Source organism: Amycolatopsis sp. NPDC039088 (assembly GCF_055598845.1).
The window spans coordinates 1-57,671 of sequence record NZ_JBVKAE010000040.1; the positions used below are offsets into that span (position 1 = coordinate 1).

General features: G+C 67.1%; 45 protein-coding genes and 2 pseudogenes (1 of these 47 running past the window's edge). 31 read left to right on the plus strand and 16 right to left on the minus strand.

Going from position 1 to position 57,671, the window contains the following annotated elements; genetic code table 11:
• Positions 1-183: 183 nt before the first annotated feature.
• Positions 184-3,309 (minus strand): family 43 glycosylhydrolase, encoded by a 3,126-nt coding sequence (locus ACZ7KI_RS35950; protein ID WP_470277476.1) that lies wholly within the window; start codon positions 3,307-3,309, stop codon positions 184-186.
• A 305-nt stretch (positions 3,310-3,614) separates the two neighbouring features.
• Here ACZ7KI_RS35950 and ACZ7KI_RS35955 point away from each other — a divergent pair, with 305 nt between their 5' ends.
• The 17 genes from ACZ7KI_RS35955 to ACZ7KI_RS36035 all read left to right on the plus strand — a co-directional run bounded on the left by ACZ7KI_RS35955 (position 3,615) and on the right by ACZ7KI_RS36035 (position 27,907).
• On the plus strand, positions 3,615-4,412 hold the full coding sequence (locus ACZ7KI_RS35955) for a hypothetical protein (protein ID WP_470277477.1): 798 nt from the start codon (positions 3,615-3,617) through the stop codon (positions 4,410-4,412).
• A 173-nt stretch (positions 4,413-4,585) separates the two neighbouring features.
• A complete protein-coding gene (locus ACZ7KI_RS35960; protein ID WP_470277478.1) occupies positions 4,586-5,620 on the plus strand; it encodes a LacI family DNA-binding transcriptional regulator in 1,035 nt (344 codons plus the stop codon).
• Between the two features lie 127 nt (positions 5,621-5,747).
• Positions 5,748-6,677: an ABC transporter substrate-binding protein gene (locus ACZ7KI_RS35965; RefSeq protein WP_470277537.1), complete on the plus strand. Its 930-nt coding sequence runs from the start codon at positions 5,748-5,750 to the stop codon at positions 6,675-6,677.
• Between the two features lie 35 nt (positions 6,678-6,712).
• The gene (locus ACZ7KI_RS35970) at positions 6,713-8,233 is read left to right on the plus strand and encodes a sugar ABC transporter ATP-binding protein (protein WP_465506004.1); all 1,521 of its coding nucleotides are present in this window, start codon (positions 6,713-6,715) and stop codon (positions 8,231-8,233) included.
• Positions 8,230-9,276, plus strand: a complete 1,047-nt coding sequence (locus tag ACZ7KI_RS35975) for an ABC transporter permease (protein ID WP_470277479.1) — start codon at positions 8,230-8,232, stop codon at positions 9,274-9,276. The genes ACZ7KI_RS35970 and ACZ7KI_RS35975 overlap by 4 nt, the downstream gene beginning before the upstream one ends.
• Positions 9,273-10,259 (plus strand): galactofuranose ABC transporter, permease protein YjfF, encoded by a 987-nt coding sequence (yjfF, locus tag ACZ7KI_RS35980; protein ID WP_470277480.1) that lies wholly within the window; start codon positions 9,273-9,275, stop codon positions 10,257-10,259. Before ACZ7KI_RS35975 ends, yjfF begins: the two co-directional genes overlap by 4 nt.
• Before the next feature lie 66 nt (positions 10,260-10,325).
• On the plus strand, positions 10,326-12,008 hold the full coding sequence (gene araB / locus ACZ7KI_RS35985; RefSeq protein ID WP_470277481.1) for a ribulokinase: 1,683 nt from the start codon (positions 10,326-10,328) through the stop codon (positions 12,006-12,008).
• Positions 12,005-12,691 (plus strand): L-ribulose-5-phosphate 4-epimerase, encoded by a 687-nt coding sequence (locus ACZ7KI_RS35990; RefSeq protein WP_470277482.1) that lies wholly within the window; start codon positions 12,005-12,007, stop codon positions 12,689-12,691. Before araB ends, ACZ7KI_RS35990 begins: the two co-directional genes overlap by 4 nt.
• On the plus strand, positions 12,688-14,193 hold the full coding sequence (gene araA, locus ACZ7KI_RS35995; protein ID WP_470277483.1) for an L-arabinose isomerase: 1,506 nt from the start codon (positions 12,688-12,690) through the stop codon (positions 14,191-14,193). Before ACZ7KI_RS35990 ends, araA begins: the two co-directional genes overlap by 4 nt.
• A gap of 27 nt (positions 14,194-14,220) precedes the next feature.
• Positions 14,221-15,351, plus strand: a complete 1,131-nt coding sequence (gene chvE / locus ACZ7KI_RS36000) for a multiple monosaccharide ABC transporter substrate-binding protein (protein WP_465505998.1) — start codon at positions 14,221-14,223, stop codon at positions 15,349-15,351.
• A 5-nt stretch (positions 15,352-15,356) separates the two neighbouring features.
• On the plus strand, positions 15,357-16,880 hold the full coding sequence (mmsA, locus tag ACZ7KI_RS36005) for a multiple monosaccharide ABC transporter ATP-binding protein (protein ID WP_470277484.1): 1,524 nt from the start codon (positions 15,357-15,359) through the stop codon (positions 16,878-16,880).
• A 4-nt stretch (positions 16,881-16,884) separates the two neighbouring features.
• Complete coding sequence (gene mmsB, locus ACZ7KI_RS36010) at positions 16,885-18,132, plus strand: multiple monosaccharide ABC transporter permease (RefSeq protein ID WP_470277485.1); 1,248 nt, start codon at positions 16,885-16,887, stop codon at positions 18,130-18,132.
• A gap of 115 nt (positions 18,133-18,247) precedes the next feature.
• Entirely contained in the window at positions 18,248-19,528 is a 1,281-nt protein-coding gene (locus ACZ7KI_RS36015) for a jacalin-like lectin (protein WP_470277486.1), read from the plus strand.
• 51 nt (positions 19,529-19,579) lie between these two features.
• Positions 19,580-22,114, plus strand: a complete 2,535-nt coding sequence (locus ACZ7KI_RS36020) for an alpha-L-arabinofuranosidase C-terminal domain-containing protein (RefSeq protein WP_470277487.1) — start codon at positions 19,580-19,582, stop codon at positions 22,112-22,114.
• A gap of 2 nt (positions 22,115-22,116) precedes the next feature.
• The gene (locus ACZ7KI_RS36025; RefSeq protein WP_470277488.1) at positions 22,117-23,607 is read left to right on the plus strand and encodes a family 43 glycosylhydrolase; all 1,491 of its coding nucleotides are present in this window, start codon (positions 22,117-22,119) and stop codon (positions 23,605-23,607) included.
• A gap of 22 nt (positions 23,608-23,629) precedes the next feature.
• Positions 23,630-27,379, plus strand: coding sequence for a glycoside hydrolase family 2 TIM barrel-domain containing protein (locus tag ACZ7KI_RS36030; protein WP_470277489.1), 3,750 nt, complete (start codon positions 23,630-23,632; stop codon positions 27,377-27,379).
• A 123-nt stretch (positions 27,380-27,502) separates the two neighbouring features.
• Positions 27,503-27,907, plus strand: coding sequence for a hypothetical protein (locus tag ACZ7KI_RS36035; protein WP_037303728.1), 405 nt, complete (start codon positions 27,503-27,505; stop codon positions 27,905-27,907).
• On the opposite strand, the gene ACZ7KI_RS36040 is transcribed toward ACZ7KI_RS36035, so the two are convergent.
• The 4 genes and pseudogenes from ACZ7KI_RS36040 to ACZ7KI_RS36055 all read right to left on the minus strand — a co-directional run bounded on the left by ACZ7KI_RS36040 (position 27,885) and on the right by ACZ7KI_RS36055 (position 29,952).
• Entirely contained in the window at positions 27,885-28,304 is a 420-nt protein-coding gene (locus ACZ7KI_RS36040) for a hypothetical protein (RefSeq protein WP_470277490.1), read from the minus strand. The genes ACZ7KI_RS36035 and ACZ7KI_RS36040 overlap by 23 nt on opposite strands.
• A 37-nt stretch (positions 28,305-28,341) precedes the next feature.
• The gene (locus ACZ7KI_RS36045) at positions 28,342-29,097 is read right to left on the minus strand and encodes a serine/threonine protein kinase (RefSeq protein WP_470277491.1); all 756 of its coding nucleotides are present in this window, start codon (positions 29,095-29,097) and stop codon (positions 28,342-28,344) included.
• A 172-nt stretch (positions 29,098-29,269) separates the two neighbouring features.
• Positions 29,270-29,821: pseudogene (locus ACZ7KI_RS36050) on the minus strand (DsbA family oxidoreductase); the annotation flags it as partial.
• Positions 29,821-29,952: a hypothetical protein gene (locus tag ACZ7KI_RS36055; protein WP_470277492.1), complete on the minus strand. Its 132-nt coding sequence runs from the start codon at positions 29,950-29,952 to the stop codon at positions 29,821-29,823. The pseudogene ACZ7KI_RS36050 and the gene ACZ7KI_RS36055, both read right to left, overlap by 1 nt.
• 77 nt (positions 29,953-30,029) lie before the next feature.
• Here ACZ7KI_RS36055 and ACZ7KI_RS36060 point away from each other — a divergent pair, with 77 nt between their 5' ends.
• The 3 genes from ACZ7KI_RS36060 to ACZ7KI_RS36070 all read left to right on the plus strand — a co-directional run bounded on the left by ACZ7KI_RS36060 (position 30,030) and on the right by ACZ7KI_RS36070 (position 32,875).
• A complete protein-coding gene (locus tag ACZ7KI_RS36060; protein ID WP_470277494.1) occupies positions 30,030-30,410 on the plus strand; it encodes a winged helix-turn-helix transcriptional regulator in 381 nt (126 codons plus the stop codon).
• Between the two features lie 4 nt (positions 30,411-30,414).
• The gene (locus ACZ7KI_RS36065; RefSeq protein ID WP_470277495.1) at positions 30,415-31,764 is read left to right on the plus strand and encodes an MFS transporter; all 1,350 of its coding nucleotides are present in this window, start codon (positions 30,415-30,417) and stop codon (positions 31,762-31,764) included.
• Positions 31,765-31,915: 151 nt separating this feature from the next.
• Positions 31,916-32,875: a cold-shock protein gene (locus tag ACZ7KI_RS36070; RefSeq protein WP_470277496.1), complete on the plus strand. Its 960-nt coding sequence runs from the start codon at positions 31,916-31,918 to the stop codon at positions 32,873-32,875.
• Between the two features lie 56 nt (positions 32,876-32,931).
• On the opposite strand, the pseudogene ACZ7KI_RS36075 reads toward ACZ7KI_RS36070, so the two are convergent.
• Together ACZ7KI_RS36075 and ACZ7KI_RS36080 are read right to left on the minus strand one after the other, a co-directional pair.
• Positions 32,932-33,115: pseudogene (locus ACZ7KI_RS36075) on the minus strand (hypothetical protein); the annotation flags it as partial.
• 167 nt (positions 33,116-33,282) lie between these two features.
• The gene (locus ACZ7KI_RS36080) at positions 33,283-34,707 is read right to left on the minus strand and encodes an FAD-dependent monooxygenase (RefSeq protein WP_470277497.1); all 1,425 of its coding nucleotides are present in this window, start codon (positions 34,705-34,707) and stop codon (positions 33,283-33,285) included.
• A gap of 246 nt (positions 34,708-34,953) precedes the next feature.
• On the opposite strand from ACZ7KI_RS36080, the gene ACZ7KI_RS36085 reads away from it, so the two are divergent.
• Together ACZ7KI_RS36085 and ACZ7KI_RS36090 are read left to right on the plus strand one after the other, a co-directional pair.
• Positions 34,954-37,812, plus strand: a complete 2,859-nt coding sequence (locus ACZ7KI_RS36085; protein WP_470277498.1) for a glycoside hydrolase family 48 protein — start codon at positions 34,954-34,956, stop codon at positions 37,810-37,812.
• Between the two features lie 47 nt (positions 37,813-37,859).
• Positions 37,860-39,344: a cellulase family glycosylhydrolase gene (locus ACZ7KI_RS36090; RefSeq protein ID WP_470277499.1), complete on the plus strand. Its 1,485-nt coding sequence runs from the start codon at positions 37,860-37,862 to the stop codon at positions 39,342-39,344.
• A gap of 48 nt (positions 39,345-39,392) precedes the next feature.
• On the opposite strand, the gene ACZ7KI_RS36095 is transcribed toward ACZ7KI_RS36090, so the two are convergent.
• From ACZ7KI_RS36095 to ACZ7KI_RS36120, 6 genes are read right to left on the minus strand one after another with little or no spacing between them, the layout of a single operon-like run.
• Positions 39,393-40,172: an HpcH/HpaI aldolase family protein gene (locus ACZ7KI_RS36095; RefSeq protein ID WP_470277500.1), complete on the minus strand. Its 780-nt coding sequence runs from the start codon at positions 40,170-40,172 to the stop codon at positions 39,393-39,395.
• Positions 40,157-40,942, minus strand: a complete 786-nt coding sequence (gene hpaH, locus ACZ7KI_RS36100; RefSeq protein WP_470277501.1) for a 2-oxo-hept-4-ene-1,7-dioate hydratase — start codon at positions 40,940-40,942, stop codon at positions 40,157-40,159. The genes ACZ7KI_RS36095 and hpaH overlap by 16 nt, the downstream gene beginning before the upstream one ends.
• A 9-nt stretch (positions 40,943-40,951) precedes the next feature.
• Positions 40,952-42,046: a 3,4-dihydroxyphenylacetate 2,3-dioxygenase gene (gene hpaD / locus ACZ7KI_RS36105; protein WP_470277502.1), complete on the minus strand. Its 1,095-nt coding sequence runs from the start codon at positions 42,044-42,046 to the stop codon at positions 40,952-40,954.
• 30 nt (positions 42,047-42,076) lie between these two features.
• Positions 42,077-43,597 (minus strand): 5-carboxymethyl-2-hydroxymuconate semialdehyde dehydrogenase, encoded by a 1,521-nt coding sequence (gene hpaE / locus ACZ7KI_RS36110; RefSeq protein ID WP_470277503.1) that lies wholly within the window; start codon positions 43,595-43,597, stop codon positions 42,077-42,079.
• Between the two features lie 13 nt (positions 43,598-43,610).
• Positions 43,611-44,282: a GntR family transcriptional regulator gene (locus tag ACZ7KI_RS36115; protein ID WP_061982504.1), complete on the minus strand. Its 672-nt coding sequence runs from the start codon at positions 44,280-44,282 to the stop codon at positions 43,611-43,613.
• Positions 44,264-45,748 carry a fumarylacetoacetate hydrolase family protein gene (locus tag ACZ7KI_RS36120; protein ID WP_470277504.1) on the minus strand — a complete coding sequence of 495 codons (1,485 nt, stop codon included), beginning with the start codon at positions 45,746-45,748 and terminating at the stop codon, positions 44,264-44,266. Before ACZ7KI_RS36120 ends, ACZ7KI_RS36115 begins: the two co-directional genes overlap by 19 nt.
• 93 nt (positions 45,749-45,841) lie before the next feature.
• On the opposite strand from ACZ7KI_RS36120, the gene ACZ7KI_RS36125 reads away from it, so the two are divergent.
• Positions 45,842-47,242 (plus strand): MFS transporter, encoded by a 1,401-nt coding sequence (locus ACZ7KI_RS36125; RefSeq protein ID WP_470277505.1) that lies wholly within the window; start codon positions 45,842-45,844, stop codon positions 47,240-47,242.
• Positions 47,243-47,952: 710 nt separating this feature from the next.
• Here the strand turns inward: ACZ7KI_RS36125 and ACZ7KI_RS36130 are convergent.
• The gene (locus ACZ7KI_RS36130) at positions 47,953-48,642 is read right to left on the minus strand and encodes an IclR family transcriptional regulator (protein WP_470277506.1); all 690 of its coding nucleotides are present in this window, start codon (positions 48,640-48,642) and stop codon (positions 47,953-47,955) included.
• Positions 48,643-48,701: 59 nt separating this feature from the next.
• Between ACZ7KI_RS36130 and ACZ7KI_RS36135 the strand changes: the two genes are divergently transcribed.
• The 6 genes from ACZ7KI_RS36135 to ACZ7KI_RS36160 all read left to right on the plus strand — a co-directional run bounded on the left by ACZ7KI_RS36135 (position 48,702) and on the right by ACZ7KI_RS36160 (position 54,200).
• Positions 48,702-49,250: a flavin reductase family protein gene (locus ACZ7KI_RS36135; RefSeq protein WP_470277507.1), complete on the plus strand. Its 549-nt coding sequence runs from the start codon at positions 48,702-48,704 to the stop codon at positions 49,248-49,250.
• 31 nt (positions 49,251-49,281) lie between these two features.
• Positions 49,282-50,742, plus strand: a complete 1,461-nt coding sequence (hpaB, locus tag ACZ7KI_RS36140; RefSeq protein ID WP_470277508.1) for a 4-hydroxyphenylacetate 3-monooxygenase, oxygenase component — start codon at positions 49,282-49,284, stop codon at positions 50,740-50,742.
• 312 nt (positions 50,743-51,054) lie between these two features.
• On the plus strand, positions 51,055-51,768 hold the full coding sequence (locus ACZ7KI_RS36145) for a hypothetical protein (RefSeq protein WP_470277509.1): 714 nt from the start codon (positions 51,055-51,057) through the stop codon (positions 51,766-51,768).
• On the plus strand, positions 51,758-52,816 hold the full coding sequence (gene thiL, locus ACZ7KI_RS36150) for a thiamine-phosphate kinase (RefSeq protein ID WP_470277510.1): 1,059 nt from the start codon (positions 51,758-51,760) through the stop codon (positions 52,814-52,816). The genes ACZ7KI_RS36145 and thiL overlap by 11 nt, the downstream gene beginning before the upstream one ends.
• A 50-nt stretch (positions 52,817-52,866) precedes the next feature.
• The gene (locus ACZ7KI_RS36155; protein WP_470277511.1) at positions 52,867-53,580 is read left to right on the plus strand and encodes a hypothetical protein; all 714 of its coding nucleotides are present in this window, start codon (positions 52,867-52,869) and stop codon (positions 53,578-53,580) included.
• Entirely contained in the window at positions 53,571-54,200 is a 630-nt protein-coding gene (locus ACZ7KI_RS36160; protein ID WP_470277512.1) for a class I SAM-dependent methyltransferase, read from the plus strand. The genes ACZ7KI_RS36155 and ACZ7KI_RS36160 overlap by 10 nt, the downstream gene beginning before the upstream one ends.
• On the opposite strand, the gene ACZ7KI_RS36165 is transcribed toward ACZ7KI_RS36160, so the two are convergent.
• The gene (locus ACZ7KI_RS36165) at positions 54,197-54,634 is read right to left on the minus strand and encodes an HIT family protein (protein ID WP_470277513.1); all 438 of its coding nucleotides are present in this window, start codon (positions 54,632-54,634) and stop codon (positions 54,197-54,199) included. The genes ACZ7KI_RS36160 and ACZ7KI_RS36165 overlap by 4 nt on opposite strands.
• Positions 54,635-54,721: 87 nt before the next feature.
• The gene (cmk, locus tag ACZ7KI_RS36170) at positions 54,722-55,396 is read right to left on the minus strand and encodes a (d)CMP kinase (protein ID WP_470277514.1); all 675 of its coding nucleotides are present in this window, start codon (positions 55,394-55,396) and stop codon (positions 54,722-54,724) included.
• 567 nt (positions 55,397-55,963) lie between these two features.
• Between cmk and ACZ7KI_RS36175 the strand changes: the two genes are divergently transcribed.
• Together ACZ7KI_RS36175 and katG are read left to right on the plus strand one after the other, a co-directional pair.
• Positions 55,964-56,395: a Fur family transcriptional regulator gene (locus ACZ7KI_RS36175; RefSeq protein WP_470277515.1), complete on the plus strand. Its 432-nt coding sequence runs from the start codon at positions 55,964-55,966 to the stop codon at positions 56,393-56,395.
• 35 nt (positions 56,396-56,430) lie between these two features.
• Positions 56,431-57,671: the 5' portion of a catalase/peroxidase HPI gene (katG, locus tag ACZ7KI_RS36180; protein WP_470277516.1), read on the plus strand. The gene runs 994 nt beyond the window's last position; the window shows 1,241 of its 2,235 coding nt (coding positions 1-1,241); its start codon is at positions 56,431-56,433; its stop codon lies off the right edge, out of view.

Sequence of the window (57,671 nt, forward strand, 5' to 3'; positions counted from 1 at the left end):
TCAGGCCTGCTCTACCCCGGCTCGACCTTGATCAACGGAAGATCGGGGACATTGAGTGTCCCTGATCTTCCGTTGATCAAGCTCCGCCGCTGGTGTGCGGCCCGTGACAGTGCAGGAATAGTCGCCTGACCTGCAAGACCGCGACCCTGCCTTGAGCGTAGGGAAGGAGGCCTTCACGTCTACTTACGCCGGGCGGATCGGCCGTGGCGCGACGCCTTCGAGGGTCGGCACGACCGGCAGGATCCGGCCGTCCCTGGTGAACCGCAGCCGGTCGATGGCGGTCTCCCGGTGCGTGCCGTCACCGCCGGGGATGGCGAAGCGGTGGTAGGCGATGTACCACTCGTCCGTTCCCGGCACCCGCACCATCGAACTGTGCCCGGTGCCCTTGATCCCCAGCGAGAGGTCCTTGCTCAGGATCAGGCCGCGATTGGTGAACGGGCCGACGGGGCCGCTCGCCGTGGCGTACGCGACGCGGTAGTTCTCGCTGCGGGTGTCGTCGATGGACCAGCTCAGGTAGTAGGTGCCGTCGCGTTCGACCATGAACAGCCCTTCACGGAACCCGTCGAGTCCCGTGATGTGCTGGATCCGGCTCGCGTCGAAGGAGACCATGTCCTCGTTCAGTGGCACGACGTACGCCTCGCCATTGCCCCAGTACAGGTACGGCTGCCCCGAGCGGTCGATGAAAACCGCGGGATCGATCGCCTGGCCGCCGCCCGGGTTCTTCGCGATCAGCGGCTTGCCGGTGTCGACGAAGGGCCCGGTCGGGGAATCACTGACGGCGACACCGATCTTGGCCTCGGCGCAGAAGTAGAAGTAGTACTTGCCATTCCGCTCGGCGATCGTCGGTGCCCACGCGCTCTTGTCCGCCCAGCTCACGCCGGGGCCGAGGTCGAGTGCGACGCCGTGGTTCGTCCAGTCGACGAGGTTCTTCGAAGACCACACCGAGAACGTCGTACCGCTCCAGCTGTCGAAGCCGTCGGTGGTGGGGTACAGGTAATAGGTGTCGCCGAAGACGACGATGTTCGGATCCGCGTTCAATCCGGGAAGCGCGGGGCTGCGCATTTCCCGGGCTTCGACGGTCCAGACCCGCGTCTGCCCGCCCGGCGCGACGACCGTGTACTTCTTCGGACGGCTGAGGTCGACCGGGCGGCCGTCACCCGGAGCGATCTTCGCGCCGGGCGCGAGGGTGAACCGCGGGCTGAGCCGGCGCAGGTCGGTGCCGGGCCGCACCGGCAGCACGACCTTGCCGCCGCCCGCGTCGACGATCGCCGGCGCCTTGAGTGCGTCGAGTTCGACCGAGCGGATCAGCGTGCTGTTCGAGGGGAGCCCCGCGACCTCGGCCCCGGAGAGGGCCCGGTTGTACAGGCGGACGTCCTTCATTTTGCCCTTGAACGTCTTGTCCGCCGAGTAGACCGAACGGCCGAGGTAGTTCGCCGCGGTGACACCGCCGCCGAGGTCGGACGGCTTGATGGTGACCTTGTCGTTGCGCGCCACCTCGACGCCGTCGGAGTACAGCACGGCGCTGCCCCCGCCGACGGTGAGCGTGACGTTCTTCCACACCCCGCGCGGTAGCCCGCCGCTCGCCGCGGCGGCCTGTTCGGTGGTCCAGTTCCCGGTCGCTATCGCGCCCCGGAAGCCGCCGCCGTCGGTACCGCCGGTGGTGAAGAGGTACCCGTCCCCGGCGCCGGACGACCCGGTGTTGCCGAAACCGTAGAGGAAATAAGGAGCCTGTTGCTCCGGGTCGACGAAGACGTCGGCGGACACGGTGGCCGAGGCCGCGCCGTTGAGGAGGTTGTTCGGCAACTGCACGTGACCGGTCGTGCCACCGAACTCCAGTGCGCCGTCCGCCCACTTGACGTCACCCGCGAGCGCGCCGTCGTAGCCGTGACCGGTGCTGTCGGTGGCGGTCGTGCCGGTCTTGCCGTTGAGCGGCCACTGCGCGACGAGACCGTTCCGGTCGGCCTTCGCCGGCGCGGGAGGCGCGGTCAGCCTGTCGAGTTCGGCCTGGGTGACCGGGAGAACGGTGCCGTGGCGGGGTGACGACGGCAGCTTCGCACCCGCCGACATCGTCCACTTGCCGGACGCGAGATCGGTGGTCTCGAACGGGACGTAGCCGCGGCCACCGTACTCGTCGATGAACAGGTACCACTTGTCCTCGGTGTTGGACTTGAAGCCGGTCGGCCCCTCGCCGCGGTCGAGACCGGGATCGCCCCTGCCGATGCAGTCGGCGACGAAGTCGTAGGACGGGTCGAGCAGATCGGTCGACTTCTCCGCGGTGATGTACTTGCTGCACGGCGAGGACGACGTCGGATTGCGTTCGTCCTTGGTGAACCGGTAGTACGTGCCCTTGTCCTGGATGATCGTGGAGTCGATGACCGAGTATCCCGGGTCGATCCACACCTTCGGCTGGCTGAAGGTCACGAAGTCGCGTGTCGTCGCGTAGAGCATCCGGTTGTAGCTGTCACCGGTGTGCGCGGGGTCGTTCTCGGCGTAGAGCTTCGAGGCCCAGTAGACGACGTAGCTCCCGCGCTTGGCATCCCAGAAGGCCTCCGGCGCCCAGGTGTTGCCCGCCGTCGGCGGGGAGACCTGGACGCTGCGCTGACGGGACCAGCTGACCAGGTCGGTGGATTCCCACACCATGATCGAACGGCTGCCGGTGCGCTGCGCGGCGTCCCAGCCGCGGCCGTTGTGGATCTTGAGATCGGTGGCGAGGAGGTAGAACTTGTCGCCGTCGGGGGAGCGGAGGATGAACGGGTCGCGGACGCCCAGTTCGCCGAGGCTCGACCTGAGTACCGGCTTGCCATTGTTGAGTTCGGTCCAGTTCAGCGGGTCGTTGCCCTTGCTGGCGGCGGTGTAGATCTGTTCGCCGTCCGGGGTTCCTTCGCCGGTGAAGTAGAAGAAGCTGTAGCCCTTGAGCGGCTGCAGAGCCGGTTTCGCCGGCACTTTCGCGGTGAACCGCCGGGTCGCCATGTCCCGTCCGCTGGCGACGGTCGCCGTGAGCGTGACCGTCGTGGTGCCCGCCGCCGGCCTGGCGACCTCGCCGGTCGGCGTGATCACCGCGGGATCCGAGGACTGCCAACGGATCGTGGTGCCGCCCTGGCCGCTGCCGGGCAGGGTCAGGTTGCCGCGAACGTCGTCGATGCCGGGAACCGAAAGCGTGTTCGCCACTTCCCGGGCCTTGGCCTGGTCCGGTGTACCCGGTGGGCCGCCGGGGGACGTCGTGCCGGCCGACGCCGTGCCGACGCTCGCGATCAGTAGGGCCACCGTCGCGAAGAGGACGCCGGAACGGCGTGGACGCGAGGAGATCATCGTGGAGGGCTCCCTCGGGCTTCCTTGACCGATGAAAACTGTTAGCGTTAACAGTCTGTTCTGCATGCTGACGGTAGAACGGCGTCCCCTTTCGGTCAAGTGTGCGGCCCGTTCGATCGGTCTTCGCTTCCTTATCTGATACGGACCGGAGAACGGTTCGGTTCAAAGAGATTTCTCTTTTCTTTTTCCGGTCGGTTCCCTGGACAAAGCCGTGTTGACGAGGTCACGATATGCGCCGGTGAAGTCGGCGATCGCCGATTCATTGCCGCATTTATTTCCCTATTTACTCGACATTGGAGAGCGGTATGTCTCGAAGAGCAGGTGCCCATCGCGTTTCCCGGCGGACGAAGGTCGCGACCGGTGCCTTGGGGCTGGTCATCGCGGCCGGCGCGTTGATCGTGTCGACGGCAGCGGGCAACTCCGACAGCGCCGGTGCGGCGCAGGCGGCGGCCGGGATCGTGTGCCCGGACGTCGCGACCAAGTTGCCCGCGGTTCCGGCTCGCGCGAAGGCGGAGGTCGATCGGAACCTGGCACTGCTGGGGACGCAGATCGCGGAGGCCGAGCAGCGGCTGGCGTCTTCGGCCGGGCAGGGCGGGTCGAATTTCGTGCAGAACGCGATCCTCGGCCCGCTGGCGGACAAGCGGACCGCGACGATCGACCGGATCGCCATCGCGATCGGCCGGGTGGCGGCGAAACCGCAGGGTTTGGCGGAGCTCGCGCCCTGCTCGCTGGGCTCAGGCGGCGCACCGGGTACCGCAACTGCCACCGCGCCGAGCGCCGCGCCGTCCTCCAGTGCGGGCGGTGTCGGGGGAGCGGGCCGGATCGCGTGCCCGGACGTCGCGAGCAAATTGCCCGAGATCCCGGCCCGCGCGAAGACGGAGGTCGATCGGAACCTGGCACTGCTGGGAACGCAGATCGCCGAAGCCGAGCGGCGGCTGAGCACGTCGCAGGGTGAGGGCGGACCGAATTTCGTGCAGAACGCGATCCTCGGCCCGCTGGCGGACAAGCGGACCGCGACGATCGACCGGATCGCCATCGCGATCGGGCGAGTGACGGCGAAACCGCAGGGTCTGGGTGCCCTCGCGCCCTGCTCGGCGCGGTGATCTCCCGGCCGCCGGCGCGAACCGGAGCCGCCGAGTCCGGCTCCGCCGCGCGTTCGAACCGGCGGCCCGGCCCGTGACCCGACTGTGACTGAAAGTCCTCTTGACCCTGTCCGTGTTATCGCTAACACTTGCGGCACTCGTCACCCGGCGAGGGCTGCGATAGGAGACAGGCGATGGCACGCGACACCGTCGGCGAGGAGAGCAAGGTGCCCGCGGGCAAGCAGGCGAGCCTTACCGACGTCGCCGCGCTGGCGGGCGTTTCGCATATGACGGTCTCCCGGGTCATCAATGGCACCGGCCCGGTTCGCGCCGAAACCCGCGTCCGGGTCAACGCCGCGATCGAGCAACTCGACTATAGGCCGAACTCGGTCGCCCGCGCACTGGTCACCGGCCGCTCGGGCACGCTCGGTGTGGTCGCGCTGGAGGCCAACCTCTACGGCCCGGCCAGCACCTTGAGCGGAATCGAGCACGCCGCCCGCGAGGCCGGTTACGCGACGACCATAACCAGCATCAGCCGTCCTGGCCGGTCGTCCATCACCGACGCGGTGGAGCGGCTGCGGCGACAGGCCGTCGAAGGCATCGTCGTCATCGCCCCGCACGTCACCGCCGGGCGCGCTCTCGAAGCGGCGCCCAGCGACGTGCCGCTCGTCGCGGTCGGCGGCGGGAAGGACGCGCCGGTACCGGTGATCTCGGTCGACCAGTACGACGGCGCCCGCCGGGCGACCGAACATCTTCTCGGGCTGGGGCACGAGACCGTCTGGCATGTGGCCGGACCGGAAGACTGGCTGGAGGCACTCGACCGCGAGCGTGGCTGGCGGGAGACCCTGCAGCGGCGCGGCGCGCGGATCCCGCCCGTCGTGCGGGGTGACTGGAGTGCACGGTCCGGATACGCGGCGGGGCGATCCCTCGTCGGCGAAAAGGGACTGGACGCGGTGTTCGTCGCCAACGACCAGATGGCACTCGGCTTTCTCCGCGCCTGCACCGAGGCAGGAGTGAATGTGCCCGGCGAGGTGCGGATCGTCGGTTTCGACGACGTGCCGGAGGCGGCTTACTACACGCCGCCGCTGACGACGGTGCGGCAAGACTTCGTCGAAGTCGGCAGGCGCACGTTCGACCTTCTCCGCCGCCGGATGAACGGTGGCGAAGAACGGGCCCGTGACCTGGTGTCCCCTGAATTGATCGTGCGGGAAAGCACCGGCATCTCGTAGTGCCGGTGGCGGTTCCCATCGGGGGCTTCACCACCAAATGTTAACGCTAACTCAAATGATCAGTGCGGATCTAGGAGTCGATGTGGCAAGAAAACCGTGGACGGCGATCGTGGTCGGAGTGGCCGGGATGCTCGTGCTCACCGCTTGTGGCGGTGGCGGCGGTGGAACGGGTGACGGCGGCGCCATCACCCTCGGGTTCGCCCAGGTGGGCGCGGAAAGCGGCTGGCGGACCGCGAACACCAAGTCGATCCAGGACTCCGCGAAGGCGGCCGGGATCGAGCTGAAGTTCTCCGACGCGCAGCAGAAGCAGGAGAACCAGATCACCGCGATCCGGTCCTACATCCAGCAGAAGGTCAAGGTGATCGCCTTCTCGCCGGTCGTCGAGTCCGGCTGGGACACCGTGCTCAAGGAGGCGAAGACGGCGAACATCCCGGTCATCCTGACCGACCGGGCCGTCGACTCCCAGGACAAGACGCTCTACAAGACCTTCCTCGGTTCGGACTTCGTCGCCGAGGGCAAGAAGGCGGGCGAGTGGCTCTCGAAGGAGTTCGGCTCGGCCGCCGGCGACGTGAACATCGTCGAACTCCAGGGCACCACCGGCTCCGCGCCGGCGAACGACCGCAAGAAGGGTTTCGCCGACGTCATCGCGTCGAACCCCAAGTTCAAGGTCGTCGCGTCGCAGACCGGTGAGTTCACCCGCGCCAAGGGCAAGGAGGTCATGGAGGCCTTCCTGAAGTCCCAGCCCAAGATCGACGTGCTGTACGCGCACAACGACGACATGGCGCTCGGTGCCATCGAAGCGATCCAGGCGGCCGGGAAGGTGCCCGGCAAGGACATCAAGATCGTCTCGGTCGACGGCGTCCGCGACGCGTTGCAGGCTTTGGCCGACGGCAAGATCAACCACGTCGTCGAATGCAACCCGCTGCTCGGCCCGCAACTGATGGACCTGGTCAAGAAGGTCGCCGCCGGTGAGCAGGTGCCGCCGCGGATCGAGACCGCCGAAACCGAGTTCGACCAGGCGGCCGCCAAGGCCGCGCTGCCGCAGCGCCAGTACTGATCTCCCGCCCGCGTCCCCCCGAAACAAGGTCAGCGATGACAGAACCCCCTGCGATTCTGCGGATGAGCCACATCCGGAAGGAATTCCCCGGTGTGGTCGCCCTCGACGACGTCTCCTTCCGGATGTTCCCCGGTGAGGTGCACGCGCTGATGGGTGAGAACGGTGCCGGCAAGTCCACCCTGATCAAGGTGCTCACCGGCGTCTACGGGGTGGACGCGGGCACCATCGAACTCGCCGGGAATCCGGTCGCGTTCAGCGGTCCGGGGGAGGCGCAGCGATCCGGCGTCAGCACCGTGTACCAGGAAGTGAACCTCTGCCCGAACCTGTCGGTGGCGGAGAACATCTGCCTCGGCAAGGAGCCGCGACGGCGCGGCCGCATCGACTGGCGCGAGATGCGCCGCCGGGCGGCCGCGCTGCTGGCCAGGCTGGACGTCGAAGTGGACGTGTCGGCCGAACTGGGCCGTTGTTCGATCGCGGTGCAGCAGCTGGTCGCGATCGCCAGGGCGCTCGACGTCGACGCCCGCGTCCTCATTCTCGACGAGCCGACGTCCAGTTTGGACGCCGGCGAGGTCGAGCAGCTGCTGAACGTGGTGCGGTCGCTGCGGGAGCAGGGGATGGCGATCCTGTTCGTCTCCCACTTCATCGAGCAGGTCTTCGCCGTCGCGGACCGGATGACGGTGCTGCGCAACGGGAAGCTCATCGGCGAGTACCGCACCGAAGAGATCACCCCGGTCGACCTGGTGACCAGGATGATCGGCAAGGAACTCGAGGCACTCGAAGACATCGAGGACGCGGGCCACAGCCGGTCCGAGGTGGCGGGCGCCCCGGTGTTCCTCGAAGCGGACGGGGTGGGGCGCAAGGGCGGTGTCGCCCCGTTCTCGCTCGACATCCGCGAGGGTGAGGTCATCGGCCTCGCGGGTTTGCTCGGCTCCGGCCGTACCGAACTGGCCAGGCTGCTGTTCGGCGCCGACCACTCGGACAGCGGTTCGGTACGGATCAACGGCGAACCGGTGTCGCTGAAGACCCCGCGTTCCGGCCTCGACCGGCGGATCGCGTTCTGTTCGGAGAACCGCAAGACCGAAGGCCTCGTCGAGGAACTCACGGTGCGCGAGAACATCGTGCTGGCGCTGCAGGCCTCGCGCGGCTGGGCGCGGCCGATCTCGCGGCGGCGGCAGGACGAGATCGCCGAGCGCTACATCAAGGCGCTCGACATCCGTCCCGCCAACGCCGAGGCGAAGGTCGGCGACCTCAGCGGCGGTAACCAGCAGAAGGTGCTGCTCGCGCGCTGGCTCATCACCGAACCGCGGCTGCTGATCCTCGACGAACCGACCCGGGGCATCGACATCGGCGCCAAGACGGAGATCCAGCGGCTCGTCACCCAGCTTTCCGGCGAGGGCATGGCCGTGGTGTTCATCTCCGCCGAACTCGAAGAAGTGCTGCGGCTCAGCCACCGCGTCGCGGTGTTGCGCGACCGCGCGGTGGTAGCGGTGCTGGACAACGAATCCCTGACCGCCGAACGGGTCATGGCGACAATGGCGGAAGGAGTCGGCCGATGAAGGCACTGACCGGACATCGGTTGTTCTGGCCCGTGGTCGCGCTGCTGGCGTTGCTGCTGGGCGATCTCATCGCCCAGCCGTCGTTCTTCGCACTCGAACTGCGCGACGGGCATCTCTACGGGAACCTGATCGACATCCTGAAGAACGGGGCGCCGCTGATCCTCATCGCGATCGGCATGACCCTGGTGGTGGCGACGCGGGGGATCGACCTCTCCGTCGGCGCCGTGGTCGCGATCAGCGGGGCGCTCGCGTGTCTGCACATCAGCGGTCTCGGTGATCAGAACAGTCTCGGCGGGACCCTCGCCGCGGTCGGGATGGCGCTCGGACTGGCCGTCGCGCTCGGTGCGTGGAACGGCTGGCTGGTGGCGGTGCTGGGCATCCAGCCGATCATCGCGACGCTGATCCTCATGGTCGCCGGGCGCGGGATCGCGCAGCTGATCACCGGCGGCCAGATCATCACCGTCAACGCCCGGCCGTACGAGTGGATCGGCAGCGGGTTCGTCTTCGGCCTGCCGAGCGCGATCCTTCTCGCACTGGCGGTGTTCGCCATCGCTGCGGTGCTGGTGCGCCGCTCGGCGCTGGGGCTGCTGGTCGAGTCCGTCGGCGGCAACCCGGAAGCGGGCAGGCTCGCCGGTCTGCGGTCGGCACGGCTGATCTGGCTCACCTACGTCTTCTGCGCGCTCTGCGCCGGGATCGCCGGGTTGATGATCAGCGCGAACGTGCACAGCGCCGACGGCAACAACGCCGGGCAGTTCATCGAACTCGACGCGATCCTCGCCATCGTCATCGGCGGTACGCAGCTGACCGGCGGCCGGTTCTCGCTCACCGGATCGGTGATCGGCGCCCTCCTCATCCAGACGCTGACCACCACGGTCTACGCGCTCGGCATCGCGCCGCAGGCGATCATGCTGTTCAAAGCGCTGGTCGTGCTGGTGGTCTGCCTGCTGCAGTCGCCGGTGTTCCGCAAGAAGTTCGGCAGGCGGCGGAAGCCGCCGCCGCCCGCACCCATCGTCGCGCCGGAGAAGGTGGAGGCCGGGGTATGACCACCATGCTGACCCGTGTCAAGGAGTACCGGCCGCAGCGGCGGCATCTCCCGATCCTGGCGACGATGGCGATGCTCATCGGCGCGTACGTCTACGGCGCCTCCAGCTATACGGCGTTCGGATCCGGCCAGGTCGTGCTCGACCTGTTCATCAACAACGCCTTCCTGCTGGTGGTCGCCGTCGGGATGACGTTCGTGATCCTCACCGGCGGGATCGACCTGTCCGTCGGCTCGGTGGTCGCGCTGTCCACTGTGGTCTCCGCCGATCTGCTGCAGAACCAGTCCTGGCCGGTGTACGCGGTGATCCCGGCGGTACTGCTGATCGGCGCGGCGCTCGGTTTCGGGATGGGCGTGCTGGTCCACGTTTTCGAGATCCAGCCGTTCATCGCGACCTTGATCGGGATGTTCTTCGCCAGGGGGCTCTGCTACACGATCAGCACCCAGGCGTACTCGATCGATGACCCGACCGTCGCGAGCCTCGCGCAGACGCAGATCCCGCTCGGCCCGGAATTGCACATCTCGATCGGCGTGGTCGTCGCGCTCGTGGTGGTCGCCATCGCGGCGTACGTCCTCTACGGAACGCGGTTCGGCCGGACGGTGTACGCCATCGGCGGCAACCCGAAGTCCGCGCTGCTGATGGGGCTGAACGTGGGCCGCACGAGGATCGCGGTGTACACCCTCAGTGGGTTCTGCTCGGCGCTCGGCGGTCTGCTTTTGGTGCTGTACAAGTCCTCCGGTGACCCGCTGAACGGGGTCGGGCTGGAGCTGACCGCGATCGCGGCGGTCGTCATCGGCGGCACGCTGCTCACCGGTGGTTCCGGCTATGTCCTCGGCACGGTGCTCGGGATCATGGTGCTGGGCATCATCCAGACGCTGATCACCTTCGACGGCACGCTCAACTCCTGGTGGACCTCGATCATCACCGGAGCGCTGCTGTTCGCCTTCATCGTCCTGCAACGGCTCGCCGGGAGGCGGGCCACATAAAACTGCCACCGCCGTTCGCGGCGGCTTTCGACCAAGATTGTGAACGCTAACATCGCAGGAGCAGAAGTGAGTACAGGGGAACCGCTGGTCGTCGGCGTCGACTTCGGGACGCTGTCCGGCCGGGCCGTGGTGGTCCGGGTCCGTGACGGCGCGGAACTGGGCAGCGCGGTTTCGGAGTACCGCCACGGCGTGATCGACCGGGTCCTGCCGGAGACCGGACAGGCTCTGCCGCCGGACTGGGCACTGCAGGTGCCGTCGGATTACGTCGACGTCCTCCGCACCGCCGTGCCGGAGGCCGTCCGGGCCGCCGGAGTGGATCCGGCCGACGTCATCGGCATCGGGACCGACTTCACCGCTTGCACCATGGTGCCGACCACGGCCGACGGCACACCGCTGTGCGAACTGCCGGAGTTCGCCGGCGAACCGCACGCCTACGTGAAGCTGTGGCGGCACCATTCCGCGCAGCCGCAGGCGGACCGGATCAACGCGCTGGCCCGCGAGCGCGGCGAGTCCTGGCTGCCGCGCTACGGCGGGCTGATCTCCTCGGAGTGGGAATTCGCCAAGGCGCTGGAAGTCTTCGAAGAGGCGCCCGGGGTCTACGCGCGGATGCGGCACTGGGTCGAACTGGCCGACTGGATCGTCTGGCAGCTCACCGGCATCTACGTCCGCAACGCCTGCACCGCCGGGTACAAGGGGATCCTCCAGGACGGCCGCTATCCGGGCGTCGGCTTCCTCGAAGCGCTGGCACCGGGATTCGGGTCCTTTGTGGACGAAAAGCTCGCCCATCCGCTGGGCTCGCTGGGCGACAAGGCCGGCACGCTCAGCGCGCAGGCCGCCGAATGGACCGGCTTGCGCGAAGGGATCGCGGTCGCCGTCGGGAACGTGGACGCGCACGTCACCGCGCCCGCCGTCCAGGCGGTCGCGCCGGGGCAGATGGTCGCGATCATGGGCACTTCGACCTGTCACGTGATGAACGGCGCCGAACTGCGCGAGGTGCCGGGCATGTGCGGCGTCGTCGAAGGCGGGATCATCTCCGGGCAGTGGGGCTACGAGGCCGGCCAGAGCGGGGTCGGTGACATCTTCGGGTGGTTCGTCGAACACGGTGTCCCGGCGTCCTATGTGTACGACGCCCAGGAGGCGGGTGTCTCCGTCCACGAACTGCTCACCCAGCTCGCCTCGAAGCAGGAGATCGGTGAGCACGGCCTCGTCGCGCTGGACTGGCACAGCGGGAACCGCTCGGTGCTGGTCGACCACGAACTCTCCGGCGTCGTCGTCGGTCAGACGCTGGCGACCCGCGCCGAGGACACCTACCGGGCGCTGCTGGAAGCCACCGCGTTCGGCACCAGGACCATCGTGGAGACCTTCGAACGCGCGGGCGTTCCCGTCACGGAACTGATCGTCGCCGGTGGCCTGGTCAAGAACGAACTGCTGATGCAGATCTACGCCGACGTCACGAATCTGCCGCTCTCGGTGGCGGGGTCGGCGCAGAGTCCCGCGCTCGGTTCGGCGATCCACGCCGCCGTCGCCGCGGGCGCGCATCCGGACGTCCCCGCCGCCGCGGCCGAGATGGGTTCGGTGCGCCGCGCGGTCTACCGGCCGATCGCCGAGAACGTCAAGGCCTACGACGACCTCTACGCCGAGTACGCCGCGCTGCACGACTACTTCGGCCGCGGCGCCAACGACGTCATGCACCGCCTCGCCGCCCGCCGCCGCGCGATCGCGTCCGCCCGGAAAGGACAGCAACGATGAGCCTTGCCGCCGAGATCACGGACACCTTCGAGGAACTGCGCGACACCGTCGCCCGGTTGCACAGCGAACTGACCAGGTACGAACTGGTCATCTGGACCGCGGGCAACGTGTCGGCGCGGGTCCCCGGCCACGACCTCATGGTGATCAAGCCGTCCGGTGTCTCCTACGACGCGCTGAACGCCGACACGATGGTCGTCACCGACCTGCACGGCGAGGTCGTCCACGGTGACCTCGCGCCGTCGTCGGACACCGCCGCGCACGCCTACGTCTACCGGCACATGCCGGAGGTCGGCGGCGTCGTCCACACGCATTCGACCTACGCCACCGCCTGGGCGGCGCGCGGGGAGCCGATCCCGTGCGTGCTCACGATGATCGCCGACGAGTTCGGCGGGGAGATCCCGGTCGGGCCGTTCGCGCTGATCGGGGACGACTCGATCGGCCGGGCCATCGTCGAGACGCTCCGGTCCAGCCGGTCGCCCGCGGTACTGATGCGCAACCACGGACCGTTCACCGTCGGCCGGACCGCCAAGGACGCCGTCAAGGCCGCGGTGATGGTCGAAGACGTCGCCAGGACCGTCCACATCGCCTCCGCGCTCGGGAAACCGGAGCCACTGTCCGAAGAGGACATCGATCGGCTCTACGCGCGCTACCAGAACGTCTACGGCCAGCAGGGAGAGAAGTGAGCACACAGCGGAAGACCGAGGTCTGGTTCCTCACCGGGAGCCAGGCGCTCTACGGCGAAGAGACCCTGGAGCAGGTCGCGGGCCAGTCGTTGCAGATCCAGCGGATGCTGGCCGACGCGGGCCGTATCTCGGCCGAGATCGTCGCGAAGCCGGTACTCACCGAGCCGTCGGCGATCCGGCGGGTGATGCTCGACGCGAACGCGGACGACAACTGTGTCGGCGTGATCGCCTGGATGCACACCTTCTCGCCGGCCAAGATGTGGATCACCGGGCTGGACGCGCTGCGGAAACCGTTGCTGCATCTGCACACCCAGCTGAACGAAGCACTCCCGTGGCAGTCCATCGACATGGACTTCATGAACCTGAACCAGGCCGCGCACGGCGACCGCGAGTTCGGCTACATCCAGACCCGGCTCGGGGTGCCGCGCAAGACCATCGCGGGTCACGCGGCGGATCCGGCGGTGGTGCGGCGGATCGACGCGTGGGTCCGGGCGGCCATCGGACGCCAGACCCTCGGCTCGCTCAAGCTCGCTCGTTTCGGTGACAACATGCGCGACGTCGCGGTCACCGACGGGGACAAGGTCGAGGCGGAACTCAAGCTCGGCGTCTCCGTGAACACCTACGGCGTCAACGAACTCGTCGCACTGGTCGACGCGGTCCCGGACGCCGAGGTCGACACGCTGGTGGCGGAGTACGCCGACTCGTACGCACTCGCGCCGGAGCTGGCGAAGGGCGCGGAGCGGCACGAATCCCTGCGCTACGCGGCTCGTATCGAACAGGGCTTGCGCACCTTCCTCACCAGTGGCGGTTTCGGCGCGTTCACCACGAACTTCGAGGACCTCGGCGGTCTGCGCCAGCTTCCCGGTCTCGCCGTGCAGCGCCTCATGGCCGACGGTTACGGCTTCGGTGGCGAGGGCGACTGGAAGACGTCCGCGTTGCTGACCGCGGTGAAGGCGATGGGCCGCGATTCCGCGCTCGGAACGTCCTTCATGGAGGACTACACCTACCACTTCGGCCCTGGCGAACCGAAGATCCTCGGCGCGCACATGCTCGAGGTCTGCCCGAGCATCGCCGCCGCCCGTCCGTCGTGCGAGATCCACCCGCTCGGCATCGGCGGCCGCGAGGATCCCGTCCGGCTGGTGTTCGACGCCGCTCCCGGTGACGCCGTGGTGATCGGCATGGCCGACCTCGGCGACCGGTTCCGCCTGGTGGCCAACGAGGTCGAGGTCGTCGCACCGGACGAACCGCTGCCGAACCTGCCGGTCGCCCGCGCGGTGTGGAAGCCGGCGCCGTCGCTCGCGACGTCGGCGGAGGCCTGGATCACCGCGGGCGGGCCACACCACACGGTGCTCACCCAGGCGGTCGGCGCGGAATCGATCCGCGACCTGGCCACCATGCTCGAAGTCGAACTGCTGGTCATCGACCAGACGACGACGCCGGAGTCGATCGCGGACCGGATGCGCTGGAACCAGGCGTACTACCGGCTCGCACAAGGTTTCTGAGCGGTCCCCACCGGAGGAGAAGGAACAATGAAGTTCACCAAACTGGCCACTTTGGCCATGGCGATCGGCGTCGGAGCGGCGCTGACCGCCTGCGGTTCGAGTGAGAAGACGGGAGAGCAGCAGCAGGCCGCGGGCGCGGGTGCCGCGGGTGGTCTCGTCGGCGTCACCATGCCGACCAAATCGTCGGAGCGCTGGATCCACGACGGCGACAACATCAAGGCGGCGCTGGAGAAGCTGGGTTACCAGGTCGACCTGCAGTACGCAGAGGACGACATCCCCACCCAGGTCAACCAGATCGAGAACCAGATCACCAAGGGCGCGAAGCTGCTCGTGATCGCCTCGATCGACGGCACCGCGATCACCACACAGCTGCAGGAGGCCGCGGACAAGAAGATCCCGGTCATCGCCTACGACCGGCTGATTCGCAACACCCCCAACGTCGACTACTACGCGACCTTCGACAACTTCAAGGTCGGCGTGCAGCAGGCGACGTCGTTGCTGACCGGGCTCAAGGTCCTCAAGGAGGACGGCTCCCCGGGCGAGGGCAAGGGCCCGTTCAACGTCGAGCTGTTCGCCGGTTCGCCGGACGACAACAACGCGACGTTCTTCTTCAACGGCGCCATGTCGGTGCTGAAGCCGTACCTGGACAACGGGACGCTGGTCGTCAAGAGCGGCCAGACCGCGTTCAACGTCGCGGCGATCCTGCGCTGGCAGGCGGCGACCGCGCAACGGCGCATGGAAGACCTGCTGACGAAGACCTACAGCTCGGGCGACAAGGTACAGGGCGTGCTCTCGCCGTATGACGGGCTCTCCATCGGCATCCTCTCCGCGCTCAAGAGCAACGGCTACGGCACGCCGGGGCAGCCGTACCCGGTCGTCACCGGGCAGGACGCCGAGGTCGCGTCGGTGAAGTCCATCATCGCCAACGAGCAGTACTCGACCATCTTCAAGGACACCCGCAAGCTCGCCGACACCACGGTCAAGATGGCCGACGCGGTGCTCAAGGGCGGCAAGGCCGAGGTCAACAACACCAAGGACTACAACAACGGCCAGAAGGTCGTCCCGGCGTTCCTGCTGGATTCGGTGATCCTGAACAAGGGGAACTACCAGAAGGAACTCATCGACTCGGGCTACTACAAAGCGGAACAGCTGAGGTAGTGGAAGTGACCGACGAAATCCTTCGGATGCGGGGGATCACCAAAACCTTCCCCGGGGTCAAGGCACTGCAGGACGTGAACCTGTCGGTGCGGCGGGGTGAGATCCACGCGATCTGCGGTGAGAACGGCGCGGGCAAGTCCACGCTGATGAAGGTGCTCTCGGGCGTGTACGCGCACGGCTCGTACGAAGGCGAGATCGTCTTCGACGGCGAGCCGTGCGCGTTCTCCGCGATCCGCGACAGCGAACGCCGCGGCATCGTGATCATCCATCAGGAACTCGCCCTCTGCCAGCAGTTGTCGATCGCGGAGAACATCTTCCTCGGCAACGAGAAGGCGCGCGGCGGCCTGATCGACTGGAACCGGACCAACCACGAGGCCGGCGAGCTGATGAAGCGGGTCGGCCTGCGGGAGAACCCGGTGACGCCGGTGCTCGACATCGGGGTCGGCAAACAGCAGCTGGTCGAGATCGCCAAGGCACTGTCCAAAGAGGTCAAGCTCCTCATCCTCGACGAGCCGACGGCCGCGCTGAACGACGATGATTCGGCGCATCTGCTCGATCTGCTGCGAGAACTGCGTGACGACGGCGTCACCTGCGTCATGATCTCGCACAAGCTCAACGAGATCGCCGCGATCGCCGACTCGATCACCATTCTGCGCGACGGGAAGACGATCGAGACCCTCGACGCGGCCAGCGTGACCGAAGACCGGATCATCTCCGGGATGGTCGGCCGGAAGCTGGAGAACCGGTTTCCCCCGAGGGAACCGCGGATCGGCGACGAAGTGCTCCGGATCGAGGACTGGACCGTGCACAGCCCCACCCAGCGTGGCCGGGTGGTGGTCTCCGGCGCGAGCCTGAAGTTGCGCCGTGGCGAGATCGTCGGTCTCGCGGGACTCATGGGCGCCGGCCGGACCGAACTCGCGATGAGCGTGTTCGGGCGGTCGTACGGCAAGGACATCTCCGGCCGTCTGTTCAAGGACGGCAAGGAGATCGAAGCGCGGACCGTCGGAGAGGCCATCGAGCACGGGATCGCCTACGCCACCGAGGACCGCAAGCGCTACGGGCTGAACCTCATCGAGGACATCCAGCGCAACGTCTCCGGAGCCGCGCTCGGCAAGATCGCGCGTCGCGGCTGGGTGGACTGGAACGAGGAACACCGTGTCGCGGAAGGCTTCCGCAAGAGCATGAACATCAAGGCCCCGAACGTGCAGAGCGTGACGGGCACACTTTCGGGTGGCAACCAGCAGAAGGTCGTGCTGTCCAAATGGATCCTCACCGATCCGGACGTGCTGATCCTCGACGAGCCGACGCGCGGTATCGACGTCGGCGCGAAGTACGAGATCTACACGATCATCAACCGGCTGGCCGACGAAGGGAAGGCCGTGCTGGTCATCTCCTCCGAGCTGCCGGAGCTGATTGGGCTGTGCGACCGGATCTACGCGCTGTCGGCAGGCCGGATCACCGGTGAGGTCGGCCGGGAAGAGGCGACACAGGAGGTCCTGATGCGTGCCATGACCAGGGAACAGGAGTAACACCATGAGTACCGTCTCCGCCGGCACCGTCAGCGGTGCCCCGGAACGGAACGAAGACGCCCCGGTCAAAGCGCCGAGGCGAATCTCGTTCAACCCGCGTCAAAGCGGCATCTATGTCGCGTTCGCGCTGATCGTCGTGCTGTTCTCGTTCCTCACCGGCGGTGCGCTGCTGGAACCGCAGAACATCTCGAACCTGATCGTGCAGAACACCTACGTGCTGGTGCTCGCGATCGGCATGATCCTGATCATCATCGCCGGGCACATCGACCTGTCGGTCGGTTCGGTGGTGGCGCTGACCGGCGCGATCTCGGCCGTGCTGATGGTGAACCTCGGCATGGCGTGGCCGTTGGCACTGCTCATCACGCTGCTCGTCGGCGCGGCGATCGGGGCATGGCAAGGATATTGGGTCGCCTACTTCGGCATTCCCGCGTTCATCGTGACGCTGGCCGGCATGCTGATCTTCCGCGCGCTGACCCTGACCGTCCTGGGTAACCAGGGCATCGGCCCGTTCCCCGACGAGGTGCGGACACTGGCGAACGGGTTCACCGGCGGCTATCTCGGCAACATCGGCCTCGGCCCGCTCGGCGGTGCCGACCTGGTGAGCCTCCTCGTCGGCGTGCTGGCGATCGCGGGCGCGGTCTTCTCGCAGTGGCGTAAGCGCACGGCACGGATCAACTACCTCCAAGAGGTCGACCCGTTGCCGATGTTCATGCTGAAGATGGTCGCCGCGGCCGCCGTCGTGCTGTTCGTGGTGGTCCAGCTGGCGCGGTACAAGAACCTGCCGTGGGTGCTGATCCTGCTGTCGGTGCTGGTGATCGGGTATTCGCTGGTGACGACGCGGGCGGTGTTCGGCCGCCACATCTACGCCATCGGCGGGAACCTCCAGGCGGCGACGCTGTCCGGGGTGAAGGTCAAAGCGGTCACGTTCTGGATCTTCGTCAACATGGGCGTGCTGGCCGCGCTCGCCGGCATCATCGTCGCCGGACGGCTCAACCAGGCCGGTCCGACCGCGGGCAACATGTTCGAACTCGACGCCATCGCCGCGGCCTTCATCGGCGGCGCCGCCGTACAGGGCGGGGTCGGCAAGGTGGTCGGCGCGATCACCGGCGGCCTGATCATGGGCGTCATCAACAACGGGATGTCCCTCATCGGCGCGCCGACCGAGAGCGTGAACCTGGTCAAGGGGTTCGTGCTGCTCGCCGCCGTCGCCTACGACATCTGGACCAAACGACGGGCCCGTACCGCCGCCTGACGGCGTGGGTGTTCCGGGCCGCTCCGGCGACCCGGAACACCCACGCCGTACCGGACCTCAGGAGACTTCAGTGTCGAAGCGCCTGTTCTTCGTTCTAGCGTCCGCTTTACTGCTCATGGCAGGTGTCCCGGCGGCCGCGGAAGCGGCTCCGAGCGGGACGTTCTCCGTACTCACCTACAACATCGCGGGTTTGCCCGAGTCCCTCTCGAGCGCGCCGACGCCACGGGAGCCGGCCACGAAGGCGATCGGCGGCCGGATCGGCCCCTACGACGTCGTGCACGTCCAGGAGGATTTCAACTACCACGCCACGCTCTACGCCGCCGACGGCCATCCTCATCGGACGCCGACGAGTGGCGGTGCCGGTTTCGGCAGTGGCCTCAACACGCTGTCGGGTATCCCTTACGACGTCGACGATTTCGAACGCGTCAAATGGGACTCGTGCCAGTTCGACTCCGGCGATTGCCTCACGCCGAAGGGGTTCACCTTCATGCGGGTCCGGCTCGCCGAGGGCGTGTTCACCGATTTCTACAACCTCCACACCAACGCCGGGACCAACGACGGTGATCTGAAGTCGAGGGCGGCCAACCTCAAGCAGCTGACGGCGTTCATGAAAACCCGGTCGACGGGGAACGCCGTCGTGGTCATGGGCGACACCAACACCCGCTATACGAGGACGGGTGACACGATCGCGGCGTTCGCGGCCGACAACGGCCTGACCGACGCCTGGGTCCAGCTGGCCCGCGGCGGGACCGCGCCCGCGCAGGGCAGCCCCGCCCTGCTGTGCGACCCGGCGGCGGTGACGAACGACTGCGAGGTCGTCGACAAGATCCTTTACCGGGGCAGCAAGCTCGTCAGCCTCGAAGCGACCTCCTACGCCAACGAGCACGCCAAGTTCCTTGACGAATCGGGCGCGATGCTGTCGGATCATTCCCCGATCGCCACCGCTTTCACCTGGCGCCAGAACGCTGATTTCCTGCCGACCGATCAGTTCGGCGGCCCGCACGGCTCCTCGTTCACCGACATCGACGCGATCCCCGCCGGTGCCGGTGTCCGCACCCTGTCGCTGCGCGGCGGCTCCCGGGTGGACAACATCGGCCTCACCCTCGGCGACGGGACCACGCTGTCCCACGGCGGGAGCGGAGGAACCGCCGTCACCTTGACCCTGGAGAACGGCGAACACCTCACCGCCGTGACGCTCTGCCGGGGCAAGCACGACAACACCACCCGGATCTTCTCGGCCACGTTCACCACCGACCGCGGCCGGACGGTGTCGGCCGGGACCACGACGTCGGACTGCGTGACCCGCGCCGCGGTGCCGGGCTGGCAGATCGCGGGATTCCACGGCCGGGCCGGGGACGAGGTCGACAAGATCGGCTTCATCCGGACCCGGATCTGACCCGGCCCCGAAACGAACCACGACCATCGCGAAGGTGCGAAAGGAAGTGCTGTGCGCAGGAGAATCGTCCGGCTGGGCGCGCTGACGTCCATCATGGCCCTGGGGATCGGAGTTCCCGTCCCCGCCGCCTCGGGACAGACACCGATGACCGACTACACGCTCGCCGTCGACGCGGCGGGCCGTGGTGCCACGATCGACCGTTCGATGTACGGCGTGTTCTTCGAGGACATCAACCGTGCCGCGGACGGCGGTCTGTACGCCGAACTCGTCCAGAACCGGTCCTTCGAGTACGACAAGGCCGACAACGCGTCCTACACCCCACTGACGTCCTGGGCACCGACGTCACTCGGCGGGGGGACCGGTAAGGCGGAGGTCGTCGACGACGCCCAGCGGCTCAACGAGCGGAACAGGCGCTACCTCCGGCTCGACCTTTCAAGTGGTGAGTACGGCGTCGCGAACTCCGGCTTCAACTCGGGAATCCGCGTCGAAAGAGGCAAGCAGTACGACTTTTCGGTATTCGCCCGGACCGATCGCGCGGCGGGGACGCCGCTCACGGTGTCCGTCACCGACCCCGCCGGGAAAGCGCTTGCCGACCCGCTGCGGGTCCAGGTTCGCGGCGACGGCTGGGTGAAGTACGCCGGCACGATCCGGGCGCGGGAGTCGAGCGCGATCGGCAGGCTCGCACTGACCGCGTCCGGCGGCGGGACACTGCGGCTGGACATGGTGTCGCTGTTCCCCAAGGACACCTACAAGAACCGGCCCAACGGGATGCGCGCCGACCTGGCCGAGAAGGTCGCCGCGCTGAAGCCGGGATTCGTGCGGTTCCCCGGCGGCTGCCTGGTCAACACCGGCAGCCATCAGGGTTACGAGGCACCGAACTGGGAGCGTAAGCGCTCGTACCAATGGAAGGACACGATCGGGCCGGTCGAGCAGCGGGCCACGAACGCGAATTTCTGGGGCTACAACCAGTCCTACGGCATCGGCTACTACGAGTACTTCCAGTTCTCCGAGGACATCGGCGCGATGCCGCTACCGGTGGTGCCCGCGCTGGTCACCGGCTGCGGGCAGAACCGGGTCACCGACGATCCCGCGTTGCTGCGGCGGCACATCCAGGACACCCTCGACCTGATCGAGTTCGCCAATGGTCCGGTCACCTCGACCTGGGGCCGGAAGCGGGCCGAAATGGGGCATCCGGCGCCGTTCAACCTGACGCATGTCGGCGTCGGCAACGAAGAGAACCTGCCGGACGAGTTCTTCGCCCGGTTCACGGAATTCCGCAAGGCGATCGCGGCGAAGTACCCGGGGATCACGGTGATCAGCAACTCCGGTCCGGACGACACGGGGAGCACCTTCGACAGGTTGTGGCAGCTGAACCGCGACGCGAAGGTCTCGATGGTCGACGAGCACTACTACAACAGTCCGCAGTGGTTCCTGCAGAACAACCAGCGCTACGACACCTACGACCGCAACGGTCCGAAGGTGTTCCTCGGCGAGTACGCGTCGCTGGACAACAAGTTCGGCAACGCGCTGGCCGAGGCGGCGTACATGACCGGGCTGGAACGGAACGCCGACGTCGTCAAGCTCGCGTCGTACGCGCCGCTGCTGGCGAACACCGACTACGTGCAGTGGAAACCGGACATGATCTGGTTCGACAACCAGCGCTCGTGGGGATCGGCCAGCTACGAGACGCAGAAGCTGTTCATGACCAACGCCGGTGACCACGTCGTGCCGAGCAAGGCCTCGTCGACGCCGTCGACGGTGGCCCCGATCTCGGGTGCGATCGGGCTGTCGACCTGGGCCACGAGCGCGGCCTACGACGACGTCAAGGTCACGTCGGCCGATGGCGCGCAGCTGTTCTCCGACGACTTCTCCGGTGACGATTCACGCTGGTCGAAGGTGGCCGGACGCGGTTCGTGGGCGGTGTCGAACGGCGCGTACGTCCAGTCCGATCAGGCCGCGGAGAACACGCTGGTGACCGCGGGTGATCCGGCGTGGAGCAATTACGACTTCTCGGTGAAGGCGACCAAGACCGCCGGGCGGGAAGGATTCCTCGTCGCGTTCGGGGTCAAGGACACCGGCAACAACTACTGGTGGAACCTCGGCGGCTGGAACAACACCGTCTCCGCCGTCGAGAAGGCCGAGGGCGGCGCCAAGCAGACGCTGTTCCAGAACGACACCAAGATCGAGACCGGCCGTCAGTACGACCTGCGCGTCGAGGTCCGCGGCCGTCAGGTTACGTTGTTCCTCGACGGGCAGAAGTGGGGCTCCTTCACCGATGACCAGGTCGCCGAACCGTTCCGGCAGGTCGTCACCCGGGACCTCAAGACCGGCGAACTCGTGGTCAAGGTGGTCAACGCGCAGAACGCGGCCGCCCGTACCCGGGTCGACCTCGGCACTCGCGTCCAGCCGGGCTCCACGGCGCGCGTGACGACGCTGCAGGGTTCGCCCGACGACGTCAACACCGCCTTCGCCACGCCGATCTCGCCGCGCGAATCGCGGTTCACCGGGGTGGCGAACACCTTCAGCTACACCTTCCCGCCGAACTCCGTGACCTTCCTGCGCTTTCCGGCTCGAGTGAGGGGATGACCATGACCATCGACCGACGTGACCTGTTCAGAGCGGGTGGCGGGCTGCTGGCCGCCACCGCCGTGGGGACGCTGGCGCAGAACATCGCCACCGCCGCCGAAGCCGCTGTTGAAACTGCTGGCGACGCGACTGCCGTCCCGACCCCGTTGACCACCAGGAACCCGCTGGTCGAGCAACGGGCAGACCCGTTCATCACCCGGCCGGTGAACGGGATGTACTACCTGACCGGCTCGGTGCCCGAATATGACCGCGTCGTCGTACGCGGGGCCGCCACGATCGACGGACTGGCCACCGCCAAGGAGAAGACGGTCTGGCGGCGTCCGTCGTCCGGGAAGATGGGCGGGCACATCTGGGCGCCCGAACTCCATCGCATCGACGGCCGCTGGTACATCTACTTCGCCGCCGGGGACTCGGACAACGTGTTCCGCATCCGGACCTACGTCCTGGAGTCCACTTCGGACGATCCGCGCGCGGACACCTGGGTGCTGCGCGGGCAGATGGTGACCAAATGGGACACCTTCACCCTGGACTCGACGACGTTCGAACACCGCGGCAAGCGGTACTTCGCGTGGGCGCAGAGCGAGCCGGGCATCGAGACGAACAGCAATCTCTACCTCGCCGAGATGGCCTCACCGCTGGCGCTCAAGGGCGATCCGGTGCGGCTCGCCGTGCCGACGTTGCCGTGGGAGATCCAAGGTTTCAAGGTCAACGAGGGCCCGGCCGTGCTGATCCGCAACGGACGGGTCTTCATGACCTACTCGGCGAGCGCCACCGATGCCCGGTACTGCATGGGGCTTCTCACCGCCGACGAGCGTTCGGACCTGCTCGATCCGAGGTCGTGGACGAAGTCGCCGCAGCCGGTTTTCACCACGAACGAGGCGACGCGGCAATACGGGCCGGGACACAATTCGTTCACCGTCGCCGAGGATGGCCGAACCGACGTGCTCGTCTACCACGCCCGCGACTACCGCGACATCACCGGTGATCCGCTGTACGACCCGAACCGGCACACCCGTGTCCAGCGGCTGTACTGGAACAACGACGGCACCCCGAGTTTCGGCGTTCCGGTCGGCAAGGGCGGTCCGTGCGTGCGACTGTCTCCTTTGGACGCTCCCGCGTCGTACGTGCGGCACTACGAATACCGGCTGACGGTCGACGGCGACGTCCGGGAACTCGCCGACTCGCAGTTCCGGATCGTGGCGGGTTTCCGCGGTGCCGGGACGGTGGCGCTGCAGTCGGTGAATTTCCCGGACCGGTACGTCCGGGTCGTCGACGGTGCGACCGTGCGGATCGACCCGTACGACGAAAGCGATGCGTACGGCCGGGCGGCGAGCTTCACCAGGGTGCCGGGTTTGGCGGACTCGCAGGCGGTGTCGTTCCGTCTGCTGGGCGACTCCGCCACCTATTTGGCCCACGACAATGGAAGGATCTTGCCCTTCCGTCCCGGGGCCGGGATACGAGATCGTCAACGGGTCAGCTACCGGATCAGCTGAACTTTCTGGGAGGTTGAACGCAGTGCTGCGAACACGCCCCATCCTCGGGGTCCTGGCGATGCTCGCCGGGACCCTCGTCGCGGCCGGATCACCGGCCATGGCCGAAGGCCCACCCGACGACGTCTACACCTACCTCGAAGATCCACGGAAGGTGTCCGAAGGGCAAGAACCAGCCCACGCCGACCTGCGTCCCTACGCGGACGTTTCCGCCGCCGCCCGCCGTGACGAACGCGGCCCGTACACGATGTCGCTCGACGGCAAATGGCGGATAGCGATGGCGGACAATCCGGCGCAGGTACCGGCGGGATTCCACGAAGACGGCTATGACGCGTCACGCTGGCGCGAAGTGTCCGTGCCGCACACATGGCAGACCGATGGCCTGGACCACCCGATCTTCCGCAACATCGCCACCGAGATCCAGCCGGACGACCCGCCGCGCGTCCCGCGTGACGTCAACCCGACCGGCGCCTACGTCCGGGACTTCCCGCTGCCCGCGGACTGGACCAAGCGGAACACCTTCCTGCGCTTCGAGGGCGTCACTTCGGCGTACTTCGTCTGGGTCAACGGGAAGTACATCGGCTACGACCAGGGCGGGTACACGCCGGCGGAGTTCGACATCTCGTCCGCGCTGCGGCCGGGGCCGAACCGGATCGCCGTGCAGGTGCACCGCTGGAGCGCGGGTGCCTACCTGGAGGACGTCGACCAATGGCGGTACTCGGGCATCTTCCGCTCGGTGACCCTGCGCTCGACACCGGGCACCTTCATCCAGGACGTCGGCCTGACCACCGATCTCGACGCGACCTACACCGACGCCACGCTGAAGGCCGCGGTCGAGGTCGCCACGAAGCCCGGTGGAACGACGGGTAAGCACCGTATCGATCTGAGCCTGCGCGACGCGGCAGGCAAGGAAGTCGGGAAGACCAGCGGGGACGTCGATCCCGGGGGGAAGACCGCGCTCAGTCTGCCGGTGCGCGACCCGGCGAAGTGGACCGACGAGACGCCGAACCTGTACACGGCCGTCCTCACGCTGACCGCACCCGATGGCCGGGTCACGCACATCACCAGTGAGACCGTCGGGTTCCGCGAGATCGAGATCCGCGACAAACAGTTGCTGGTCAACGGAAAGCGCTTACTGTTCAAGGGCGTCAACCGGGCGGAGACCGACCCCGACCATGGCAGGCATGTGCCGCGCCGGGCGCAGGAACGCGACGTCGCGCTGATGAAGCAACTCAACGTCAACGCGGTCCGCACTTCGCACTACCCGTCGGATCCGTACTTCTACGAGTTGGCCGACCGGCACGGGATCTGGGTCGACGACGAGATCGACATCGAGACCCACAACCACGAGAACTGCGCGAAGTACTGCCAGGCGAACGACCCGGCCTGGCGGGACGCGTTCTTCGACCGGATGATCGGCATGGTCGAACGCGACAAGAACCATCCGAGTGTTTTCCTCTGGGACACCGGTAACGAGGCGGGACTCGGTGCCCACCACTTCGCGCTGGCCGAATGGCTGGACGCGAACGAGCCGACCCGGCCGATCTACCACCAGTCCAACAACCCGGACGGCGACGCACCCTTCGCCGACGTCTGGGGGCCGCGTTATCCGTCTCCGGAGAAGTTCGCCGAACAGGCCAAGAACACCACGAAGCCGCTGATCTTCGGCGAGTACGCCCACGCGATGGGTAACAGCCTCGGCAACTTCCGTGAGTTCTGGGACACCATCCGCGCGAATCCGCAGACCCAGGGCGGGTTCATCTGGGACTGGGCGGAGCAGAACATCCGGCAACCGATCCGGATCACCCCGGACTCGTCCGGCAACGACATCTCGGCGCACGTGACCGGGAAGCCGGAGCTGGTCGATGGTCATCGCGGCAAGGCGCTGGCACTGTCCGGATTGGACGATTTCGTCGAGGTCTACCGCGACCGGAAACTCGACATCACCGGCAAGGCGCTGACGCTCGACGCGTGGGTGAGGCCGGGCAAATGGACCGGTGACTTCCGCATCCTCGGCAAGGGTGACCACCAGTACGCGCTCAAGATGAAGACGCAGGACACCCTGGAGTTCTTCATCCACAGTGGAACGTGGCAGGCCGTCCAGGCCAAGGTGCCCGCGGACTTCTACGGCAACTGGCACCGGGTGAGCGGTACCTACGACGGCACGGCCCTGCGGTTGTACCTCGACGGCAAGGAGGTCGCGAACAAACCGTTCACCGGCGCGATCGACACCTCGTCGGCCGAGGTCAACATCGGCCGCGATTTCGAAACGTCGTGGAACGACCCGTCTGCGATCGGGTGGATGGGACGCGGCGCCGTCGACGACGTCCGCATCTACGACAAGCCGCTTTCCGCCGCGGAGTTGGCCGGGACCACGCCGGCCGGTGGAGCGGTGCTGGCGCTGGACTTCGACAGTGTGACCGAGCGGGGAAGTCATCTCTCCTACGGATCCAGTCTGTCCGGTGTGGACGGTCTGATCGGGTCGGACCGTTCGGCGCAGCCGGAGACCGCGCAGATGGCGTGGGCACACCAGCCGATCCGCTTCGCCTACGACGGCGGCACGCTGGCGGTGACCAACGAGCGGCAGTTCAAGGGCACCGACGAGCTGAACCTGCGGTGGCGGATCCAGGAAGGTTCCCGGGTCGTCGCCCAGGGCGAGCGGCCCTTGCGCGTCGGTGCGGCTTCGACCGGGAAGATCTCCTTGCCGGTCCCGGCGAATCCGGCCGATCGGGAGCGGTTCCTCACCGTCGAAGCCGTGACCACCCAGGGCGAGCCGATGCTCGCGCGGGGGCACGTCCTGGCGCACGACCAGTTCTCCTTGGGCGGCAAGCGGATTCCGGGTCTGGACCGCTCACCGCTCGATGGAAAGTCCGTCGACGTCGTCGAGGACGCCGCATCGGTGACGGCGTCCGCGGCAGGCGTCACGTACAAGGTGGACAAGACCACGGGGACGTTGTCGTCGATCCGGCACCAGGGCAAGGAACTGCTGAGCGGCGGGCCGAAGCTCGACGCGTGGCGGGCGCCGATCAGCAACGAGACCTTCGCCTGGGGCCGGGCCGAAGGCGAGGATTGGCGCAAGGCCGGGCTGGACCGGCTCAAGACCACGGTCACCGGTGTCCGGGTGGAGAAGGACGGCTCGCGGAGCGCGCGAGTGATCGTGGACAGCCGGGTCGCCGCACCGGACGTCGACGGGGCTTGGTTCGACCAGACGATGACCTACACCGTCGACAGGTCCGGGACGCTGAGCCTCGGAAACAAGGTGGTGCCGCAGGGGAGTGTGCGTACCTTGCCGTACCTGCCCCGGATCGGTGTCTCGCTGGCCGTGCCGGATTCCTACGACCGGTTCGCCTGGTACGGGCGGAAGGCCGAGAGCTACGTCGACCGCAAGGACGGGACGCCGATCGGCGTGCAGTCGACCACGGTGGACCAGCAGTACGTCGACTATCACCGGCCGCAGGACCACGGCAACCACACCGACAGCCGGTGGGCGCTGCTCACCGACGGCCGGACCGGTGGCCTGTTGGTCGCGGGAGCGAAGGACGTCAGCGTGACGCCGTTCGACGACCTCGACCGGGCGGCGTACCCCTTCCAGTTGCAGCGCAACAAGGGCTGGTTCACGCTGCACGCGAGCCACGCGGTGACCGGTGTCGGGGACACGCCCAACCCGGTCCGCGAGCGTAGCCAGGTCCAGCAGGACAGCACCTACGAGTACACGCTGTCGCTGCGGCCGCTGACCTCGCAGGAAGCGCGGGCGGGGCTGCCGAGCGGCGGCTGATGATGGGGCTCGTGAGTGGTGATGACGGTTCTGGCCGTCATCACCACTCTCGAGTTACTTGGCGGCTCCTGTCCGCTCGCTGTCGCTAGGCTTGGTCTTCGACTGCGAGGGAGGACTGAGTTCATGGCGGAATGGGCCGATCTGGTCGCGTTCGTACGGCACGAATACCGGGTCATTCGGGATGAACCGGACGAAATCCGGATCCGGTTGTCCTATGGTGACGACGACTACGAAGAGCGGGCCCAGACCGTGGTCATCGCGCGGGAGATCTTCGACCGCCGTGAGGACTGGGTACAGATCGCGACGCCGTTCGCGCGCGTCGACGAGGTCGACCTGGCGACCGTGCTGACCGAGATCGGCAACACGATCGTCGTCGGCGGTCTGGTGGTCATGGGGGAACACCTGGTGCTGCGCCATTCCCTGCCGCTGGTGAACCTCGACATCAACGAGTTCACCGACCCGCTCGAGCTCGTCGCGGGTTCGGCTGAAGTGCTCGAACAGCAGTTCACCGGCCGCGACGACTACTGAGCAGGCGCGTGACCTCCTCGAAGGAGGTCACGCGTTCGCATTCCTCCTCGGTGAGCTTGTTGATCGCCGCCCGGTAGGTCTGTGCCTGGGCCGTGCTGGGCAGCTCGCCGCCGAGAAAAACCGGCAGTCCGAGTTCGAAGCCACAGCGCGCCCGCACTCCGTAGCGGTGCCGGGTGCGGGCGACGGCCGTGGCGACGCGGAGCCCGTGTTCGGTGCCCCGCGGCGTCGCCTGCCGGTCGATCTCGATGGCCGCGAACCGGAAACCGTTCGCCTGATCGCATTTCTCGCATCCGGTGGGACCGGCACCGAGTTCGTTGCCGCATTCTGGACATCGCAACCGGCAGAGTGCGGCGTCGACCACCCGCCATACGAAGGCCGAAGTATCGGCGACGACCATTTCGGCGAGTTCGGTCTGTTCGTCCGAATCGCGATCGCTATTTCGCCCGGAGAAGGGTGTCGGCGTCGATGCAGAGCTGACCGTCGCAGGGAACGACCGTCAGTTCGTGGGTTTCGGTGGGGGAGGGGCGGCCGTCGCGGTAGTGCAAGGTGATGCGCGCCCGCACAGTCGTCGCGGAGGTGGCCGAGGCACTGTGGACGTCCACCGCGCTGATCTTTCCCCAGTGGGCCTCGTAATCGGTCAGGCCGCGGCGTTGCAGGTTCGGCCCGATGAGCGGCCAGCCCGCACGGGTGTCGGGCATCAGGCGGTAGTAACCGGTGACGAACTCCACGATGCCTTCGCTCGAGGCGCGCTGGGGCGCGACAGACGTCGTCGAGGGATGGGGGAGCGTGGTGGTCTTCGGCGGCGGGGATTCAGGTCGCGGTTCGACCACGACGGGCAGCGGTGTGCCGGCTGTCTGGGGCGAGCCCGCGAAGTGAACGCCGACGAAGATGGCCGCCAGCATGGACCCCGAGACCCCCAGTACCAGGAACACCAGCCAGACGTTGACCTGTGGCTGCCCGGCGTGGGGGACGTGTGTCGTGCCCGCTGATCGCGCACCGCCGCCGTCGCGACGGCTGAGCACCTGCGAAATTCCGCTGACCAGCCCCGTCGCGACCGTGAACGCGACGGTGAGACCCCACGCCAGGTAATTGGTCTTGAGGTCGGTCGCGAAATTGATCGCGGTGCTGAGAGCGGCGGCGATGAAGGCGCCGAGCAGGGACCAGAACCAGACAGAACCCGCCCGTCGCAAGATCGTCTCCCCTTTTCGCGTGCCGAAGCCATCGGCTTACCACTCGCGGGGCGGAGGGGCGTTGTTACGACGGACGGGTTCCGTGGCCCTATCGTGATCGGTGTGCTTTTTCCAGCGCGGAAAGAAACGTGACCGGGGACTGCGCACCGGAAACGCCATAAGCGCCGTTCAGCACGAAGAACGGCACGCCGTTGACGCCGATCCTGCGCGCTTCGGCGAAATCCGCGTCGACCTCGCCCGCGAACTTCGTGCCTTCCAGTACCTCGCGCGCCTCGTCCTCGGGGACGCCGACTTCGGTGCCGAGCCGGACCAGTGTGTCGAGATCGTCGACGATCTCGCCGTCACAGAGGTGCGCCTTGAGCAGCCGTTCGTGCATCCGATCGCCGAGCCCGTGCTGGTCGGCGAGATGGTTGAGTCGGTGGGCGTCGAGCGTGTTGACCGACACGGCGTTGTCGAGGTCGTAGGTGAGACCCTCCGCGGCGGCGAGTTCGGTGACCTGCCGCGTCATCGCCTTGACCTGCTCCGGCGGTGCGCCCATCTTCTTGGCCAGCATGTCCCGTACCGGCTCGCGGTGGCCCCGGGGATGTGAGGAGTCGAGCTGGAAGCTGTGCCAGCGGACCTCGACGTCGTCGGCGTGCGCGAACTCGCCGAGCGCGGTCTCCATCCGGCGTTTGCCGATGTAGCACCACGGACAAACGACGTCGGACCAGACGTCGATGTACATCACCACGAGCACACCCCGTCCGTGCAGGCCGGCGCGTCTTCGGAACCGAGGACGACCAACGTCGGCCCGGCAGGCCCCGGTTCTCCGGGAAGCGCGTTTTCGGGTGCTTCGTGTTCGGCAGGCGCAGTCATGACCACTTCCTTGGTTACTTCTTGTTCGTAACCGCAACTTACGCCAGTATGGGCCGCGGCGGTAAGGAGGCACTTCCATGTCAGCTACGCACATCGATGTGCCCATGCCCGTGCCCGCCGATCACGACTGCCCGACCCGCGAGATCCTCGACCTGATCGGGGACAAGTGGAGCGTGCTCATCGTGGTCCTGCTCGGCAGGCGAACCTTCCGGTTCGGGGAGTTGCACCGCGGGATCGAAGGAATCAGCCAGCGGATGCTGACGCTGACCTTGCGTGCCCTGGTCCGGGACGGCCTGGTGACGCGGACGCCGTACGCGACGGTGCCGCCGCGGGTCGACTACTCGCTCACCGAGCTCGGCCGGACGCTGCTGGTGCCCCTGAGTGCGCTGGACACTTGGGCGAACGCCCACCGGGACGACATCCGCGCGGCGCGGGAGCGGCACGATTCGGCCGGCTGACCGCGTGACCTCCAAGTGGGGAGGGCTCACCGCCCTGCTCGCGGGGTTCTTCGTGCTCCTGCTCGATACGACGATCGTGGCCGTGGCGAGCCCGAGCATCCAAGCGGACGTCGGCGGGGACGTCGCCGAGCTGTTCTGGGTGACGGCCGGATACCTGCTGGCGTTCTCGGTCCCGCTGCTCGTCGCCGGAAGACTCGGTGACCTCTTCGATCCGAAGCGCGTCTACCTCTTCGGCATGGGCGGTTTCGCCGTCGCGTCGGCGCTGTGCGGGCTCGCGCCGTCGATCGGCTGGCTCATCGCGTTCCGGGTCCTGCAAGGCTTGGCGGCCGCCGCGATGGCCCCTCAGCCGCTCACGCTGATTCGACGACTCTTCGCCGAAGACGAGCGCGGGCGCGCCTTCGGCATTTGGGGTTCGGTCGCCGCCGCGGCCACCCTGCTCGGGCCCATCCTGGGCGGGCTCCTGACGGCGAGCCTGGATTGGCGCTGGATCTTCTGGGTCAACGTGCCCCTGTGCGGCATCGCCGTCGTCATGGGGATCCGCCTGATTCCCGGCAGCCGGGGCGGGACCACACGTTTCGACCCTCTCGGTGCCGCGTTGAGCACGGCGGGTTTGAGCCTTCTCGTGTGGGCCTTGCTGTCCTGGCGCACCCTCTCGCTACCCGCGACCGTCGTCGCCGTCGCGCTGCTCGTTTGCTTTTACCGCCACGAACGTCGCCAAGGCTCCGAGGCGCTCGCCCCCTTGCACCTCTACCGTTCGTCCGGCTACTTGACGGCGAGTCTCGCGATGGCGGCCCTCGGTGCGTCGGTCCTCGCGATGGCCCTGCCGACGATGCTCTACATCCAAGACGTACGAGGGTTCGGACCGATCGAGGCCGCCTTGGTCATGTCGCCGGACGCTCTCGTAGCGATCCTGCTGTCGCCATCGGCGGGCCGCTGGGTCGACCGGGTGGGAGGGCGGTTGCCCGCGATGATCGGCATGAGCGTGCTCACGGCGAGTCTCTTGCTCATCGGTCTCGTGGTCATGCTGGACCTGAGTCCGTGGTGGATCGCGCCCGGCGCCGCGATGCTGGGCGCTGCCAACGCCATGGCGTGGTCGCCGCTGTCCGCCATCGCGATGGCGTCAGTGGATCCGCACGCCGCCGGTGGTGCTTCGGGATTGTTCAACACCGTGCGACAGGTGGGTGCGGTCGCGGGAGTGGCGGTGACCGGCGCGGTGCTGGCCGGCCTCGATGGGAGCCCCAAGCCGGCTTTCGGTGTCGTTTTCTCGTTCATCGGCCTGGTCGCCGCGGGCGGGGCTGTCGCGGCGGTCCGGCTGCCGGTGGGTTCGGTCGCCGATCGTGCGGCACGATCGTGAGTTGAGACCTGGTCTCAAAACTCGGCGTGTCGCTGGGTGAACCAACGGTCCGCCCCTGGTTCCGCACCGCCTGTGGGCCCGGCCTGACGGACCGGAGGTCTGTCAGGGAGACTGGGGGGCCAGTGCCCGCCCTCTCGATCTGGAGCCTTTTATGCCGCAAGGGACCGTCCGTTGGTTCGACGCCGAACGGGGTTTCGGCTTCCTCGCGCCCGAGGACGGCTCGCCGGACGTGTTCGTGCACGCCTCCGAGATCGTCGGGGACGGCGGCGCGAAAGTGCTCCGCGAGGGTCAGGCCGTCGTGTTCGAGGTCGGCGAGAACGACCGGGGGCCCGAGGCGCTGCGTGTTCGCGTCACCGCCGATGCGGCCACCGGCAGCGCCGTGGGCCTGCTCGGCACCGTCAACTGGTACGAGCCGGGCAAGGGGTACGGCTTCGCGTCGCCGGACGGCGGCGGCGCCGACATCTTCGTGCACAGCTCCGCCATCGTGACCGGCGGCGTGGTCACCGAGGGGCAGCGGGTGGCCTTCCTGATCGTCGAAGGCGAGCGCGGCCCGCAGGCCGGGCACGTGATCCCGCTGGGAGCAGGGGCCGGCTCACCCGCCGCGGCTGGTATCGCGGACGGTGCCGACGGCACGGTGGCCTGGTACGACGAGGACAAGGGCTTCGGCTTCATCAACCCCGACTCCGGCGCCGGGGACGTCTTCGTTCACGCCCGGGCCCTGGCCGAGGGGCTGACGTGGCTCGCGGAGGGCGACCGCGTCGCCTACGAGGTGGCTAGTGGAGACAAGGGCCCGCAGGCCCGCGACGTGCACCTGGTCCGGGGCGCCGAACCCCAGACGGCGCCCCAGACGGCGCCGCAGCGGTCGGCACCTGCCGCGGCCGCGGGGACGGCGGCGCGGGACGTGCCCGTACGAGGCGGCGAGGGCGTCGTCGCGCGCTACGACGACGAACGCGGCTTCGGCTTCATCACCCCGGACGCAGGCGGCGACGATCTCTTCGCCCACGTGTCCGTGATCATGGGGTCGGAGCCGCTGCAGAAGGGTGACCGGGTCCGGTACACGGTGCGTCACAGCGACCGGGGCCCGCAGGCCGACCGCGTCGAACGCCTCTGACGAGGCGGCCCCACCGATGGCTGATCACTTCCCGACGAGAGTGCTCGTTCATCCCCGTCGATGGTGGACAGCTCGTCGAGCACGAGCTGGTGCAGCCGGTCCCACACGCCGGCGTCCTGCCACTCACGTAACCGCCGCCACGCGGTGTGCCCCGCGCGGCGCTGGTCGGGACGGGATCAGGGGTTCGATCAGCTCCCAGAGCCGGTCTTCGACCCGCCGCTGCTGCGTCGTCTTCGCCACGACTGCCCACGATCGACGACCAGGACCGGCAGGTTACGCAGTGACACACCCTTAAGTTTTGAGACCAGGTCTTAGGGTCGAGCACGGCGCTGCGTGACCGTGTGGATTTTGTTGCGTCAGATGAAGCAATATCCACACGGTCACGGCTCACCAGGCCGGTCTGGGGTTCAGCCGGTGGGCGTGCCGAACCAACGAGTCAGGTGCTCGTTCAGATCCTGCTGCTCCTCTCCGATCCAGCCGATGTAGCCGTCGGGCCGGAGCAGCAGAGCCGGAGCGTCCACCGTCGCGGTGGGGTCGGCGATGAGGTCGACCCGGTCCGTCCAGCCTTCGGCGGTCAGCCGTTCGGTGCGGTCGAGGACCAGGCCGCGACCCTGACGCAGCTGGTCGTAGAGGCGGCCCTGTTTCAGGTCGAGGTCGCGCAGGCGGCGGCCGAGCAGGTCGGGGCCGTCGCCGAAGTCGTAGCGGAGGCCGATCGCGGCGATCTTCTCGATCAGATGCCGGTTCACCTCGTTGAAGTCCATCAATTCGGTGAGCAGCCTGCGCACGGCCTGCGGGCCCGGTTCGGGGGACTGCAGTTCCATCTGGGCGCGGGTGTTGTCCAGCACGTCGGCAGCGACCGGATGACGTTCGGCCTGATAGGTGTCCAGCAGGGTTTCCGGTGCCCAGCCGCGGATCTGCCCGGCCAGTTTCCAGCCGAGGTTGATCGCGTCCTGGAGGCCGAGGTTCAGGCCCTGGCCGCCGATGGGCGGGTGGATGTGCGCCGAATCGCCGGCCAGCAGCACGCACCCCACCCGATACCGTTCGGCCTGCCGGGTGGCGTCTCCGAAGCGGGACAACCAACGCGGGGAGTGCACCCCGAAATCGGTTCCGACAACGGCGCGCAACTGCTGCTTGAAATCCTCGATCGTGGGTGGTGTCGAGCGGTCGCTGACTCCCGCGGCGGGGACCAGGACGCTGTAGATCCCTTCGCCGAAGGGCCTGAGCCAGAATCGCCGAGGGGGCTCGGGGAGTGCGGCCAGCGTGGCGGCGACCTCCTCCGGCGACACGCCCACTTTCATCTCGCCCATGAGCGCGTCGTTCCGTGAGGGCTCGCCGGGGAAGCCGACACCGAGCAGTTTGCGCACAGCGCTGCGCGCGCCGTCGCAGCCGATGAGGTAGCGCGTACGCAGCTGTTCCCCGTCGGACAGTTCGACGGTAACGCCGTCGTCGTCCTGCTCGAAGCCTGCCACCGCGCGACCGCGCCGGATCTCCGCGCCCAGTTCGCTCGCGTGCTCTTCGAGCAGCTGGACGAGGACCGGTTGCTGGATGCCCAGCAGATAGGCGTGCGCGGAATCCAGCCCCTCGGGCGCGGGTTTGTCGATGGCGGCGAAGAATCCGCCCGCCGGACGCTGCCGTCCTTTTTCGCGGAGGCGATCCAGCAGTCCGCGCATGGCCATCAGCTCGATACTGCGAATATGCAGACCGACTATTCGGACGAATGACGCGGGTTCGGTCTCCTTCTCCACCACGAGTACCCGCACATCGTGTAGCCGCAGTTCAGCGGCCAGTATCGCGCCGGTCGGCCCGCACCCGGCAATGATCACATCGAACATGAACCACCCATTCGTTCAATTCCGTTTCGCTCGGCAGGCGGCTCATCGTGCGGCAACCTGGATCTTGCCGCAACCGATATACCATGTTGATCGTCCACAAAGGACCAAAGGCTCCATTCGGCGGAGCGTGTCTTCCCAGAACGTAACGGTCCGGCTACCCTGCATGGGAGCGCTCCCAGTCGCCCGTCCGGCCAGAGGAGAGGATTTATGAGATCCAGAAGAGCCTTACCCGCTTTATCCACGGCGGTGTTACTCTCAGCCGCCCTGCTGACGGCGGCTCAGCCCGCGGAAGCGGCCGTGTCATGCACGGCCGAGTACGGCGTCACCAACGAGTGGTCGACGGGTTTCGGCGCCGCCGTGACCATCCGGAACCCGGGCACCGAACCCATCAACGGCTGGGATCTGACCTGGACGTTCGCCGACGGTCAGCGGATCACCCAGCTCTGGAACGGGGTCCACACGCAGACCGGAGCCGCGGTTTCGGTGCGCAACGTGGACTGGAACAGGACGATCCCCGTCGGCGGGTCGGTCCAATTCGGGTTCAACGGCAGCAAGACCGCCGGGAACCGGGCTCCGGTGGACTTCGCCGTCAACGGCATCGCGTGCACCGGCGCCAACCGGGCGCCGGCGGTCGCACTGACCAGCCCGGCGAACAACTCCAGCCATCCCGTGTCGGCGGTCATCCCGCTGGCCGCGGAGGCGGGCGACGCGGACGGCACGATCGGCAAGGTCGAGTTCTACGCCGGCACCGAACTGATCGGCACCGACACCTCGGCCCCGTTCCAGTTCGGCTGGACTCCAGCCGCGGCGGGCCAGTATTCCGTCGCTGCCAAGGCTTATGACGACAAGGGCGCGTCCACGGTGTCATCGCCGATCGCGGTCCGGGTACTAGCGGCCCCGACGATCGTCGCGACCCCGGCGACGGTCTCGGTCAGACAAGGCACGACGGCCACGGTGGACGTGACGTTGGCGAGCGCGCCGTCGGCGACCGTCCCGGTCACGATCGCCAGGACGTCGGGCAGTACGGATCTCGCGGCGTCACCGACGCAGCTGAGTTTCACGCCCACGAACTGGAACGTCGCTCAAAAGGTCACGATCACCTCGGCCGCCAATGGGGGAGCACTCGCCACGGCGACGTTCTCCGCCACCGCGGCCGGCTACGACGCGGCCACCATCACGGCGAGCGAACTCGACCCGGCGACGCCGGCGTTCAAGGCCGCGTTCCTGACGCAGTACAACAAGATCAAGGACCCGGCGAGCGGCTACTTCCGGCGGTTCGGCGACCTGCTGGTGCCCTACCACTCGGTGGAGACCCTGCTGGTCGAAGCCCCGGACCACGGCCACGAGACGACGTCCGAAGCCTTCAGCTACTACCTGTGGCTCGAGGCCGCGTACGGCCAGATCCAGGGCGACTGGGCACCGTTCAACGCGGCATGGGCGTCACTGGAGAAGTACATCATCCCGGCGCACGCCGATCAGCCGACGAACGACAAGTACAACGCGGGAAAGCCCGCGACGTACGCGCCCGAACATCCCCGGATGGACCGGTATCCGTCCGTGCTCGATTCCAGCGTTTCGGTCGGATCCGACCCGATCGCCGCGGAATTGAAGACGGCCTACGGCACCGACGACATCTACGGGATGCACTGGCTGCTCGACGTCGACAACACCTACGGCTTCGGCCGCTGCGGTGACGGGACCACGGCGCCCGCGTACATCAACACCTATCAGCGCGGTTCGTCGGAATCGGTGTGGGAGACGATCCCGCAGCCGTCCTGCGACACGTTCGCCCACGGTGGTCCGAACGGGTATCTCGATCTGTTCACCAAGGACTCTTCCTACGCCAAGCAGTGGAAGTTCACCAACGCGCCGGACGCCGACGCGCGGGCCGTCCAGGTCGCCTACCTCGCCCAGAAATGGGCGACGGCGCAGGGCAAGGGCGCGCAGATCGACGCGGTCGTGAAGAAGGCGTCGAAGATGGGCGACTATCTGCGGTACGCCATGTTCGACAAGTACTTCAAGAAGGCCGGCGGCTGCACGAGCCCGAGTTGCCCGGCCGGGACGGGCAAGGACAGCGCGCATTACCTGATGTCCTGGTACTACGCCTGGGGTGGCGCCACCGACACCTCGGCGGGCTGGGCTTGGCGGATCGGCGACGGCGCGAACCACCAGGGCTACCAGAACCCGCTCGCGGCGTACGCCTTGGCGAACGACCCGGCGCTGAAGCCGCGCTCGGCGACAGGTGCCGCGGACTGGGCGAAGAGCCTGGACCGGCAACTCGAGGTCCTGCAGTGGCTGCAGGCGAACGAGGGCGGGATCGCCGGCGGCGTGACCAACAGCTGGGAAGGCCAGTACGGCGCGCCGCCCGCGGGGACGCCGACGTTCTACGGCATGTTCTACGACGCCCATCCGGTCTGGCATGACCCGCCGAGCAACCGCTGGTTCGGCTTCCAGGTGTGGAACCTGGAACGGGTCGCGTCGCTGTACCAGCTGACCGGTGACGCCAGGGCGAAGAAGATCCTGGACAAGTGGGTCCCGTGGGCGATCGCCAACACCACCACCGGCGCGGACTTCAAGATCCCGGCCGATCTGGAATGGACGGGTGCGCCGGAAACGTGGAACCCGGCGAATCCCGCCGGCAACACAGGCCTGCACGTCAAGGTGCTCAATCACAACCAGGACGTCGGGGTCGCGGCCGCGTACGCGAAGGTTCTGCTGAACTACGCGGCCAAGTCCGGCAACGCCGCGGCGAAGAGCACCGGCGAGGCCCTGCTGAACGGGATGCTGGCGCATACCGACCCGCTCGGGATCAGCACCCCGGAGACCCGCACCGACTACAACCGATTCGATGACGCCTACAACGCGACCACGGGAGAAGGGACCTACGTTCCGCCGGGCTGGACCGGCAAGATGCCCAACGGGGACGCCATCGGAGCGAACAGCACGTTCCTGTCGATCCGCTCGTTCTTCAAGAACGATCCGCAATGGCCGAAGGTTCAGTCCTATCTGGATGGTGGGGCGGCACCGTCCTTGACCTTCCACAGGTTCTGGGCGCAGGCCGAAGTGGCGACCGCGTTCTCCCTGCACGTCCAACTCTTCGGCTGACCAGGAGGACATCGGTGAAAGCATGGCGTTCACGCACACTGAAGTGCTTGATCGCCGCGTTGGTCGGGCTCGCCGCCTTCACGGCGGTGAGCCCGACCGCATCCGCGGCGGGAACGGGATCCGGCTATTGGAGTGCTCGCGGCGCGCAGCTGGTCGACGCGAAGGGCGATCCGGTGCGGATGACCGGCATCAACTGGTTCGGTTCCGAGACGGCGAACTTCACCTTCCACGGCTTATGGGGCCGCAACTACCGCGACATGGTCGCGCAGATGGCGGGCCTCGGTTACAACACCATCCGGATCCCGTACTCCAACCAGATGCTCGACGCGGGTTCGGCGCCCACGAGTGTCGATCTGACGAAGAACCCCGATCTGGCAGGCCTTTCCGGGATCCAGATCATCGACAAGGTGATCGCCGAGGCTGGGTCGCGGGGGATGCGGGTGATCCTCGACAGGCATCGCCCGGACGGTGCCGGGCAGTCGCCGCTCTGGTACACCGCCGCCTATCCCGAGTCGCGCTGGATCGACGACTGGAAGAAACTCGCCTTACGGTACAAGGGAAATCCCACCGTGGTCGGCGCGGATCTGCACAACGAACCGCATGCGGTGTCCGGCGGCGGCGGCGCCTGCTGGGGTTGCGGTGATCAGGCGGTGGACTGGCGCCTGGCGGCCGAAAGGGCGGGCAACGCGATCCTCACGGTCAACCCGGACTGGTTGATCATCGTCGAAGGCGTCGACTGCGTCGCCGGTACCGGTTCGCCGCAATGCGGCTGGTGGGGTGGGAACCTCTCCGGTGCCCGGCAGTTCCCCGTCCGGCTGAGCAAACCGGACAAGCTGGTCTATTCGGCGCACGAGTACGCGACGTCGGTGTTCGCGCAGCCGTGGTTCTCCGATCCGGCCTTCCCGGCGAACCTGCCCGCGCTGTGGGATCACTGGTTCGGCTATCTGGAGAAGGAGAACATCGCCCCGGTGCTGCTCGGCGAGTTCGGCACCACGCTGCGGGATCCGCGTGACGGCGTCTGGCTCCGGGAACTGATGCGGTACTCGGGATCCGGACCGTCCGGAATGGACTTCACCTACTGGTCCTGGAATCCCAACTCCGGGGACACCGGCGGCATCCTCAACGACGACTGGACCACGGTGAACACGGTCAAGCACGGGTACCTGAGCCCGTACCTGATCCCGCCGTCGGGCGGCGGGACGCAGGAGCCGCGACCGGGGTGCACGGCGGCCTACCGGGTCGAAAACACCTGGAACGGTGGCTTCACCGCCTCGCTCCGGCTGACCAACACGGGAACGGACGCGATCGCGAACTGGACGGCGGCCTGGACCGTGCCGTCCGGCGTGCAGGTGATCAGCGGCTGGAACGCGACGGTGGCCCAGCAGGGCAGCACGGTGACGGCGACGGCTCCGGCATGGGCACCGGCGCTGGCCGCCGGAGCGAATGTGACTATCGGATTCCAGGCCAACGGGGCGGCAGTCCCGGCGCCGTCGGAATTCCGGTTGGGGACGGCATCCTGCACGGCAGGATGAAACGCGGTGGGTCGCCGCGATCCGATGGCGTGGCGACCCACCGCCCGGTCAAGGGTTCCGAGGATGGCGCCGGGCGAGCGCCTCCGAACCCTGGGCGAGCAGCGTGACGTCGGCGCCGACGAGGACGAACGAGGCGCCGGCGTCGAGATAGCGCTGGGCCTGTGCGGCGTCGAAGGCGTTGACCCCCACCGGCTTCCCCTGCGCTTGGACGGCCTCGAAGGTACCGAGGACGGCCGCTGTGACGTCGGGATGCGTCTGCTGGCCGAGGAGGCCCATGGACGCGGCGAGATCGGATGGCCCGACGAAGACGCCGTCGACGCCGTCGACAGCCGCGATCTTCGCCGCCTCAGCCACCCCGGCGGTGGACTCGATCTGAACGAACAGCGAGACGAACTCGTCCGCCTTGGTGAGGTAGTCCTCGACCCGGTTCCAGCGCGCGGACCGGGAGAGGGCGCTGCCGACGCCGCGCACGCCCCGTGGCGGGTAGCGGACGGCACGCACGACGGCCTCCGCCTCCTCGGCGCTGTCGACCATGGGGACGAGCAGGTTCTGCGCCCCGAGGTCGAGCAACTGCTTCACTACGACGGTGTCGCCGGAGGGGGCGCGCACCATCGGCGTGATCGGATACGCGGCGATCGTCTGCAGCAGCGACTGCACCGTCTCCAGCCCGACGGGGGAGTGCTCGGTGTCGATGAGCAGCCAGTCGAGCCCGGAACCGGCGCAGATCTCCGCGACGACCGGACTGCCCGACGTGACCCACATGCCGATCCGCGGCCGAGCGGACTCGGCCAGCCGTGCACGGAACGTCGGAGCTAGACGAAGCGGCATGTGATCGTCCCCAGGTCGCGGTAGTCGGCTGTCACGGTGTCTCCGGCGTGGACCCACATCGGCCGGGTGAACGAACCGGCCAGCACGATGTCGCCCGGATCGAGCTTGTCACCGTGCTGCGCGAGTTTGTTCGCCAGCCACGCGACCCCGTTCGCCGGGTGGTTCAGCACCGCGGCGGCGACGCCGGATTCCTCGATGGTTTCGTTGCGGTACAACAGCGCGGAAACCCACCGCAGGTCGACGGCGTCCACGGCGACCGGGTTGCCGCCGTAGACCATCCCGCCCATGGCGGCGTTGTCGCTGATCGTGTCCACAATGGTCCGGCCGGCCATCTCGATACGCGAGGAGAGGATCTCCAGCGCGGGCACGACGTACTCGGTCGCGCGCAGCACGTCGAACACCGTGGCGTCCGGTCCGGCGAGGGAATCACGCAGCACGAAGGCCAGTTCGACCTCGATCCGCACGTTCGAGAACCGGCTGTGCTCGATCACGGAACCGTTCTCGAACACCATGTCCGCGAAGATGGCGCCGTAGTCGGGCTCGGTGATCCCGGTGGCGGCCTGCATGACCTTCGAGGTGAGCCCGATCTTGCGGCCGACCGGACGGCGTCCCGCCGCGATACCCCGGCGCCGCCATTCGTTCTGGACGGCGTAGGAGTCCTCGACGGTCATGTCCGGATAGCGCGCCGTCAGCAGCGGTACCGTCTCCCTGGCCTCTTCCGCGGCCGCCAGTTCGTCGGCGATCGCGGTGATCGTTTCCTGATCCAACATGACCCCGCCTCAGAGCTGGTTGCCGAGTTTGAACTCGCCCTGTTTCCAGGACGGGAGTTGCCCTTCGTCGTCGCCCTTGCGGGTGTAGGAGAAGCCGTCGGCGCCGATGGTGACTTCCAGTTCGCTCTCTTCGGCCCTCGCGACCACCGGCTGCGGTTTGCCGTCGAGGTCGAGCACGAGTGAAGCCTCGGTGTACCACGACGGGACCACCGGCGTGCCCCACCAGTCGCGACGCTGGTTGTCGTGCACGTCCCAGGTGACGACCGGATTGTCGGGGTCGCCGGTGTAGTAGTCCTGGGTGTAGATCTCGACGCGGTGCCCGTCCGGGTCACGCAGGTAGAGGTAGAAGGCGTTCGAGACGCCGTGCCTGCCGGGGCCGCGTTCGATGTGGTCCGACATGCGCAGTGAACCGAGCTTGTCGCAAATGGACAGGATGTTGTGCTTCTCGTGCGTGGCGAACGCGACGTGATGCATCCGCGGCCCGTCGCCGCCGGTCATCGCGGTGTCGTGCACCGTCGGCTTGCGCCGCATCCACGCCGCGTAGGTGACGCCCTGGTCGTCCTGGATGTCTTCGGTGACCCGGAAGTTGAGGTCCTCCATGTGCTTCACCGCGCGCGGGACGTCGGGGGTGACCTGGTTGAAGTGGTCGAGCCGGACCAGCGCGCCCGGAACGTGCAGGTCGTAGCGCCAGCTGAGCCTGTCGACGTGCTGGACGTCGTGGAAGAACTCGATCGGGAAGCCGAGCGGATCCTGAACCCGCACCGAATCGCCGATGCCCTTGGTGAACCCGTCCGCGTTCCGCTCGACCCGGCAGCCCAGTTCCGAGTAGAACGCCACGGCCTTGTCCAGGTCCTCCGGCGACCGGACCCGGTAGGAGAAGGCCGCGACCGCGGCGACCGGGCCGCGGCGCAGCACGAGGTTGTGGTGGATGAACTCGTCGATCGTGCGGAGACTGACCGTCGTCTCGTCCTCTTCGGTCACCGTCAGCCCGAGGATGTCGGCGTAGAACGCGCGCGAGCGGGCCAGATCGGTGACGACGAGTTCCATGTACGCGCAACGCAGGACGTCCGGTGGCGGCGAGGACGGCGTGGGGATCGGCTTCATGACAGCATCCTTTGTGGACGAAGGAACGGATCAGTGCGCGGGCTTCGCGCCCTTGCCGAAGGCGGGGTTGTGCACCTCGCCGAGATTGATGTGCACCGCCTGCTGGTCGGTGTAGAAGTCGATCGAGCGGTATCCGCCCTCGTGCCCCAGCCCGGACGCCTTGACCCCGCCGAAGGGGGTGCGCAGGTCCCGGACGTTGTTCGAGTTGAGCCAGACCATCCCGGCCTCCACCGACTGCGCGAAGTTGTGCGCCCGCTTGAGGTCGTTGGTCCAGACGTACGCCGCGAGCCCGTACTTCGTGTTGTTCGCGAGTTCGAGCGCTTCTTCCTCGGTGTCGAACGGCGTGATCGCGACGACCGGGCCGAAGATCTCCTCCTGGAAGATCCGGGCGTCGGGCTTGACGTCGGCGAACACCGTCGGCGCCACGTAGTTCCCGGTCGGGAAACCCTCCGGGCGGCCACCGCCCGCGACCAGCCTGCCTTCGGTCTTCCCGATCTCGATGTACTTCATGACCTTTTCGTAGTGCTCGGGATGCACCAGCGCGCCGATCTCGGTGGCGGGGTCCGCCGGGTCGCCGACGACGACGCGTCCGGCCTGCTCGGCGTACCGCTCGACGAACTCGTCGTAGATCGCGCGCTCGACCAGGATGCGGCTGCCCGCGGTGCAACGTTCGCCGTTGAGGGAGAACACGCCGAAGATGGTCGCGTCGATCGCGGTCTCCAGATCGGCGTCGGCGAAGACGATGGCAGGCGATTTGCCGCCCAGCTCCATCGACAGTCCTTTGAGGAACGGCGCGGCGTTGCCGAAGATGAGACTCCCGGTGCGGCTCTCACCGGTGAACGAGATCAGTGGGACGTCCGGATGCTTCACGAGTGCGTCGCCCGCGTCCTCGCCGAAGCCGTTGACGAGGTTGAACACCCCCGGCGGCAGCCCGGCCTCCTCGAAGATCTCCGCCCAGAGTGACGCCGAAAGCGGGGTGAACTCGGCGGGCTTGAGCACCACCGTGTTGCCGGTCGCCAGCGCCGGGGCGAGCTTCCACGACTCCAGCATGAACGGCGTGTTCCACGGCGTGATCAGCCCGGCGACACCGATCGGCTTGCGGTTGACGTAGTTGACCTGGCGGCCGGGCACCTTGTAGGCGTCGTCGGCCTGCGCGACGATCAGATCGGCGAAGAACCGGAAGTTCTCCGCGGCCCGTCGTGCCTGGCCCAGCGCCTGCGAGATCGGCAGTCCGGAGTCGAAGCTCTCCAGCGCCGCCAGCCGCTTGTCCCGCGACTCGACGAGGTCGGCGATGCGGTTGAGCACACGTGACCGTTCGCGCGGCAGCAGCTTCGGCCACGGTCCCTCGGTGAACGCCTTCCGCGCGGCGGCGACGGCGCGGTCGATGTCCGCCTTCTTTCCCGCCGCGGCCCGCACGTAGACCTCGTTGGTCACCGGGTCGAGCACGTCGAAGACGGCGCCGTCGGCCGAGTCGGTCAGTTCGCCGCCGATGTAGTGCCGGATCCGCTCCGGGACACCGTCCGGGATCGGCCGGGGAGTCGTGCTGGTCAAAAGTCCTCCTCAGTCAGCGGTTCGCGCGGTCTCGAGCGTCCAAAAAGGCCTGCATGGTGGCCCAGCGGTGATTGCGCGCGGCGAATTCGATGTCGAGCGGGTCGGCCTTCTCGGAGATCAGCCGGAGGATCTCTTCGTGCTCCTCGACCGACCGGTGCGCCCGGTCGGGGACGAACGCGAACGTGGAGTCACGCAGTCCGGACAGCCGCGTCCAGCCCTGGTGCACGAGGTCGAGGATCTGCGGATTGGGGCAGCAGGCGAACAGCAGGGAGTGGAACTGCTGGTTCAACGCGGTGAACTCGTGCGCGTCGAAGTGGTCCAGCAGGGTGATCATCCGTTCGTTCACCCGGCGCGCCTTCGCGATGTCCTCTTCGGTCAGTCCCGGTGCGGACAGCGCGGTGGCGACACCTTCGACGACACCCAGGGTCTGCATGGCGTGGACGTATTCGTTCTGGTCCACCATCGCCACCCGCGCGCCGACGTTGCGCTCGAAGGTCACCAGCCGTTCGGCCTCCAGCCGCCGGATCGCCTCGCGCACCGGGACGACGCTCATGTCGAGCGCGCCGGCGATCTCGGCGAGGACGAGCCGGTAGCCGGGTCCGTATTCGTGCCGGGCGATCCGCTCACGCAGCCATTCGTAGGCGAGTTCGGATTTGCTGGCCGTCTTCACTGCTTCTTCTGCCATGCCTCATACCTTTCCCGCCACAACGGGTTCAGCGGGAAGAGCCCCTCGATCGGGCGGCCCTGTCCGACCTGCTCGGCGATCCACGCGTCCTCGTCCTCTTGGACCAGCGTCGCGGCGACGACCTCTTCGGCCAGCGCCGGCGGGATGACGACCACGCCGTCGTCGTCGCCGACGATGATGTCGCCGGGCAGCACGGTCGCGCCGCCACAGGCGACCGCGACGTCGGTGTCCCACGGCACGTGCTTGCGGCCGAGGACCGCCGGATGCGGACCTTGCGAGAACACCGGGAGCCCGGTCGCGGCGACGGCGTCGAAATCGCGGACCCCGCCGTCGGTGATCACCCCGGCCGCGCCGAGATACCGTGCCCGCAACGCCAGGATGTCGCCGAGTGTCCCGGAACCCGAGTCGCCCCTGGCCTCGATGACGATCACCTCTCCGGCGCCGACCGAGTCGAACAGACGCTTCTGCGCGTTGTAGCCGCCACCGTGGGTTTTGAAGAGGTCTTCGCGATTCGGGACGAAACGCAAAGTCCGTGCCGTGCCGACGATCTTCGAGCCCGGGATGTTGGGACGCACGCCGTCGATCGCGACGTTGTTCAGCCCGCGCTTGCGTAGCTGGGCGGACAGACCCGCGACCGGTGCGCGCATCAGCTTTGCCCGGAGTTCTTGGCTGAGCGCGGGGGCTTCCTCTTCCTCCTGCTCGTCGACGGCAGTGCCCCACGCCTCGGCACGTTGCTCGTCGTCGACCTGGGGGAGGCTTCCGATGTCGGAGAAGGAGCGGATCCCCTGGGTGACGGTGGTGTGGAGCCGTCCGCTGCTGGCGGAAGTGCCGGGTACGTCCACTTCGACCACCACGACGTCGCCGGGGGAGACCACGGTGGATCCGGCGGGGGTGCCGGTGAGGATGACGTCGCCGGGTTCGAGCGTGAAGTGCTGGGAGAGGTCGGAAACGAACTGCCGCAAGGGGAACAGCAGCCCGGCCGTGGTGTCCTCCTGCACCAGGTCGCCGTTCACCCAGGTGCGCAGGCGCAGGGACGCGGGGTCGACGTCGCGCGCGTCGATGAGGCCGGGCCCGAGCGGGGTGTAGCCGTCGCCGCCCTTGGACCGGACGTTGGAGCCCTTGTCCGCGGTGCGCAGGTCGTAGAGGCCGAAGTCGTTCGCGGCGGTGACCGCGGCGACGTGGTCCCACGCCCGCTCCGGTTTGACCCACCGGGCCGCGGTGCCGATGACCAGTGCGATCTCGCCTTCGAAGGCCAGCAATTCGGTCCCGGCGGGACGTTCGACGGTGCCCCCGGACGTGCCGAGCGAGCTCGACGGCTTGAAGAAGTACGACGGGTTCGCCGGTCGCCGCCCGCGCTGTTCGGCCCGTGACGCGTAGCTGAGATGGACGGCGATGATCTTGCCCGGCCGTGTCCCCAGAGGACCGGATCCGCGTCCCGATGGCGCCGTTGGCTCGTAAGTGTCCATGTTTCCCTGAATCGCTCGGCCCTTGCTTCGTATCTAATAACGTATATGATTCCGTGCCACAGTGGCAAGGCGGCCGACGACAAAGGAGTCCACGTGTCGAACCCAGCGCAGGATCAGCGCATCCCCGGCCGGACCGCTCCACCGGCCGCCGATCGGCGCCGGGTCGCGTTCGCGACCGTCGTCGGCACCACGGTCGAGTGGTACGACTTCTTCGTTTACGCGTCCACCGCCGGGCTTGTCTTCGGCAAGCTGTTCTTCTCCGGCCTCGGGGCGAACAGCACTCTCGTGTCCTTCGCGACGGTGGGCGTGAGTTTCCTGTTCCGCCCGCTCGGCGCCTTCCTCGCCGGGCATTTCGGCGACAAGTACGGCCGTCGCGTGGTCCTCGTGCTCACCCTGATCCTGATGGGCGTCGCGACCACGCTGATCGGTGTGCTCCCGACCTTTGACCAGATCGGCGTCCTAGCACCGGTACTGCTGATCCTCCTGCGTGTCCTGCAGGGCGTTTCGGCGGGCGGTGAATGGGGTGGCGCGGTGCTGATGGCCGTCGAGCACGCGCCGTCGAAGCGCAGGGGACTCTTCGGTGCGTCGCCGCAGATCGGCGTTCCGCTCGGCCTGCTGCTGGCATCCGGCGTCTTGGCGCTGACCAGTCTCTTGGTCCCCGGCCAGGCGTTCCTCGACTGGGGCTGGCGGATCCCGTTCCTGCTCAGCGTCGTGCTGATCCTGGTCGGGCACTACGTCCGGCGCCGTGTTGAGGAGAGCCCCGTCTTCCGTGAGATCGCCGAACGCCGCGAGCAGACCCGGACGCCGATCATCCAGCTGTTCCGCAAGCACGCCGTGCTCGTCCTGGTGGCCGCGCTGGTGTTCGCGGGCAACAACGCCGTCGGCTACATGACCACCGGCGGCTACATCCAGAACTACGCGACCAACCCGAAGGGCCCGATCGGGCTCGACCGCGGCCCGGTGCTGTGGGCGGTGACCGCGTCGGCGGCGACCTGGCTGGTCTCGACGTGGGCGGCGGGAGCGGTGTCCGACCGGATCGGCAGGCGACGCACCTATGTACTGGGCTGGATCGCGCAACTCGCCGGGGTCGCGGTGCTCTTTCCCTTGGTGGACACCGGAAACGTCGTGCTGTTGGCGCTGGGCTTGATCATTCTCAGTGTCGGGCTCGGGTTAACCTACGGCCAGCAAGCGGCGTTCTACGCGGAACTGTTCCCGGCGTCGATCCGGTTCTCGGGCGTTTCGATCTCCTACGCGCTCGGCGCGATACTCGGTGGCGCGTTCGCTCCGACCATCGCCACCGCGCTGGTCGGCGCCACCGGGACGTCGTTGTCCGTGGCCGTGTACCTGGCCGGGATGACGGTCATCGGCCTGATCGCGACGCTGCTCCTGCGTGATCGCTCAGGGATCCCGCTCGGGCCCGACCACGAGGCCGAGCAGGCCGTGAGCCCGCTTCGCTTCGGTAAGCAGGTCGGCCAGTCCGGAACCATGCCGTGAAGGCCTCCTTCCCTACTATCAAGGTCAAGGTCTCGGAAGATCAGGGACACTCAACGTCCCCGATCTTCCGTTGATCAAGGATGGCCGAGGTAGGGCAGGCCTGATTTTGGACGTCGGCGGGCTCACTGTCCACAAGGGACGTCACCGGGCGATTGGGTGTCCGATTAATGTCGCTATGTACGTTTCTGCGTGGGGTCGTGAGTGATCATGAGGGTTATTGAGAGGTAAGGCAAAGGTGGCGTGGTGGGTGGTAAGTCCGTGAAGGCCTCCTTGAGGGACTCTGGGTCCCTCAAGGAGGCTTTCACGGACTTCAAGACGGGACGTTGATGTCACAGCCGTCCCACTGTCACCAGGGATCACGCCTGACGGTAGTGAAGGGCTCCTTCACTACCGTCAGCGTAGGCAAGGAAGCCTTCACCACCAGGGAAACGCGTAGGCAGCAGCGACCACAGCCCGCGACACGACACGTTTGACTTTCCCCTCAATAGAACAACCCAAATCACTCACGACCCCCTCTCGAAATCACGCAACGCGCACAAATCGGGCACGTTCGTCTCGAAAAGTGTCCCTTATGGACAGTCGAGAGCCGGGCGGAGCCTCATATGTGAGCCCGCCCCCGTCGGGTCCGCCACGACACGTTCGCGACTTTGTCGGTTTCCCTATTCTCAAGGTAGGGAAGGAGGCCTTCACGGCCCCACCTTCCGTGCCGCTTACCCGCCGAGAGCGTCACGGACGGCCTTCGCCGCCGCCTTGAGCCGCTCCGCGAGCTCGGCGGGGGCCCGCCCGCTCGACAGGTAGACCACCGCGAGCGCCGCGGGACTGTGCCCGCGCAGGGGGAGTGGCACCGCGACCGCGCTCAGGTTCTCGATCACCTCACCGTGGCTGTCCGCGTATCCGCGGGCGGCCACTTCCCGTATTCCCTCCGTCCAGTCCTCCTCGGGCAGCTGCGAAAGGATCGCGCGCCCCGGAGCGCCCGCGGTGAACGGATGCCTGGACCCTGGGCGCTGCGCGACGGACGCGACGGCGTGCCGGGGTTCCACGCTGACCAGGGTCACGCACTCCTCGCGGTCGAGTACCGCCACGAAGCACGTCATGCCGAGCTCGTTCGCGACCGTGGTCAGTTCGGGTAGTGCGGCGGCCTGCAGATCGTGCTTGATCCCCGCAGCGAGCGCCGCGAGCCGCGCGCCGAGTTCCATCCGGCCGGCGGGATCGCGGGTCACCAGTCCGTGGTCTTCGAGCGTGCGGATGAGCCGGTACGCGATCGACCGGTGCACGCCGAGCCGTTCGGCGATCTGGTCGACGCTGAGCGCTTCTTGGGCGTCGGCGAGCACTTCGAGTACGCGGAGGCCGCGGCTGAGCGTTTGGGACGTGCTCGCGGTCTTGCGGAAGTCCGAAACCATCGTATACGATCCATTTCGATAATTGAACTGGCTGTTCGATTATAGAACAGGATCCGACGATGATGTCACGCGAAACCAGTTTCTCGCCGGGCTCGAACCTCTATCGGCCACCGGCGCAGTTCTTCCGGGGCTGTCTCGGCCGGTTCGTCACGGGCGTCGCGGTGGTGACCTTCGACGCCATCACCGCCGACGGCTCGGTGAAGCGGCACGGCCTGACGGTCAACTCCTTCACCGCGGTCTCGATGGAGCCGCCTCTCGTACTCGTGTCGATCCAGCGCACGGTCAAGAGCCACGATCTGCTGGAAGGACGGCCGTTCGCGGTCAACGTCCTCGGCGCCGAACAGCAGGCGCTCGCGATGAACTTCGCCGGGCGGCCGACTCCTGAAGGCGCGCCCGTCTGGGTCGAAGGCGGGCACGCGCCGCGGCTCGCCGGTGTCCTCAGCTGGTTCGACTGCACGCCGTGGGCCGCCTACGACGGCGGCGACCACACCCTGTTCCTCGGTGAGGTGCGCGAGTTCGACTACCGCGCCGGCGACGCGCTCGGCTTCGTCAACGGTCAGTTCTCGACCGTCCACGAATCCGCGCAAGGCCACGAATCCCTGTTCTGACAACGACGTCCACCCGCAGAAGGAGCATGACATGGGAGCACGTACCGGACAGCAGTACCTCGACAAGCTCAACGCGATGACGCCGGAGCTGTACGTCGACGGTGAGAAGGTGACCTCGAAGGTCGCCGAGCACCCCGCGTTCCGCAACAACGCGCTGACCTACGCGAAGCTGTTCGATCTCCAGCACGATCCGGCGCACCGCGACGTCCTGACCTACGAGTCGCCGACAACAGGGGAGCGTGTCGGGACGTCGTTCCTGGTGCCGCGCACCGAAGAGGATCTCAAGCGCCGTCGTGCCGCCTTCTCGGTGTGGGCTCAGTATTCCCACGGTTTTCTCGGCCGGACCGGCGACTACATGAACTCGTCGCTCACCGCGCTTTCGACCGCGAAGAAGTTCTTCTCGCAGGCCGATCCCGTCTTCGGCGAGCGTATCGAGAAGTACTACGAGAAGGCGCGCGAGAACGATCTCCTCGCGACGCACACGCTGATCCCGCCGCAGGTCAACCGCTCGGTGTCCGGGAGCCAGCAGGGTGGCGGCAACCTTTCGGCGAAAGTGGTGGAGGAACGGGAGGACGGCATCGTGGTCCGCGGTGCCCGGATGCTCGCCACGATCGCGCCGATCGCCGACGAACTGCTGGTGTTCCCGTCGACCGTCCTGCGTGGCACACCCGAGGACGCCCCGTACTCCTACGCCTTCGCGGTCCCGAACGACGCGCCCGGGTTGAAGTACTTCTGCCGCGCCGGACTCGACCACGGCCGCTCGCACTTCGACGAGCCGCTCGCTTCGCGTTTCGAGGAGATGGACGCGGTCGTGGTCTTCGACGACGTGGTCGTCCCGAACGAGCGGGTCTTCCTGCTGGGGCACCCGGAACTGTGCAACGCGTGGTATTCCGAGACCGGCGCCGGCGCGCTGATGACCCACCAGGTCGTCACCCGCACACTGGCCAAGACCGAGTTCTACCTCGGTCTCGCCAGCGAGATCGCCGCCGCCATCGGCATCGGCGGGTTCCAGCACATCCAGCAGGACCTGTCGGAACTGATCTCCTACGTCGAAATCGAGAAGGCCGTGCTGCGCGCGGCCGAGGCCGACGGCGTGGTGAGCGAGGACGGAGTCTTCCTGCCGAAGTGGGAAGTCCTCAACGCCGCCCGGAACTGGTACCCCACCAAGGTTTCGCCGCGGCTGACCGAGATCATCCGCAAGTTCTCCGCGTCCGGGCTCATGGCCCTGCCCGGGGAAGCGGACTTCGAAACCGAGGGCCGCGCCGACATCGACACCTACCTCCAGTCGGCCACCCTGCCCGCCAAGGACCGCGCACGACTGTTCAAGCTCGCGCTCGACGCGTCGGTCTCGAGCTTCGCCGGGCGGGAGTCGCTGTACGAGTACTTCTTCTTCGGCGACCCCGTGCGGATGGCGGGGGCCCAGGTGAACGCGTATCCGCGGGAGGCGCTGCAGGAACGGGTGCGGGAGTTGCTGACCCGCGAGGGGCAGTAGGTACGGATTTCGCCGAGAAACGGGTATACGTACGTGATTCCGTCGGGATCGATGGGAATGTGAGCGGATCGCGATAACCGGAAAAGCGTCCGTCGTCCAATCGGGCGGCGGGCGCCTTTTCGTCCCCCCGCCTTCCGGCGGTTTTTCGGCCATGATGTGTCCCGCATTTGTCCAAAGAGCCGCCATCACGAATCAACGATCAGGTTGCTACGTTCGAGTTAACCTCCGCAATGACCATTCAGGTCGGCCATATCGGTGCGCAAAAATTCAGATGCCCTGATCGACGGCGGCGGGACGAGTGGCGGGGGAGACATGATCGAGACCATGCGGTGCGCGGGCGCGGATTTCTGCGAAGAGCTCACAGGTGCCGAGGAGACCTCCTTCAGCCGTTTCTACGAAGGTGATCCGCCGTCCCGGTCAATATGTTCAACGGAAAATTTGACTTTGCTGGCCGATATGTCGCCGCTTGTGCTCGGGCATCTTCTGTTGGTGCCGTCGAACCACTACTTGTCCTTCGCTCAGGTACTTTCACTCCATGAGATCGAGGTGCGAGGTTTTCTTGCCGACTTCGTCCCGCTGTACCGGGAGACCTTTGGTGAGCCGTTGATCTTGGAGCACGGATCGAGCGCGGGCCAGGACAGCCACGCCTGTATCACGCACGCGCATCTGCATTTTCTCCCCGTCGACGGTGACCGCGTGGACGATCTTCTGATCGGGGACGGCCTCGCCTATGAGGATCTGGGCTCTCTCGGTGAACTCGCGCGCCCGCCGTGGCCTTCCTCCGCCTATTTCCTTCGTATGTACCGAGGCGAGTGCCGCGTCTATCGGCCGACCGGGGAGCAGAAAAGGCAGTACCTGCGCTCGGTCGTCGGAGCCGTTCTGGCGATCGAGGACCCGGAATGGGACTACGCGGTGGTGATGCGGAAAGAAGATCTCCGCGAGACCATGCGGAGGGTGGACTACTGGCCCGGCGAAACACTTGGCCATCTCATGGCCGCCAGTGCGGAGATGTCCAGTGGCGACTGAAGGATTCTCGGACGAGCCCACCCGGCTGGCCAGGACGATCGTTCCGCTGTTCGCTCGCCAGGCCGGTGAGTTCGTGCCGGTCTCGTCGGCGGACGGTGGCCGGGTGGCGCTGACCGCCGGCGCCGACGCCCAGGACGATTGCGCGGTCTTCCGCCTGGAAGGAGCGCACGACCTCGTGGTGGGCACCGACTACGTCCGCGGGCCGAAGTTCAGGTTGTACGAGATGGGTTACCTCGACGAATACGACCTGGGCTACTTCCTCGTCGCGGCGAATCTGAGCGACATCGCGGCGATGGGTGCGAAGCCGATCGGCCTGCTGTCCGTCGTCCGGTATCCCGCGGACATGGACGATGCCGTGTTCGGCTTCGTCATGAAGGGCATCCGCGACGCGTGCGCCGCATTCGGTTGCCTCAACGTCGGTGGCGACATCGGCGGAGCGGAACGCCTGATCCTGTCGGCATCGGCGCTCGGGGTGTGCCCGGCGGGTGGAGCGCTCCTGAGGTCCGGAGCGAAGCCCGGTGACGTCGTGTGCCTCACCGCGCCGACCGGCCTTGCCGGGGCCGCGATGGCATATCTGCGGGCAGGGGACCCGGACCTGGTCATCGACAGTTTGCTTCCGCCGTTGATCGCCAACTGGAAACGGCCGGTGGCGAGGATCGAGGAGGGGCTCTTGCTCGGGGCCGGTGGAATGGTCACGAGTTGCCAAGACACTTCGGACGGGCTGAAAGCCACGCTACTGAACATTGCCGAGCTGAGCGGTGTCGGGATCGCCGTCGAGGAACAGTCGATCCCGGTTCCCAAAGCGGTCGCCGCGGTGGCCGCCCACGTGGGTATGGAGCCGCTGAGCCTGGTCATGGGCGATTCCGTCGATTTCGAACTCGTCTTCACCGTGCCACCCTGCCGGGTGGACGATCTCGCCGAATCGCTGAACTTCCATCGGATCGGGGTCGTCACCGAGAAGCGAGAGGTGGTTTTGCTCGGTGGGGACGGCACTCACATGGCCTTGCCCGGTAAGGCGTGGCGGCACCAGGGCGACGGAAAAGCATGAGCCGGACGACGGCGAAGGCCGCGGACAAGGCGGTCCTGCTGTCGGCGACCTTGTTCCTCGCAGGCAAGGCCTACAACGTACCTTCCAAGGACGTTTGGGATGCTGTCCTGGACGGCCGTCCGTACCTGCTGTTGACTTCTCTTGTCGTGGCAGGGGTTTTCGGCGCCTTCACGCCGTTCGAAAGCTGGCGGCGGCGCTCGTTCGTGGACCGGAACGTCATGATGCGCAGACGGGTGCTGTCCACGTTCGGCAGGCTGCTGGAGATCAGTGCGGAAATCGTTCCTCCGTTGGACCGAGGCGATCTGGCACTCCATGTATGGCGGAGGAGGCGGACGCTGCGGCATCCGGTACACGGGGTTTTGAAGCGACTTTCCTCCTATCGGATGTCCTCCTATCCGGCTACACGAGCTTTCGCTCCGAAGCGGGGTGTGGGGGCGGTGGGGTTGTGCTGGCTACATGATCGTGAAGTCTGGTTCGACGTCGCGTCGCTGGTGAAGAGCCTCGATGACGAGGCGAAGTACAACGACCACGTGGCGCGGTACGGATCGGAAGCGGTGATGAACCTGACCTGGGAGGAGTTTCACGCCTTCAACCATCGAGCCGCGCTCTTCGTCACGCCGATCAGGAGTGGGCGCAACAAATTCGTCGGCTGTGTGAGCGTCGACAGCAGCCGTGGCTACGACGTGCTCCATCGGAGGGAACTGTTCGAAGAGATGACCAATCTGGGGATGGCCATCGGTCGTGAGGACTTCGAATGCACCTGACCGGCGAGGAGTTGCGCGCACTCGTGTCGAGTACTCGCCGGACCTACGACGAAAGTGCCGCGATGTACGTCCGGGCCACTGAAACGCTTGACAAGTTTCCCGGTCTGGACCGCGAGCTGGATCGCTTCTTCGCGGCCTTGCCCGGAGGTTTGGTGCTGGACCTCGGTTGTGGCGCCGGCCGCGATTCCGAGTACTTGACCCGACGAGGCGCGGCCGTGGTGTCGAGCGACGTCAGCGGGGAGATGCTGCGCCACACTCGCCGTCGTTGCGCGGTTTTCGGGGCGGTTCATTGTGATCTTCTGGCGCCACCGTTTGCGGCGGGCGTGTTCCATGGCGTCTGGGCCTGCGCGAGTGTGCTTCATCTGCCGAGCGCGGCACATCCCGATGCCTTCTCCGCGATTCATCGCGTTCTCGCGCCTGGCGGTCTCGCGGCGATCAGTCTCAAAGCAGGGAAGGGCGAGGGGTGGGTGCGAGACGGCCGGATTCCCTCTGCGCGGTGGTTTTCGCTGCGCAGGCCCGAGGCTGTCGCGGAGGAACTGACCGGGGTCGGCTTCGTGTCGGCCCGGATCTTGCCGAGCGGACGGGGCACCTGGTTCGTCGTCGAGGCGGTGAAAGCTTAAGCCAGCCACTCATCGGGGTTCGTCCCGGGAAGGACATGACGGATGCCGCCCCGGGGATCCTCGACGTCGCCTTCGTAGCGGGGGATCAGGTGGATGTGGAGGTGGTCGATCGTCCGGCCGGCGGCACGTCCCTCATTCACCCCGATGGTGTAACCGGCGGGCTGGAACCGTTCCTCGATCCGGGTCTTCGCTTCCTTGATCAGTGTATAGATTTCGGCGTGTTCACTTTTCGTGAGCTCGAAGTAGGACTCCACATGTCGTTTGGGGACGACTTCGACATGGCCTTTGGCGGCGGGGTAGTTGTCCCAGCGGACGTAGACCTCTCCGCCGTCGATCACCAGCTCGTTGACATCGGGATCGTGAAGCTGGCAGAAGAGACATTTGCCAGCGGCCGGCTCGGCTCCGTTTTCCTTCGCCATCACCGGCTCCATCATTGATACCCCTTGTCATTGATCGATCACTTGAAGTCATACCGTTGGTCAACTTAGCTTCGTCGCAGACAAAGCAGAAGCCTACTCGCACTAACGAATGATCTCTAACCCTCGATTGCGACACGCCTCCGACATTCGGCTCATCACCTGGTCGATGGTGAGCTGAGTCGTGTCGATCCTGATGGCGTCCTCGGCGGCGACCAGTGGTGACACCGCCCGGTTCATATCGGCGTCGTCTCGGCGAATCACGTCTTTGAGCACGTTCTCGTAAGTACCTGCCCGCTCCTGCCGTACTCGCCGCATCGCCCGGACTTCGGGCGAAGCGGTCAAGTAGAACTTGAGGTGTGCCGCCGGGAAGACGGTCGTCCCGATGTCGCGGCCCTCGATGACGCAGCGCGCTTGGCTTTTGGCCCAAAGCCTGATGAGACCGGTGACCCGCTGGCGGACATCCGCGATCTTCGCGACGGCGGAAACGGCGACATTGACCGGGGTTTCGCGCAGCTTGTCCGTAGCATAACGCTCCGATGTCAGCAGGCCGGCCGTGTGGCTCTCCCTGAGCAGCTCGTCACAGAGGCCGGTGACCTCTCGTGCGTCGTCCACCGGAATTTCGCGTTGTAGGGCTTCGAAGGCGATGATGCGGTAGGTCCTGCCGCTCTCGAGGTAGCGGAGGTCGAAGGTTCTCGCGAGCGCCAGGCAGGTGGTGGTCTTGCCCGCGGCCGCCGGGCCGTCCACCGCGATGACGGTATCGGCACCGTGTTCAGGCATGTCTTTTTTCCTTGGCTGGATCGGGCGATCGTCGAGCGGGATCGAATTCGAACAGGGCGCAGACGCTACCACGGGAGAATTGGGTCGTGGCATCATGTTGACCAGGTCCTGGAGCAGCGGAAACGCTCGGATCGGCGCTCTGGCAACGGTTCTGGGCGCCCCTCGGTGGGTTCGATCATGCCGGCCCGGCGACGCTCCGCTGAAGACGCTCACTCTTCCAGGTGCATCGGCGAGTCTCTTTCGGTTGATGTGTAACCAAAGTGGTCTCCGGCGGAGGAGATTCCTTGCCATGAGCGCAAATCTGGTCCGATTTCCGCACTTTCGTGAATATTGCAGAACGATCGAAGGAATATGCCTTTGGTCGGACTTTGTCATCGAGGCAAAATATTCGAATGAAATCTGTAACCGAGGCGACAAAAGTGACGTCTTCAGAGGTAGCCGCCCTTGGGAGGTGTCGTCTCGCCCGTCGCGAGGCGGCGGGCGGGGTCCTTGTGGAGCCCTGTGGCATGAGACACGCCCGGGATGCGCGAACTTGATTCATTCCAGAAAATGGGCCAGACTGCGGCCGTGCCCACGAACCCGGACTTCGAACGGATGCTGCGCGGGGTCTCCCTGCGCGTGACGCGTCCCAGGGTGGCCGTACTGACCGCGGTACGCGACCATCCGCACGCCGACACCGACTCGATCATCGGTGCCGTGCGTTCGGAGCTCGGCGAGGTCTCTCACCAGGCCATTTACGACGTGTTGCGGGCACTGACCTCCGCGGGTCTCGTCCGGCGCATCCAGCCGGCCGGATCCGTGGCACGCTATGAGTCCCGGGTCGGGGACAACCACCACCACGTCGTGTGTCGATCATGTGGTGTCATCGCCGACGTCGATTGCGCCGTCGGCCACGCACCCTGTTTGAGCGCGTCGGACGACCACGGCTTCGTGATCGAAGAGGCCGAGGTCATCTATTGGGGCCTGTGTCCCGACTGCGCTGCTAAATCCCGTTCCTGAGCCCTGCAAGCTCTGAATACTCCGGAAGGATCTCTGTGTCTGACAGCCCAGACGCCGTCGTCGGCGAAATGAACGAAGAGGGCGCGGGCGGCTGCCCCGTCTCGGCGGGGCGCCGCAACCACCCCACCGAAGGCGGGGGCAACCGTGACTGGTGGCCGAACCAGCTCAACCTGAAGATCCTCCGGAAGCATTCCGCCGCCTCCGATCCGATGGACGCCGGGTTCGACTACGCCGCCGAGTTCAAGACCGTCGACCTCGACGAACTCGCCAAGGACGTCGACGCCGTCCTCACCACGTCGCAGGACTGGTGGCCCGCGGACTTCGGCCACTACGGCGCCTTCATGATCCGCATGGCGTGGCACAGCGCGGGTACCTACCGCATCGAGGACGGCCGCGGTGGCGCGGGCGCGGGCATGCAGCGGTTCGCCCCGCTCAACAGCTGGCCGGACAACGGCAACCTGGACAAGGCCCGCCGTCTGCTGTGGCCGGTCAAGAAGAAGTACGGCCGCAAGATCTCGTGGGCCGACCTGATGATCTTCACCGGCAACCGCGCGCTGGAGACCATGGGCTTCAAGACCTTCGGCTTCGCGGGTGGCCGCGCGGACGTGTGGGAGCCGGACGAGGACGTGTACTGGGGTCCCGAGCGCACGTGGCTCGGGGACGAGCGCTACACCGGTGACCGCGAGCTGGAGAACCCCCTCGCCGCCGTGCAGATGGGTCTCATCTACGTGAATCCGGAAGGCCCGAACGGCAATCCGGACCCGATGGCCGCGGCCCGCGACATCCGCGAGACCTTCGGCCGCATGGCGATGAACGACGAGGAGACCGTCGCGCTGATCGCCGGCGGGCACACCTTCGGCAAGACGCACGGTGCGGCCGACCCGGACAAGTACGTCGGTCCCGAGCCCGAGGGCGCCTCGATCGAGGAGCAGGGTCTCGGCTGGAAGAACACCTTCGGCAGCGGCAAGGGCCGTGACGCGATCACCAGTGGCCTCGAGGTCACCTGGACGCCGACGCCGACCCAGTGGAGCAACTGGTTCTTCCACAACCTCTTCGAGTACGAGTGGGAGCTGACCAAGAGCCCGGCGGGCGCCCACCAGTGGACGCCGAAGGACGGCAAGGCGAAGAACACGGTGCCGGACCCCGAGGACGGCAAGCTCAACCGCGCGCCCGGCATGCTCACCACCGACCTGGCGCTGCGGTTCGACCCGGTCTACGAGCAGATCTCGCGCCGGTTCTACGAGAACCCGGACCAGTTCGCGGACGCCTTCGCCCG

Excerpts from the sequence above, each read along its gene's own strand:
- ACZ7KI_RS35960 (WP_470277478.1), top strand. The coding sequence starts at position 4,586 with ATGGCACGCGACACCGTCGGCGAGGAGAGCAAGGTGCCCGCGGGCAAG.
- ACZ7KI_RS36015 (WP_470277486.1), top strand. The coding sequence starts at position 18,248 with ATGGCAGGTGTCCCGGCGGCCGCGGAAGCGGCTCCGAGCGGGACGTTC.
- ACZ7KI_RS36035 (WP_037303728.1), top strand. The coding sequence starts at position 27,503 with ATGGCGGAATGGGCCGATCTGGTCGCGTTCGTACGGCACGAATACCGG.
- ACZ7KI_RS36135 (WP_470277507.1), top strand. The coding sequence starts at position 48,702 with ATGATGTCACGCGAAACCAGTTTCTCGCCGGGCTCGAACCTCTATCGG.
- hpaD (WP_470277502.1), bottom strand. The coding sequence starts at position 42,046 with ATGAAGCCGATCCCCACGCCGTCCTCGCCGCCACCGGACGTCCTGCGT.
- yjfF (WP_470277480.1), top strand. The coding sequence starts at position 9,273 with ATGACCACCATGCTGACCCGTGTCAAGGAGTACCGGCCGCAGCGGCGG.
- hpaH (WP_470277501.1), bottom strand. The coding sequence starts at position 40,942 with ATGTTGGATCAGGAAACGATCACCGCGATCGCCGACGAACTGGCGGCC.
- ACZ7KI_RS35950 (WP_470277476.1), bottom strand. The coding sequence starts at position 3,309 with ATGATCTCCTCGCGTCCACGCCGTTCCGGCGTCCTCTTCGCGACGGTG.
- ACZ7KI_RS36130 (WP_470277506.1), bottom strand. The coding sequence starts at position 48,642 with ATGGTTTCGGACTTCCGCAAGACCGCGAGCACGTCCCAAACGCTCAGC.
- ACZ7KI_RS36055 (WP_470277492.1), bottom strand. The coding sequence starts at position 29,952 with ATGACTGCGCCTGCCGAACACGAAGCACCCGAAAACGCGCTTCCCGGA.
- ACZ7KI_RS36080 (WP_470277497.1), bottom strand. The coding sequence starts at position 34,707 with ATGTTCGATGTGATCATTGCCGGGTGCGGGCCGACCGGCGCGATACTG.
- ACZ7KI_RS36120 (WP_470277504.1), bottom strand. The coding sequence starts at position 45,748 with ATGGACACTTACGAGCCAACGGCGCCATCGGGACGCGGATCCGGTCCT.
- cmk (WP_470277514.1), bottom strand. The coding sequence starts at position 55,396 with ATGCCTGAACACGGTGCCGATACCGTCATCGCGGTGGACGGCCCGGCG.
- ACZ7KI_RS36040 (WP_470277490.1), bottom strand. The coding sequence starts at position 28,304 with ATGGTCGTCGCCGATACTTCGGCCTTCGTATGGCGGGTGGTCGACGCC.
- ACZ7KI_RS36160 (WP_470277512.1), top strand. The coding sequence starts at position 53,571 with ATGCACCTGACCGGCGAGGAGTTGCGCGCACTCGTGTCGAGTACTCGC.
- ACZ7KI_RS36025 (WP_470277488.1), top strand. The coding sequence starts at position 22,117 with ATGACCATCGACCGACGTGACCTGTTCAGAGCGGGTGGCGGGCTGCTG.
- ACZ7KI_RS36165 (WP_470277513.1), bottom strand. The coding sequence starts at position 54,634 with ATGATGGAGCCGGTGATGGCGAAGGAAAACGGAGCCGAGCCGGCCGCT.
- ACZ7KI_RS36115 (WP_061982504.1), bottom strand. The coding sequence starts at position 44,282 with ATGGCAGAAGAAGCAGTGAAGACGGCCAGCAAATCCGAACTCGCCTAC.
- ACZ7KI_RS36060 (WP_470277494.1), top strand. The coding sequence starts at position 30,030 with ATGTCAGCTACGCACATCGATGTGCCCATGCCCGTGCCCGCCGATCAC.
- ACZ7KI_RS35955 (WP_470277477.1), top strand. The coding sequence starts at position 3,615 with ATGTCTCGAAGAGCAGGTGCCCATCGCGTTTCCCGGCGGACGAAGGTC.
- ACZ7KI_RS35970 (WP_465506004.1), top strand. The coding sequence starts at position 6,713 with ATGACAGAACCCCCTGCGATTCTGCGGATGAGCCACATCCGGAAGGAA.
- ACZ7KI_RS35975 (WP_470277479.1), top strand. The coding sequence starts at position 8,230 with ATGAAGGCACTGACCGGACATCGGTTGTTCTGGCCCGTGGTCGCGCTG.
- ACZ7KI_RS35990 (WP_470277482.1), top strand. The coding sequence starts at position 12,005 with ATGAGCCTTGCCGCCGAGATCACGGACACCTTCGAGGAACTGCGCGAC.
- mmsB (WP_470277485.1), top strand. The coding sequence starts at position 16,885 with ATGAGTACCGTCTCCGCCGGCACCGTCAGCGGTGCCCCGGAACGGAAC.
- ACZ7KI_RS35965 (WP_470277537.1), top strand. The coding sequence starts at position 5,748 with ATGCTCGTGCTCACCGCTTGTGGCGGTGGCGGCGGTGGAACGGGTGAC.
- chvE (WP_465505998.1), top strand. The coding sequence starts at position 14,221 with ATGAAGTTCACCAAACTGGCCACTTTGGCCATGGCGATCGGCGTCGGA.
- ACZ7KI_RS36145 (WP_470277509.1), top strand. The coding sequence starts at position 51,055 with ATGATCGAGACCATGCGGTGCGCGGGCGCGGATTTCTGCGAAGAGCTC.
- hpaB (WP_470277508.1), top strand. The coding sequence starts at position 49,282 with ATGGGAGCACGTACCGGACAGCAGTACCTCGACAAGCTCAACGCGATG.
- ACZ7KI_RS36070 (WP_470277496.1), top strand. The coding sequence starts at position 31,916 with ATGCCGCAAGGGACCGTCCGTTGGTTCGACGCCGAACGGGGTTTCGGC.
- ACZ7KI_RS36095 (WP_470277500.1), bottom strand. The coding sequence starts at position 40,172 with ATGCCGCTTCGTCTAGCTCCGACGTTCCGTGCACGGCTGGCCGAGTCC.